Genomic DNA, 57,430 nt, shown 5'->3' on the forward strand with positions numbered 1-57,430 from the left:
CGGTGGTGCGGGCCAGGACGGCCAGGCCGAAGGCGAGGGTTTTGCCGGAGCCGGTGCGGCCGCGGCCCAGGACGTCGCGTCCGGCCAGGGAGTTGGGCAGGGTTGCCGCCTGGATCGGGAAGGGGGTGCGGACGCCTTCCCTGTCCAGGGTGGTCAGCAACGGCGCGGGCAGGGCGAGATCGGCGAACGACTCCACCGCCGGCAACGCGGGCGTCACCGTCTTCGGCAACGCGAACTCCCCCTGGGCAGCCCGTCCGCCCTGCCGGTCCGCGGAGCCCTTGGCGCGGCGGGCGCCACCGAACCGGCGGTTGCCGCCGGCGCCTCCTGCGGAACGGTCATGAGTGCGAGATGTACGGGCACGCTGCATGCGGCACCTTCCTTGACGTACGGGCGCGTATCAAGGAATTCCCGCTGCAGCCGAACGGCGCAGAGAATTTCGAGACGAGCCTGATTAGATGTGGCCGAGTGCGGCCGGCGGGGGGATGCGTCACGGGCCGGTGATGCGCTGGCGCTTTCCCGCCCGGCTCCCCCTGAAATACAGCGAGCTGGGGCCCGCACCCCACAGGTGCGGGCCCCAGCTGCGAAAGTACGCGTCAGCGCTGCTGTCAGGCGGGAACGATGTTCTCCGCCGTCGGGCCCTTCTGGCCCTGAGCGATGTCGAAGGTCACCTTCTGGCCCTCCAGCAGCTCACGGAAGCCCTGGGTGGCGATGTTCGAGTAGTGGGCGAAGACGTCGGGGCCGCCGCCGTCCTGCTCGATGAAGCCGAAGCCCTTTTCCACTTCGGTGGAGGCTTGGGGAATAGCCGCCGCGCGCCGCACTTGTTTCGCGCGCTGCGGACACGTATTTCTCATGTCGCGGGCACAGATATTGCTCTCCCGGGGCGCCGCGTTTTCTGCCGCGCCCCGCACGCCCGACGCGCTGACCTCCCCCGACGGACGATGCGACGCTGCTCCCGCCGCCGCGGGACGCCCCGACGCCGGGCGCGCCGGAACCCCCTTGCCGCGACGAAGGTCACATTCCCCCGGACAGGGGGCACCGACGTGTCGCGGGGAAGGCGGCAGGGCGCATCAGCGCCCCTCCGGGCGCGACCTCAGCTCACGGCCACACCAGGCAGTACGGCTGATGCCCCGCCTCATGCAACCGGTGCGAGAAGTCCTGCCATTCGTGCAGCAGCTGGTACACGTTGAACGCGTCCCGCGGGCCGCCGCGGTCGGGGACCGTGGACCAGATGAAGGCGGCGGCGCCGACCGCTTCCTCGCCGATGTCGCGGAGGGGGTCGACGACGGTCATGGGGAGTTTGACGACGGCGTAGTCGGGGTGGAGGACGACGAGTTCGAGGGGCGGGACCCGGTGCAGGGGGACGCCCTCGATGCCGGTGAGGACCATGGCGGCCATGGTCTCCGGCTTGATCTTGGTGAACATGCCGTTCATGCCGAGTTCGTCGCCGCCGAGTTCCTCGGGGCGCATCGAGATCGGGACGCGGGCCGCCGTCGCACCGTCCGGTGCGCCGAAGTACTTGTACGTCACCCCCACCCGGCCACCATTCCCGCTCCCCGCCCGGAGGCGATCGGCCCGGCGTCCCGTCCGGTCGTCGATCCGCCGGTCGGACCGCTCGGGATCACCGGGCGCACCCTGTGCATGACGTGCTTCGGCGGTTTCCTCCGCGTCGCGCCGGTGCCTTCCCCGCCGGGCACGCCGAGGACCCAGGTCGTCAGTCCCCTCGCCCAGTCCGCCACCGCGATGCATATCTCCACCCGACTGCTTTTCTAGGACGCGTGGCCCCCGCCGCGCAACCCGATCATCGTGTCAGTGACCTCCCCCACGGCCGCACGCCGAAACGTACGTCGAAACATCTCGCCGCGGGATCTTCGTGGCCGTCCGCACGCCCCTGCCACGACTTTTCCTCCTGCCTCCCGGCGCCTTCCGCTCCTGCCCCGCGCGCCCGTTCCCCCGCTCCTCGGCTCTCCCGCCCTCCTCGGTCCTTGCTTCCGGGGGCGAGGAGCCCAGTTTCTCAGATGGGCCGGGCGGAAGCCGCTTCTTCGGCCACCGGGCCGCGGCCCCGTCCAGGAGCACCGCCCCACCGGCCCAACAAGGGCCTCACCGCCCCAGCGAAAGCCTCACCGCCCCACCGGCACGCCAGGGCCTCACCGCACCTCCCGGCCCGTACGTCCCGCGGTCTCACCGCCCCACCGGCTTCCCGCCTCCCCCGGTCCGCCGGCCACCGCCCGCACGCCCCGCAGGACCCACCGGCCCCGCCCGCTCCCCTCCCGGCTTCCCGGGCCCCCTGGCCTACCCTGAACAGGTCACCGCCCCCGCCGGATTCCCCGAAGCCGCCGGGAAGCCCGGGCGCACAGTCCCCGAGAGAACCGAGAAGCCGGAGAAGTCGCAGGTCATGAGCGAACTGCCATACCCATACGAAGCCCCCGCCTCGCAGGCGCTGTTCGACCGTGCGGCGGCCGTCACGCCCGGCGGTGTGAACTCCCCGGTGCGTGCCTTCCGTGCCGTGGGCGGTACGCCCCGGTTCATGGTCTCCGGCAGCGGGCCGTACCTGAAGGACGCCGACGGGCGGGAGTACGTCGACCTCGTCTGCTCCTGGGGGCCGATGATCCTCGGGCACGGCCGCCCCGAGGTGGTCGCCGCCGTGCAGGAGGCGGTCGCGCGCGGCACGTCCTTCGGCACGCCCGGTGAGGGCGAGGTCGCGCTCGCCGAGGAGATGACCGGCCGGGTCGCGCCGCTGGAGCAGGTGCGGCTCGTGTCCAGCGGGACCGAGGCCACCATGTCCGCGATCCGGCTCGCCCGCGGGTTCACGCAGCGCACGAAGGTCGTCAAGTTCGCCGGGTGCTACCACGGGCACGTCGACTCGCTGCTGGCCGCCGCCGGGTCGGGCGTCGCCACGTTCGCGCTGCCGGACACCCCGGGCGTCACCGGCGCCCAGGCCGGCGACACGATCGTGCTGCCGTACAACGACCTCGACGCGGTGCGCGCCGCCTTCGCCGCCCACCCGGGCGAGATCGCCTGCGTGATCACCGAGGCCTCGCCGGGCAACATGGGCGTCGTGCCGCCGCTGCCCTCCTTCAACCAGGGGCTGAAGGACCTGTGCCGGGAGAACGGCGCGCTGTACATCTCCGACGAGGTCATGACCGGGTTCCGCACCAGCCGCGCCGGGTGGTACGGCGTCGACGGCGTCGAGCCCGACCTGATGACCTTCGGCAAGGTGATGGGCGGCGGGTTCCCGGCCGCGGCCTTCGGCGGGCGCGCCGACGTCATGGCGCACCTCGCGCCGGCCGGACCCGTCTACCAGGCGGGCACCCTTTCGGGGAACCCGGTCGCCACCGCCGCCGGCCTCGCCCAGCTGCGTCTGCTGGACGACGCGGCCTACGCCAAGGTGAACGCGGTCTCGCAGCAGATCCAGGCGATGGTCTCCGAGGCGCTCACCAAGGAGGGCGTGGCGCACACGCTGCAGAACGCCTCCAACATGTTCTCGGTGTTCTTCACCGACCGTCCGGTGCGCAACTACGACGACGCCCGCGCGCAGGAGTCGTACCGCTTCACCGCCTTCTTCCACGCGATGCTGGCGGGCGGCGTCTACCTGCCGCCGTCCTCGTTCGAGTCGTGGTTCGTGTCCACCGCCCACGACGAGCGGGCCCTGCAGCGGATCTCCGACGCGCTGCCGGCGGCGGCCCGTGCGGCGGCGGAGGCGACGGCATGAGCGACACCACCGGCACCGGTGTGACCTCCGGGAAGAGCGGCAGCGACGACGTCACCGTCGTCCACCTCATGCGGCACGGGGAGGTGGAGAACCCGACCGGTGTGCTGTACGGGCGGCTGCCCGGCTACCACCTGTCCGGGCTGGGACGGCAGATGGCCGAGCGGGTCGCCGAGCACCTCGCCCCGCGCGACGTCACGTACGTCGTCGCCTCGCCGCTGGAGCGGGCGCAGGAGACGGCGACGCCGATCGCCAAGGCGCACGGGCTCGACCTCGCCACGGACGAGCGGCTGATCGAGGCGGAGAACGTCTTCCAGGGCAAGACGTTCGGCATCGGCGACGGCGCGCTGCGCCGCCCGGCGAACTGGAAGCACGTGGTCAATCCGTTCCGGCCGTCGTGGGGCGAGCCGTACGTCGACCAGGTGGTGCGCATGATGGGCGCGCTGAACGCGGCGAAGGACCGGGCGCGCGGGCACGAAGCGGTGCTCGTCAGCCACCAGTTGCCGATCTGGGTCGTGCGGTCGTACGTGGAGCGGCGGCGGCTGTGGCACGATCCGCGCAAGCGGCAGTGCACACTGGCCTCGCTGACCACGTTCACCTACCAGGGCGACCGGATCGTCTCCGTCGGCTACAGCGAGCCGGCCCGGGACCTGGTGCCCGCCCATCTGCTGGCCGGCGCCAAGCCGGTGAAGGGGCAGGGGAAGGCGTTCGGGGCGTAGCCCCGGCCGGGGCGCGCGGACGCGGCCGGGGCGGACCCCTCCCTCTGGAACACGCAGGGTAAGAGGGCCGTAAGCCTTCGGTCACGTACGCACAGTTTCGTTACGTTTGTTGTGAAATTCATATTGGTTCGCGGAACCCTGACGTTCGTCACGTCCTCTGAGTGGGTGACCAGCATTCGCAGGACGTGACGGATCGGGGATCTCATGCGCACCTTCTCCCGGAGGGGAATACTCGGCCTTGGCGCGGGCACCGCTGCTGCCGTAGGACTCGCGGGCTGCGGCGGCTCCAAGTCTTCGGACGGCTCGGGCGACGCCGGTGGTTCCGGTTCGGGTACGGGGTCGCACGGAAAGGGCCAGGGCACCGGGCAGCCCGCGCGCCCCATCGGCGACGGTTCGACGTCGTTCACCGGCAAGCAGCCGCGCCAGCCCGCCAAGCCGACCCCGCTGGAGCCGGGGCAGACCCCGCCGCAGTTCGTCATCTTCTCCTGGGACGGCGCCGGCGAGGTCGGCAACGGGCTCTTCCCGCGCTTCCTCGACCTGGCCAAGCAGCACGAAGCGAGCATGACCTTCTTCCTCTCCGGGCTCTATCTGCTCCCCGAGGCGAAGAAGCGCATGTACGAGCCGCCGAACAACGCGCGCGGCGCCTCCGACATCGGCTACCTCACCGACGAGCACATCAAGGCAACGCTCACCAACGTGCGCCGTGCCTGGCTCGAGGGCCACGAGATCGGCACCCACTTCAACGGCCACTTCTGCTCCGGTCACGGCACCGTGGCGAACTGGACGCCCAAGCAGTGGCGCAGCGAGATCGACCAGGCCAAGGCCTTCGTGAAGCAGTGGCGGACCAACACCGGCTGGAGCGACCTGCCCGCCCTGCCCTTCGACTACGACAAGGAACTGGTCGGCGGCCGCACGCCCTGCCTGCTCGGCCAGAACAACCTGCTGCCCACGGCCAAGAGCCTGGGCTGGCGCTACGACGCCTCCTCGCCGGGCGGCCGCCAGGTGTGGCCGCAGAAGAAGCTCGGCATCTGGGACCTGCCGCTGCAGCAGATCCCGTTCCCCGGTCACTCCTTCGAGGTCCTCTCGATGGACTACAACATGCTCGCCAACCAGTCGGTGAACTCCACCAAGGCCCCGCCCGCCAACTACCCGCACTGGCGCAAGCAGTCCGCCCAGTCCTACATCCAGGGCTTCCAGCGGGCGTACGAGACGAACCGGGCGCCGTTCTTCATCGGCAACCACTTCGAGCAGTGGAACGGCGGTATCTACATGGACTCCGTCGAAGAGGCGTTCAAGCACATCGTGGCCGAGCGGGACAAGGGCGCCGACGTGCGTCTGGTCTCCTTCCGGCAGTTCGTGGACTGGATGGACGTGCAGAAGCCGGAGGTGCTCGCCAAGCTGCGCACCCTGGAGGTCGGACGGCAGCCGGCCGGCGGCTGGAAGGAGTTCCTGAAGGACAGCGGCACCGCCGGAACCACCGGCTCCGCGGGGACCGCGGGCAGCACCGGCACGCAGAGCGGAACGGGCACCTCGAACGGCGCCTGATATGCGGTTTTCCGCCCGGCAGGGGGGCGCGCAAGATCCCCGGAACAGGCATGCGAAACTTTTCACATGAGTGCCGCCAGCCGCGCCCCCCAGTGCTCGAACCGGGCGAACCGTACGTCCCGTCCGCACCGCACGCGCACCACCCGCGCCCGCAGCCGCGCCACCGTGCTGGCCGCCGGGACCGCCGCGCTCGCCCTCGCCCTGGCCGCCTGCGGCTCCGGCGGTACCTCCGGCGGCTCGGGCAGGAGCAACTTCATCACCGGCTCCGACGGCATCGCGACCGTGAAGAAGGGCGACCGCAAGCCCGCGCCCGACCTCTCCGGCACGACCATCGACGGCAAGACGCTCGACGTCGCCTCCTACAAGGGAAAGGTCGTCGTCCTCAACGTCTGGGGCTCCTGGTGCTCGCCGTGCCGCGCCGAGGCGCCCAACCTGGTCAAGGTCGCCGAGGACACCGCCGCGAAGGGCGTGCAGTTCGTCGGCATCAACACCCGCGACACCAGCACCCAGCCCGCCCAGAAGTTCGAGACGAGCTACGGGGTGCCGTACCCGAGCCTGTACGACCCCACCGGCAAGCTGATGCTCCGCTTCAAGAAGGGCACTCTCAACCCGCAGGCCATCCCGAGCACGCTCGTCATCGACCGGGACGGCAACATCGCGGCGCGCGCCCTGCAGGCGCTCAGCGAGGAGAAGCTGCGCAAGATGCTCGACCCGGTCGTCGCGGAGAAGTGAGCCGCCGTGCTACTGGCCGCAGCCACTGATCCCAACCAGACGGTGTTCAGCGGAGCCCTGCTGCTCGCGCTGCCGGTCGCCGTGCTCGGCGGACTCGTCTCCTTCTTCTCCCCGTGCGTCCTGCCGCTCGTCCCCGGCTACCTGTCGTACGTGACCGGCGTCACCGGCACCGACCTGGCCGAGGCGCGGCGCGGGCGGATGGCCGTCGGCGCCTCGCTCTTCGTGCTGGGCTTCACGGTCGTGTTCGTCTCCGGCGGTGCGCTGTTCGGCTTCTTCGGGCAGACCCTCCAGGACTACAAGGGGACCCTGTCCAAGGTGCTGGGCGTGCTCATGATCCTCATGGGCGTCTTCTTCATGGGCCTGATGCCCTGGCTGACCCAGCGTGAGTTCCGCTTCCACCGGCGGCCGACCGCCGGCCTGGTGGGCGCGCCCGTCCTCGGCGCCCTGTTCGGCGTCGGCTGGACCCCGTGCATCGGCCCGACCCTCGCCTCCGTGGTGGCGCTGTCCTCCAACGAGGCCAGCGCCGGGCGCGGTGCCCTGCTGACCGTCGCCTACTGCGCCGGGCTCGGCATACCGTTCGTGCTCACGGCCATCGCCTTCCGCAAGGCCCTCGGCGCGTTCGGCTGGGTCAAGCGCCACTACGTCTGGGTGCTGCGCCTCGGCGGAACGATGATGATCGTGACCGGTGTGCTGCTGCTCACCGGCGCCTGGGACCGGCTGGTGCAGGAGATGCAGACCTGGTCGACCGGCTTCACTGTGGGGATCTGATCCATGAGCAAGACGACACCCGGCACGAGCACGGACGAGAAGTCGGCCGCGCCGCCCTCCGGTGAGGACGCCCGCACCGCGCCGCCCTCCGGCACCGGCGACCGGACCGCGCAGCGCCCCGCCGAGGACGACCTGGGCGCGGCCGGGGCGCAGCTGTCCACGGCGCCCGCCGAGACGGCCGTCCCCGGCTCCTTCGGCGGCAGCCGGGCCCCCGGCCTGGCCGGCCGGCTCGCCTGGACCGGCCGGGAGGTCCTCGGCTGGGTCCGCTGGTTCTGGCGGCAGCTGACCTCCATGCGGGTCGCGCTGCTGCTGCTGTTCCTGCTCTCCCTGGGCGCCATCCCCGGCTCGCTGATCCCGCAGACCGGCAGCGACGCGACGAAGGTCGAGACCTTCCGGCAGAACCACACCACGCTCGCGCCCCTCTACGACAAGCTCGGCCTGTTCCACGTCTACAGCTCGGTGTGGTTCTCCGCCGTCTACATCCTGCTGTTCGTCTCCCTCATCGGCTGCATCATCCCGCGCACCTGGCAGTTCACCGGCCAGCTGCGCAGCCGCCCGCCGGGCGCGCCCAAGCGGCTGACCCGGCTGCCCGCGTACGCCACCTGGCGCACGGCGGCCGCGCCCGAGGAGGTCCGCGAGGCCGCGCTGAGGTCGCTCAGGCAGCGCCGCTTCCGCGCCCACCTGGACGGGGACGCGGTCGCCGCCGAGAAGGGCTACCTGCGCGAGGCCGGGAACCTGCTCTTCCACATCGCGCTGATCGTGATGCTGATCGCCTTCGGCTGGGGCCAGTTGTTCAAGACCGAGGGCAACAAGCTGGTCGTCGAGGGCGACGGCTTCGCCAACACCCTCACCCAGTACGACGACTTCAAGTCCGGGAACCTCTTCGACGACGACAACCTGGTCCCGTTCAGCTTCACCCTGAAGAAGTTCACCGGCACCTACGAGACCACCGGCCCCAACAAGGGCACGCCGCGCACCTACGAGGCGGCCGTCGACTACAGCGTCGGCCCCGACGGCAAGGAGCGGCACAAGGTCATCAAGGTCAACGAGCCGCTGGAGATCGACGACGCCAAGGTCTACCTGGTCGCCCACGGCTACGCCCCGACCGTCACCGTGCGCGACGGCAAGGGCGACGTGGTCTACCACCAGGCCGTGCCGCTGCTGCCGCTGGACTCCAACGTCACCTCGCAGGGCGCGATCAAGGTGATGGACGGCTACCGCGACGCGCAGGGCAAGAAGGAGCAGCTCGGCTTCGCGGCGGTCCTGGTGCCGACCTTCGCCGGGGCGGGCAAGGGCACGATGTTCTCCCAGTTCCCCGCGCTGGACTTCCCCGTCCTGTCGGTGGGCGCCTACCACGGCGACCTGGGCGTGGACGCGGGCACCCCGCAGAACGTCTACCAGCTGGACACGAAGAACCCGAACCTGAAGCCGTTCAAGGACGCCCAGGGCAACATCCTGAAGAAGATGCTGCTGCCCGGCGAGAGCCTGACCCTGCCGAACGGGGCCGGCTCCATCACGTTCGACAAGGACATCAAGCAGTGGGCGAGCTTCCAGATCGTCCAGCAGCCCGGCACCGGCTGGGCGCTGACCGGCGCCGTCGCCGCGATCTTCGGGCTGGCCGGTTCGCTGTTCATCCAGCGCCGCCGGGTCTGGGTGCGTGCGGTGCGGGGCGCCGACGGGACGACGGTCGTCGAGGTGGCCGGTCTGGGCCGCAGCGAGTCGGCGAAGCTCCCCGAGGAGATCGGCGCGCTGGCCGCCCAGGTCCACGACAAGGCACCCACCCGAGCCGACACCGACTCCGATCCGGAGCCGGGCGCCGTCACCCCCGTACCCGCCGAAGGGGCTGAGAAGAAGTGACTCCCGCCGCCACCGAGCTGGCCACCGCCACCAACGAACATCTCGCACACATCAGCAACACGCTGATCTACTCCTCGATGGCCGTCTACACGCTGGCCTTCTTCGCCTACATCGCGGAGTGGCTCTTCGGCAGCCGCAGCAAGGTGGCCCGCACGGCCGCCGCGCTGACCGCGAAGGAGGGGGCGGCCCGCGCCGCGGCCCCGGCCGTGGCGGTGAGGTCCGCCGGCGGCACCGCCGTCCTGGAGCGGCCCGAGGTCGTCGTGCGGTCCGCCTCCGGCTCGCGCGACGTGCCAGACGGGCCGGGCGCGCACGGCGGTGACCAGCAGGGCGACCTGTACGGCCGCGTCGCCGTCTCGCTCACCGTGCTCGCCTTCCTGGTGGAGCTGGGCGGCGTCGTCGCCCGCGCGGCCTCCGTCCAGCGGGCGCCGTGGGGCAACATGTACGAGTTCAACATCACCTTCTCCACGGTCGCGGTCGGCGTGTACCTCGCGCTGCTCGCCCTGAAGAAGAACGTGCGCTGGATGGGTCTCTTCCTGGCCACCACGGTCCTGCTCGACCTGGGCCTCGCGGTCACCGTCCTGTACACCGCGAGCGACCAGCTGGTCCCTGCGCTGCACTCGTACTGGCTGTACATCCACGTCTCCACCGCGATCCTGTGCGGCGCGATCTTCTACGTCGGCGCGGTCGGCACCCTGCTGTACCTCTTCAAGGACTCCTACGAGAACAAGCTCGTGAACGGTGGCAAGCCCGGGACCTTCGCCACCTCCGTGATGGAGCGGCTGCCTGCCTCCGCGACCCTGGACAAGTTCGCCTACCGCATCAACGCGGCCGTCTTCCCGCTGTGGACGTTCACGATCATCGCGGGCGCCATCTGGGCCGAGTCGGCCTGGGGCCGCTACTGGGGCTGGGACCCCAAGGAGACCTGGGCCTTCATCACCTGGGTCGCCTACGCCGGCTACCTGCACGCCCGCTCCACCGCCGGCTGGAAGGGCCGCAAGGCGGCGTACATCGCGCTCATCGCCTTCGCGTGCTTCCTGTTCAACTACTACGGCATCAACATCTTCGTCAGCGGCAAGCACTCGTACGCGGGCGTCTGAGGGGCCGCTCGGGGACACTGGTGGCATGACCGGTTCCATCGAACAGGGCACCAGCCAGACCCACGGCAACACGCACATCCTCGGCTTCCTGGTCCGGCTTCCCCGGCCCATGGAGGCGGTCTGGCCGGCGCTGTCCACCCCGCAGGGGCTCGCGGGCTGGTTCACCCCCGCCGACGAGCTGGAACCCCGGCTCGGCGGCGCGGTCAGCCTGCACGGCCTGGGCAGCGGGCACGTCACCGCCTGGGACGTCGACCGGGTCGCCGAGTACACCGTCGACGGCGGCGGCCGTATCCGCTTCCACCTGGAACGGGACGGGGAGGACGGCTCCGTGCTCCGCCTCACCCACGAGTTCCAGGGCGAAGGGGAGTCGGAGCGGGCCTGGCGGAACAGATTCGAACGCCTCATCGAAATGCTGGCTGCGGGGGAGCAGGCGGCCGGCCCCGGGTGACGGTCCCCCGGGCCCGCTACTCGCCGATGTCCTCCCGCCACAGCTCCGGGCGTTCCCGCACGAAGCCGCTCATCAGACGCACGCACTCCGCGTCGTCGAGCAGCACGATCTCCACACCGTGCTCCGCCAGCCAGCCGTGGCCGCCGTGGAAGGTGGCCGCCTCCCCGATGACGACCCGGGAGATCCCGAACTGGCGGACCAGGCCGGAGCAGTACCAGCACGGCGAGAGCGTCGTCACCATCGTCGTCCCGCGGTAGGACCGCTGCCGCCCCGCCGCGCGGAACGCGGCCGTCTCCGCGTGCAGCGACGGGTCGCCGTCCTGCACCCGCCGGTTGCGGCCCCGGCCCAGCAGCGTCCCGTCGGCCGCGTAGAGCGCCGCGCCGATCGGGATGCCCCCCTCGGCGAGCCCGGTGCGCGCCTCCGCGAGGGCGGTGGCGAGCCATGTGCGTGCCTGTGCCGGGTCCATACGCCCACTGTGCGGGCACCGGGCCCGTGCGGCAACGCCCCGTCCGGCGTGTCAGGGGGCCGGCGACCGGCAGATGCGCTTAGAGCTGCGAACAAAAGTGGGCCCCGGCGGGCGGCGCCCGGCACGCGCCCTCGCCGCGTTGCCGGAAGGCCCTGGCAGCTCCCCTACAAGAACCTCCGCGCTCCCGGCCGGGGCGGTCGCGGGGGCCGCGGCCCTCTCGGCGATACTGGACCCCATGGCTTACGACGATCTTCGCTCCCTGCTCAGGGCGCTGGAGCGCGAGGGCGACCTCAAGCGCATCAAGGCCGAGGTCGACCCGTACCTGGAGGTCGGTGAGATCGTCGACCGGGTGCAGAAGTCCGGCGGCCCCGCACTGCTCTTCGAGAACGTGAAGGGCTCGGCGATGCCGCTCGCCATGAACGTCTTCGGTACCGACCGCCGACTGCTCAAGGCGCTCGGCCTGAAGTCGTACGCCGAGATCAGCGACCGCATCGGCGGGCTGCTGCGACCCGAGCTGCCGCACGGGTTCGTGGGCGTGCGCGAGGCGTTCGGCAAGCTCGGCGCGATGACGCACGTACCGCCGCGCAAGGTCAAGGAGGCCCCGGTCCAGGAGGTCGTGCTGCGCGGCGACGACGTCGACCTCGACGCGCTGCCCGCCCTGTTCACCTGGCCGAAGGACGGCGGCTCCTTCTTCAACCTGGGGCTCACCCACACCAAGGACCCGGAGACGGGCGTCCGCAACCTGGGCCTGTACCGCCTCCAGCGCCACGACCGGCGCACCATCGGCATGCACTGGCAGATCCACAAGGACAGCCGCAACCACTACCAGGTGGCGGCCCGGCGGGGCGAGCGGCTGCCGGTGGCGATCGCCTTCGGCTGCCCGCCCGCCGTCACGTACGCCTCCACCGCCCCGCTGCCCGGCGACATCGACGAGTACCTGTTCGCCGGGTTCCTCGCGGGCAAGCGGATCGAGATGGTGGACTGCAAGACCGTCCCGCTCCAGGTCCCGGCGCAGGCCGAGGTCGTCCTGGAGGGCTGGCTGGAGCCCGGGGAGATGCTGCCCGAGGGCCCCTTCGGCGACCACACCGGCTTCTACACCCCGCAGGAGCCCTTCCCGGCGCTCACCATCGACTGCGTGACCATGCGCAGGCGTCCGCTGCTGCAGTCGATCGTCGTCGGACGGCCGCCGACGGAGGACGGCCCGCTCGGCCGCGCCACGGAGCGCTTCTTCCTCCCCCTGCTGAAGATCATCGTCCCGGACATCGTGGACTACCACCTGCCGGAGGCGGGCGGCTTCCACAACTGCGCGATCGTCTCCATCGACAAGAAGTACCCCAAGCACGCCCAGAAGGTGATGCACGCCATCTGGGGGGCGCACATGATGTCGCTGACCAAACTGATCGTGGTCGTCGACGCCGACTGTGACGTGCACGACCTGCACGAGGTCGCCTGGCGGGCCCTCGGCAACACGGACTACGCTCGTGATCTTACGGTCGTCGAAGGCCCGGTCGACCACCTCGACCACGCCTCCTACCAGCAGTTCTGGGGCGGCAAGGCGGGCATCGACGCCACCAGGAAACTGCCGCAGGAGGGCTACACCCGCGACGGCGGCTGGCCGGAGATGGTGGTCTCGGACCCGGAGACATCCGAACGGGTGACACGACGCTGGAAGGAATACGGACTGTGAGGGGCTTGGCGAGGATGGGACTCGGAAGCGCGTCGGCGGGGCTTCAGCGCCGGCGCGGAGGTGATCCGGTCGATCGCCGCCGGACGGAGTGCGGCCGGTGAGCGCCTCCGCCGCCGCGGTGCCCCAGCCGGGGAGGACGCGAGCGTTCCTGCGCCTGGTGATGATCGAGCACTCGGTCTTCGCGCTGCCCTTCGCCTACATCGCCTCGCTCACCGCGATGTACGAGTGGGACGAGAACATCCACTGGGGGCGGCTGCTCCTGGTGACCGTCTGCATGGTGGGGCTGCGCACCTTCGCCATGGCGGTGAACCGGATCATCGACCGGGAGATCGACGCCCGCAACCCCCGCACCGCCCACCGCGAGCTGGTCACCGGCGCGATGTCCGTGCGGCACGCCTGGACCGGCGCCCTGATCGCCGTCGTCGTCTTCCTCGGCGCCGCCGCCCTGCTCAACCCGCTCTGCCTGGCCCTCGCCCCCATCGCGGTGATCCCGATGGTGGTCTACCCCTACGGCAAGCGGTTCACGAACTTCCCGCAGGCCATCCTGGGCCTGGCCCAGGCGATGGGTCCCATCGGCGGCTGGCTCGCCATCAGCGGCGAGTGGTCCTGGAAGGCGGTGATCCTGGGGCTGGCCGTGGGCATCTGGATCGGCGGCTTCGACCTGATCTACGCCTGCCAGGACGTCGAGACCGACCGGAAGGTCGGCGTCAGGTCGGTCCCGGCCCGCTTCGGCATCCCGGCCGCGATCTGGGGCGCCCGCGCCTGCCACACGGTCACCACCGCCCTGTTCGTCTGGTTCGCCCTGGCCACCGGCGCCGGAGTCCTCTTCTGGCTGGGTCTGGTCGTCGTCGCCGGCGCCTTCGTCTACGAGCACACCATCGTCCGCCCGCACGACCTGTCCCGGCTGAACCGGGCGTTCTTCTCGACGAACGGTTTCATCGGCATCAGCCTCTTCGTCTGCGCGCTGCTCGATCTCCTGGTCCGCGGCCTGCGGCCGTGAACCCCCTCCGGCGGCGCCCGTGGCACCGGCCGGCCGACCGGCCGCTTCACGCCCGCGCCGGGCGGCCGGATAGGCTCGACATGTGAACGCAGGGAAAACGCGGCGCGAGCCTTGGATCGTGGGGGTTTCCGGCGCGTCCGGTACGCCGTACGCGGCTGCGGTGCTGCGCGGCCTGCTCGACGCCGGGCAGAGTGTCGACCTGGTGGTCAGCCGGGCCTCGCGGCTCACCCTGCTCGACGAGACCGGCATCTCCTTCAGGGACGCCCACTGGCGTGACGACCTGCGGGAATGGCTCTGTCTGGGCGCCGACGGCAAACCCGGCACGTTCGAGGCCGACATCACGGACGTACGGCACTGGAGCGCCGGTGACCTGGCGGCCGGCCCGTCCTCGGGCTCGTACCCGGCCAAGGGCATGCTGATCGTGCCCGCCTCGACGGCGTGCGTGGCGGGCGTCGCGCTCGGGCTCTCCAAGGACCTGCTGCAGCGGGCGGCGAGCGTGACCCTCAAGGAGCGCAGGCCGCTGGTGGTGGCCGTTCGGGAGACCCCGCTGAACGGTCCGACGCTGCGGCAGCTGGTCGCACTGGACGACGCGGGCGCCACCGTCCTGCCCGCGTCGCCCGCCTTCTACGCCGGCGCGACGCACATCCAGCACCTGGTGGACTTCGTCGCCGGCCGCGCCCTCGACGCGGTGGGGGTGCCCCACCGGCTCTACCGCCGCTGGGAGGGCGCACTGGGCGGCGGATCCCGCCCGGCAGGGGCGTCCGGCGGCACCGGCGCACCACAGGGGTGACCGGCGGAACCCGGCGGCCGTACCCGTACGGGTGCCGGCACCACTCGACAACTTCAGGAACTTCTTTCCAGCGGAAGGCTTCGAACGCATGGACGCGGTGGACAGGCAGCTCATCCAGGCCCTGAGAGAGAACGGGCGGGCCTCCTACGCCGAGCTGGGGCGCCTCGTCGGCCTGTCGGGACCGAGTGTCACCGACCGCATCAACCGGCTGGAGGCCGCCGGGGTCATCACCGGCTACCGGGCCACCGTGGACTCCGCCTCGCTCGGTCTCGGCGTGACCGCCCTGATCGGCATCTCGCTCTCCGACGCCGCCGACCACGAGGACGTCGCGCAGCGCCTGAAGGACCTGCCCGAGATCGAGGACTGCTGGTTCATCGCGGGTGACGACTCCTTCATGCTCAAGGTGCGCGCCACGGACGTCGACGGACTGGAGAGGATCATCCGGCGGCTGTCGGGCACCAAGGGCGTCTCCCGGACCCGGACCACGATCGTGCTCTCCACGAAGTGGGAGAACCGGGTGGGTGAGCTGCCCGAAGAGGTGTGAGGGTCCAGGCGTACGGTTTACGGAGTCTGTCGGAGAAAGAGGTAGGGGTATGGACGCCGGGCTCAAGCGCGAGCTGGAGGAGAAGGTGAGGGCGGGGGTCCGCCTGACCCGCGAGGACGGCATCGCGCTGTACGAGTCGGACGACCTGGCCTGGCTGGGCGGTCTCGCGCACGAGGTGCGGACGCGGAAGAACGGCGACGCCGTCCACTTCAACGTCAACCGCCACCTCAACATGACGAACGTGTGCACCGCGTCGTGCGCGTACTGCTCCTTCCAGCGCAAGCCGGGGGAGAAGGACGCGTACACGATGCGCATCGAGGAGGCCGTGAAGCTGGCCAAGGCGATGGAGGGGGAGAACCTCACCGAGCTGCACATCGTCAACGGCCTGCACCCGAACCTGCCCTGGCGCTACTACCCGCGCTCGCTCAGGGAGCTGAAGGCCGCCCTCCCGAACGTGTCGCTGAAGGCGTTCACGGCCACCGAGATCCACCACTTCGAGACGATCTCCGGGCTGAGCGCCTCCGAGATCCTCGACGAGCTGATCGACGCCGGTCTGGAGTCGCTGACCGGTGGCGGCGCGGAGATCTTCGACTGGGAGGTCCGGCAGCACATCGTGGACCACCGCACCCACTGGGAGGACTGGTCCCGCATCCACCGCCTGGCGCACGAGAAGGGCCTGAAGACCCCGTGCACCATGCTCTACGGGCACATCGAGGAGCCGCGCCACCGCGTGGACCACGTGCTCAGACTGCGTGAACTGCAGGACGAGACCGGCGGTTTCCAGGTCTTCATCCCGCTGCGCTACCAGCACGACTTCGTCGACGTGAAGGACGGCAAGGTCCGCAACCGCCTCCAGGCCCGGACCACCATGGCGACGGGCGCGGAGGCGCTGAAGACCTTCGCCGTCTCGCGGCTGCTGTTCGACAACGTCCCGCACGTGAAGGTGTTCTGGGTGATGCACGGCGTGCGGACCGCCCAGCTCGCGCTCCAGCACGGCGCGGACGACATGGACGGCTCGGTCGTCGAGTACAAGATCACGCACGACGCGGACGACTTCGGCACGCCGGCCAAGCTGACCCGCGACGACCTGCTGGAGCTGATCCGCGACGCGGGCTTCCGCCCGGTCGAGCGCAACACGCGCTACGAGATCATCCGCGAGTACGACGGCCCGGACGCCGGCCGCCGCGAGTCGCCGCAGCCCATGCGGGTCTGAGCACCCGCGGGCCGGGTCCGGGCCGGCCCCGCCGTGAGGCCGCGGGCCGGACGGGTACCCGTCCGGCATGGCCACCACCAAGGCGAAGGCGTCCGCGGCGGCGCCGGAGGACGCCTACACCGCCGAGCCGTTCGTCCCCGCCGGCGCCGGTCTCGGGGAGCTGCGCCGCGCGGCGGCCCACTGCCGCGGCTGCCCCCTGCACCGGGACGCGACGCAGACCGTCTTCGGCGAGGGCACCGGCCGTGCCCGGGTGATGCTCGTCGGCGAGCAGCCCGGCGACCAGGAGGACCGGCAGGGCAGACCGTTCGTGGGACCGGCCGGCAGGCTCCTCGACCGGGCGCTGGCCGACGCCGGCATCGACCCGGGCGAGGCCTACGTGACCAACGCGGTCAAACACTTCAAGTTCACCCGGTCCGAGCCCCGCAAGCGCCGTGTCCACAAGGCGCCCACCCTGCGTGAGATGACGGCGTGCGGCCCCTGGCTGGCGGCCGAACTGGCCCTCGTCGAACCCGAGCTGATCGTCGTCCTGGGGGCGACCGCGGGCAAGGCCCTGCTCGGTTCGTCGTTCCGGGTGACCGAGGTGCGCGGGACGGTGCTGGAGCGGGAGATCCACGGGCGCCCCCAGCGGCTGGTGCCGACGGTGCACCCGTCGTCCGTGCTGCGCGCCGACGACCGTGAGGGCGCGTACCGGGGGCTGGTGTCCGACCTGAAAGTGGCTGCGGCCGTCCTGACGTAATGGTTACGATGCCTTTATGCCTCTTACTTTCACCTTGGACCCGTCCGTCGACCGCGCCCTGCGCGACGGCATCCTCGACCTGTGGACCGACGTGACGGACGCGGGCGGGGCGGTCGGTTTCGTGGCGCCCGCCTCGCGCGAGGCGATACGCCCGGAGCTGGTGAAGCAGTTCGTGGCGATGGCCGAGGGCCGCTCCCGGCTGCTGGCCGGCCATGACGAGGAGGGCAGGGTCGCCGCCACGGCCTTCCTGACCCTCAACCGGGACGCCCTGTCGGCCCACTGGCTGTGGCTGTACACGGTGATGGTGCACCCGCGCCACCAGGGCAAGGGGTACGGGCGCGACCTGCTCGCGGCGGCGGCGGACGCGGCCCGCGGTCTCGGCGGCGTCGAGGCGATCCGGCTCAGCTGCCGGGGCGGCCAGGGCCTGGAGCGGTTCTACGCCTCCTGCGGGTACAAGGAGGTCGGCCGGATCCCCGGCGCGACCCGGGTGGGCCCCGGTGACGACCGGGACGAGGTGATCATGCTGATGCCGCTGGCCTGACCTGAGCCTTCGTGCGCCCGCGCGACCCGCGTGCGGTGAGGGGCCCCGTCCGTGCTTCACTGGACGGTGCCCTTTGGCCTTGTTCGGAACGGAAGAGTGGTTTGAGATGCTCCGCTACACGCTGATGCGCCTCGGGATCTTCGTGGGCTGCCTCGTGGTCGTCTGGGGTCTCGTCTACGCCGGAATCGTGCCGAGCGGTCGCAACGGCTCCAACAGCCTGTGGATCCCTCTCCTCGCCCTGGTGATCTCCGCCCCGATCAGCTTCGTCGTCCTGCGCAAGGAACGCGACCGGGCGTCCGTCCAGGTCGCCGAACGCGTGGACCGCATGAAGGCGAACATGCAGGCCGCCGGGCTCGCGGAGGAACTGGCCGGGGAAGAGGCGCGCACCGGTTCCAAGGCCCCGTCCTCCCCGTCCTCCTCCCCCTCGGCCTCCTCGTCCTCTTCCTGACGGCGTGATCCGGCCACGGCGCCGGACCTCGCCCCGCCGGCTGCCCGGCGGCCCGCGGCGCGAACCGTAGGCTTGCGCCCATGGGTGCCGTGAAGACCAAGCGGATGCCGCGGGCGGTTCGCGAACAGCAGATGCTCGACGCCGCCGTGCAGATCTTCGGCCGGCGCGGCTACCGGGCCGCCTCCATGGACGAGATCGCCGAACTGGCGGGCGTCTCCAAGCCGTTGGTCTACCTCTACCTGAACTCCAAGGACGACCTCTTCAGCGCCTGCATCCGCCGCGAGGGCGCCGCGCTGACCGCTGCCGTCCGGGCCGGAGCCCGCGCGGACCTGCCCGCCGACCGGCAGCTGTGGGAAGGACTGCGGGCCTTCTTCACGCACACCGCGCGCTGTCCGGACGGCTGGTCGGTGCTGCACCTGCAGGCCCGTACCCACGGCGAGCCGTTCGCGTCCGAGACCGCCGCCCTGCGCACCGGGATCGTCACCTTCGTACGGCAGTTGATCACCGAGGCGGCCCGGGACGCCCGCCGCACGGGGGACGCCCGCCGCACGGGGGACGTCCGCTGCGCCCACGACCTGTCCGAGCAGGAGGCCGCCGGGCTCGCCGAGGCCCTGGTGGGCGCCGCCGAGTCCCTCGCCGCCTGGGCCAACGCCACCCCGGGCGTCACCGCCCGCCAGGCGGCCCTCACGCTGATGAACGTCGCCTGGGCGGGCCTGGGCAACCTCATGGAGGGCCGCCCCTGGAGCCCGCCCGCACCCGGGGACTGACCGGCACCGGGTGTCGGCGACCGCACCGGTTCTCAGCGACCGTCGCCGGGCCCCGGCGACGGGTACCGGTCTCAGGGACCGGCGCCGCGTCTCAGGGACGGGCGGCCGGGCCTCAGCAACGGCTCTCAGGGGCGCAGCGGCTCCACCTCGCCCACGAGATGGACCCGCGCCGTCGCGTCCGCCGAGCGCAGCTCGAAGCGCCCGCGTCCGTCGGCGGCGTACGTGAGCGCGCCCGGCAGCGGCACGGGGGCCCGGAAGGCGGCCCGCACGCGGGCGGCTTCGGGGGTGCCGTGGGCGGCGAGGCAGCGGGCCACGGTCCACATGCCGTGGGCGATGGGCCGGGGGAAGCCGAACAGGCGGGCGGTGAGCGGGTGCAGGTGGATCGGGTTGCGGTCGCCGGAGGCGGCGCCGTAGCGCCGGCCCAGGTCGTCCGCGAGCCGCCACTCCCCGACGGCGGGCAGCGGCGCGCGCCCGTCCCGGAAGGGCTCCGCCCGCCGCCCGTCACCGGATGAACCCCCGTGCCCGGCGGGATCCGCCCGCCCTTCCCCGGCAGGATCTCCGTGTCCGTCCCCGGCGGGGTCCGCCCGCCCGCCCCCGGGGTCCCCGTGCCCGGCCCCGGTGGCGCCGGGGCCGCCGGTGGCCGGGGTGTGCGGGCGGTGGCGGGCCAGGTAGGTGCTCGCCGACTCCCACACGAGGTCACCGCCCGCGCGCAGCTCGGTGACGACGGTCGCCTGCGTGCCGCGCCGGTGCGCCGCCAGCCCGTCGACGCGCACCGCGATGTCGTACGTCCCCGCCGCGGGCAGCGCGGTGTGCCGGGTGACGGCGATCGACGTGTGGATGAGGCCGAGCAGCGGCAGCGGGAAGCCGCCGCCGCTCATCAGGCGCATCGCGAGCGGGAAGCCCAGCACGTGCGGATAGGTGACGGGCAGCGTGTCCTCGCCGGTCGCGAAGCCGCACACGCGCTCGTAGGCGGTCAGCCGCGCGAGGTCGGGGCGGACGGACGCCAGCACGAGGCGGGCGCGGGGGAAGGGCGCGTCGGGCCGGGGGCGTCTGAAGGGGGAGCGCAGGGCGCCGCGCGCGAGGAGCGGGGCGAGGGCGGGAGCCCGGGTGAGGACGACGGTGGGGCGGCCGCCCGGGCCGGCAGCGGTCATGGTCACGCCCCCAGCAGGCTCTGGCCGCACACGCGGACGACCTGGCCGTTGACCGCGCCGGAGTCCGGGTGGGCGAGCCAGGCCGTCGTCTCGGCGACGTCGACGGGGAGTCCGCCCTGCGCGAGGGAGTTCATCCGGCGGCCCGCCTCCCGGATGAACAGCGGGACGGCGGCGGTCATCCTGGTCTCGATGAACCCGGGCGCTACGGCGTTCACCGTGACCCGGTGCCCGGCGAGCGCGCGGGGCGCGAGGGCGCGGACCAGTCCGGCGACGCCCGCCTTGCTCGCGCCGTAGTTGGTCTGGCCCGCGTTCCCGGCCAGACCCGCGATGGAGGCGGTGGCCACGATCCGGCCGCCCGGGCGCAGGGTGCCGGCCGCGAGCAGCGCGTCGGTGGTGCGCAGCACGCTCGCCAGGTTGACGTCCAGCACCTGGCTCCAGCGTTCGGCGGGCATGTTCACCAGCCGGCGGTCACGGGTGATGCCCGCGTTGTGGATCAGCACGTCCAGGCCGTCCGGCAGCGCGGCGGCGATCCGCTCGCCCGCGTCGGCGGCGGTGATGTCCAGGGCCAGGGCGGTGCCGCCCAGGCGCGCGGCGACCGCGCGGGCGTCCGCCTCGGCCGCCGGGACGTCCAGGACGACGACGTGGGCGCCGTCCCGGGCGAGGGTCTCGGCGACCGCCTCGCCGATGCCGCGCGCGCCGCCGGTGACGAGGGCGGTGCGGCCGGCCAGGGGACGGCCGGGGTCCGCGGCGTTCCGTGCGGCGGACGGGTCCGGGGCCGGGGGGCCGACGTGGATCACCTGCCCGCTGACGTAGGCCGACTTCGGGGAGAGCAGGAAGCGGAGGGTGGATCCGGCGGCGTCCGCGTCGGTGAGCCGGACGAGGTTGACGGTCCTGCCCCGGCCGATCTCCTTGCCGAGCGAGCGGGTGAAGCCCTCCAGGGCCTGCTGGGCGGCGGCCTGGTGGTGGTCGTCCGCATCGAGGGGTGCGCCCAGCAGCACCACGCGTCCGCTCGCCGCGACCGACCGCAGGACGGGGTGCAGTGCCGCGTGCACCGCGGCGAGGGTGCCGACGTCCCGGACCCCGGTGGCGTCCAGGACCACGGCCGCGGGGTTCCGTTCGCCCGGCGGCAGTCCGGTGCGGGCCAGGACCGGGGCGGCGTCCAGGAGGCTCTCGCCCGCCGTCAGGTGCAGCAGGGGGCCGTCGAGCAGCGGCCGCTCCGGTGACCAGCGGCGCAGGGCCGCCGGCTGCGGGAGCCCGAGGCGACGGGTCAGGAAGCGGCCGGGTGCGGTGCGGGTGAAGCTCAGATAGCGGTCGGCCATGTGCGTCTCCCACGGGTCGCCATTGCTTACTCTGGAGTAAGGTTACCGGGGGTAAGCCTATGTCACGGGTGAGGAGCAGGTCGAGATGAGTCCTCTGCAGTCCGAACCGCGCGCGGTCCGCGAGGTGGCGGTGCTCGGCGGTGCCCGCATCCCGTTCGCCCGCTCCGACGGCCCGTACGCCACCGCCTCCGACCAGGAGATGCTCACCGCCGCCCTCGACGCCCTGGTCGAGCGCTACGGTCTCCAGGACCCCGGCGCCGTCGGCGAGTTCGTCGCCGGTGCCGTCCTCAAGCACAGCCGCGACTTCAACCTCGCCCGCGAGACCGTCCTCGGCTCCCGGCTGGACGCGCGCACCCCGGCCTACGACATCCAGCAGGCCTGCGGCACCGGCCTGCAGGCGGTGATCGCCGCCGCCAACAAGATCGCCCTCGGCCAGACCGGGTCCGCCGTCGCGGGCGGCGCGGACACCGCGAGCGACGCCCCGCTGGGCGTCAACGACGAACTGCGCCGCATCCTGCTCGCCGCCCGGCGCGCCAAGTCCGCCGGGGCCCGGGTGAAGGCCCTCGCGCGGGTACGGCCCCGGCACCTCGTCCCCGACATCCCGCGCAACGCCGAACCCCGCACCGGCCTGTCCATGGGCGAGCACGCCGCCGTGACCGCCCGCGCCTGGGGCATCACCCGCCAGGCGCAGGACGAACTGGCCGCCACCAGCCACCGGCGGCTGGCCGCCGCCTACGACCGCGGCTTCTTCCAGGACCTGGTGGTCCCCTTCCGCGGCCTGGAGCGCGACCAGAACCTCCGGCCCGGCTCCACGGTGGAGAAACTCGCCGCGCTCAAGCCGGTGTTCGGCCTGGACGCCCCCGGCCCGACCATGACCGCGGGGAACTCGACACCGCTGACGGACGGTGCCGCGACCGTGCTGCTCGCGTCCGAGGAGTGGGCGCGCGCCCGCGGCCTGGCACCGCTGGCCTACCTGACGGCGTACGAGACGGCGGCCGTCGACTTCGCGCACGGCGATGTCGCCGACGGCGAGGACGGCCTGCTCATGGCCCCCGCGTACGCCGTCCCGCGGATGCTGGAGCGGGCCGGGCTCGGCATCGAGGACTTCGACCTGATCGAGATTCACGAGGCGTTCGCGTCCCAGGTGCTGGCGACCCTGGCGGCCTGGGAGAAGAGGGGCCTGGCCCCGGTCGACCGCGCCCGCCTCAACGTGGCCGGATCCTCCCTCGCCACCGGGCACCCCTTCGCCGCGACCGGCGCCCGTATCGTGGCGACGCTGGCCCGGCTGCTCGCCGAGCGCGAGGGCCCGGCCCGCGGGCTGATCTCCGTCTGCGCGGCCGGCGGCCAGGGCGTGACGGCGATCCTGGAACGCGCCTGAACGCCTGAGCCCGGACACCGGAACACCTGAAACGCCCGAACGCCCGAGCGCCGGGACCCCGGGGGTGCCGGGACCGGCGCTCCGGCCGCCCCCGGATCCCGGGCGCGAACGTGCTCGCGCACACGTGTGAAGCGCGGGCGGGAAAGGCGCCAGGTGCACAACCCCGTCCCCGGACCATCGCCCGACCCGCCGGTAACCCGCACGGACTCCCCATGAGCGCGCCGTACGATCCCGTGTGCAACCGGCGGTAACCGAAGGCCCCGCACAGCCGCGCACGCACCACCGGTGAACGACCCGGTCCGCACCGCGCGTACCCCATGCGGCAGAGCAGGACGAAGCCGCAGGCCCCAGGAGCTGCCATGCCCATCTCGTACTCGTCGTCCCCGTGGCCGTCCGGTGCTCCCGTGCCGCCGCCCGCCGCCGCGCACCCCGGCCGCGCCCACGGCGTCGGGGACGCCGCCGGCCGCGGCCAGGACCACGGCGGCGAACACGGCCCCGACCTGGACCTCGACCAGGACCCCCAGGGCGGCCAGGCGGTGGTCGCGCCGCGGATCCGCCGGCTGGACGGCGTGGTGCGCGAGGCGTACGTGCCGCCGCTGGTGGCGCGGGTGACCCACGGCTCGCTCGCCGACCTGCCCTTCGAGAACGCCGCCGCCGACCCCGGGCGCCGTGTCCTCAGCCGCCGCGGCGCGGACGGCGGCTGGAACGACGTGACGGCACGGCAGTTCGCCGCCCAGGTGCGGGCCCTGGCGAAGGGCCTGATCGCGGAGGGCCTGGCGCCGGGCGACCGGATCGCCGTGATGGCGCGCACCCGCTACGAGTGGACGCTGCTCGACTTCGCCGCCTGGGCCGCCGGTCTGGTCACCGTGCCGGTCTACCCCACCTCCTCCCTCTTCCAGACCCGCTGGATCCTGCACGACTCGGGCGCGGTGGCCCTGGTGACCGAGACGGCCGGCCAGGCCGCGGCGCTCGGCCCCGAACGCGACCGCCTGCCCGGCCTGCGCCACCTGTGGGTCGTCGACCACGGCCACCTGGACCGGCTGGCGGAGCTGGGCGAGGCGACCGTGCCGGACCAGGAGACCGACGTACGCCGGGGCGTCCTCGGCCCCGACACACCGGCCACCATCGTCTACACCTCGGGCACGACCGGCCGCCCGAAGGGCTGCGCCCTGACCCACGGCAACTTCCTCGCCGAGGTCGACAACGCCATCGAACTCCTCCACCCGGTCTTCGGCGCGAAGGACGGCCGGAAGGAGGGCAGGACGAAGGACAGCGGGGCGAAGGGACAGGAGGAGCCCTCGACGCTCCTCTTCCTGCCCCTCTCGCACGTCTTCGGCCGCATGGTCGCGGTCGCCTGCGTCCGCGCCGGGGTCCGCTTCGGCCACGCGCCGAGCCTCGCGGCGCAGGACCTGCTGGCCGACCTGGCGAGCTTCCGGCCGACGTTCCTGCTCGCCATCCCGTACATGCTGGAGAAGATCTACAACAACGCCCGGGCCACCGCCGAGCGCGGCGGCAAGGCGTCCTCCTTCGACCGCGCCGCCGGGGTGGCCCGCCGCTACGGCGAGGCCGTGGAGGCCCGGCGGCACGGCTCCGGCCCGGGCCCGACCCGCTCCCTGCGCACCGCCCGTGCCTTCTACGACCCCCTGGTCTACCGCCGCATCCGCAACGCCCTCGGCGGCCGTCTGCGGCACGTCATCTGCGGCGGGTCCCCGCTCGGCCGCCGCCTGGCCGCCTTCTACGCGGGCGCCGGCATCGAGGTCTACGAGGGCTACGGCCTGACGGAGTCGACGGGCGCGGCGACGGTCACGCCCCCGCACCGGCCCCGCCTGGGCACGGTGGGGTGGCCGCTGCCCGGCACCCGGGTCCGGATCGCCGCGGACGGCGAGGTGCTGCTGAGCGGCCGTCAGGTGTTCCGCGGGTACTGGGACCCGAACGCGGGCGGGGTCGTCCCGGCGACCCGGGACGGCTGGTTCGCGACCGGGGACATCGGCCGCCTGGACGACGAGGGCCACCTGACGATCACCGGCCGCAAGAAGGAGATCCTGATCACCGCGGGCGGCAAGAACGTGGCCCCCGCCCCGCTGGAGGACTGGCTGCGCGCGCACCCCCTGATCTCCCAGTGCATGGTCCTGGGCGACGGCCGCCCCTACGTCGGCGCGCTGATCACCCTGGACCCCGAGGGCATCACCCACTGGCGCCGGATGAACGGCAGGCACCCCGTGCCCGCCGAACTCCTCATCGACGACCCCGACCTGGCGGCCGTCCTGCAACGGGCCGTGGACGAGGCGAACAAACTGGTCTCCCGCCCCGAGTCGATCCGCCGCTTCGCCGTCCTGCCGGTCGACTTCACCGAACGGGCGGGCCACCTGACCCCGTCGATGAAGCTCCGCAGGGACGCGATCATGCGCGACTTCGCCCGGGAGGTGGAGGGCCTGTACGGGGGCTGAGGGATCCGGCCGCCGGTTCCGGCCCGGCGGCGAGGCCGCGGCAGCAGTCCACCACCGTCTCCGCGAACGCGCGAGCCAGCGGGGCGAGCGCGTCCCAGCGGCGGACCGCCCAGCCGACGGACAGGGGGCGCAGGGCCGGCACGGGCACCAGGCGCAGCGGGCCGTCCGGCGCGGTGTGGCCGGGCAGGGCGGGCACCAGCGCGCGCCCCACCCCCAGCTCGGCCAGCAGGAACGCGGTGTCCCAGTCGGCGACACTGGTGTCGGAGCCGAACCGGACGCCCAGCTCCGCGCAGGCCGCGTCCAGATGCGCGGCCGACGTCGAGTTCGGCGGCAGCCGGATCGGACGCAGATCGCGCAGCTCGGCGGCGTCCACCCGGGCGCGGCCGGCCAGCGGGTCCTCGGCCCGCACCGCCAGCACCCACGGCAGCTCCAGCACGCCGCGCTGCTCGACGCCCCGCACCGGTGCGCCCAGCGTGACCCAGGCCAGGTCCAGCTCGCCGCCGCCCAGCGCGTCGAAGCAGCCGCGGCTCGAACTCTCCGTGAAGAACTCCAGGCTGACCTTGGGGTACCGGCGGCGGAAGGCGACCACCGCGTCCGCCATGAAGTGCCGTACGGTCGTCGCGCCGGTCGCGATCCGTATCGAGCCGGTCTCGCCGTCGGCCAGGTCGCGCAGCCGCCGCAGGGCGCCGTCCAGGCCGGCGAGGCCGTCGGCGGCGGCCGCCCGCAGGATGGCGCCCGCGGGGGTGGGGACGACCCCGCGCGGCCTGCGTTCCAGCAGGCTCACGCCGGTCTCCCGCTCCAGCCGCTTCACGTGCTGGCTCACCGCCGACTGGGTGCGGCCCAGGTCCCGGGCGACCGCGCTGAGGTTGCCCGCCCGGCACACGGCCACGAACACCCGGAGATCATCGAGAGTCACCCGGCCAGGCTAGGCCCTCGTCCGGTTCGCGCCGGGTGCGAGGGCTCCTCCCGAGCCGACCCAAGCTTTTCCTTGGGTGCAGCCACAAATCCCCAGGATTGACTGGACCTTGAGGCTGTACGACGATCTTCGCAGGGCCCGGGCGGCAACCCGCTCCAGCCCCCGCCGGGATCCGGACCGCGGGCGGGGGAGGGAGCGGGTGCCGACCCAAACGGAAACGAGCACCGCCCCCGGAAAAAGGCAGGAGCCCCGTCGCCGGAAGGCGTGGGGCTCCTTGGGTACTGCAATCAGATCGGATACTGCGCGCGGGACGCTCAGACCGGGGTGACGTTCTCCGCCTGCGGGCCCTTCGGGCCCTGGGTCACGTCGAAGGACACCTGCTGGTTCTCTTCGAGAGAGCGGAAACCGCTGGCGTTGATCGCGGAGTAGTGAACGAAGACGTCGGGGCCGCCGCCTTCCTGGGCAATGAAGCCAAAGCCCTTTTCGGCGTTGAACCACTTCACGGTTCCGGTAGCCATAAGCCCTCCTTGGGCTCAAAGGGTCGCCCTGCTCCAGAACCTGCAAATGTGAAAACGAGATCGCCGCACAACTGCATACGTCTGAAAACGACCAGAGCCCGCGGTTACATGCTCCGCAGGCTCTGTACTGCAAGGGAAACCAAAACTGCAACTTGCTGGCGAGCCTAGCATGCGGGCACCGGAACGCAATAGGGGTCAAGATCACGTCACCCGGATGTTTGAAGGCTCTGGGGAGAGGTTGACGCAGACGATCCGGTGGAAGTCCGGCACCGGAGGGGCCGACCGGGTGAGCGAGGGCGCCGCGGGCCGCTGCCGCTCTGGCGGCCACGGCGGCCGAGGGGGCGGCGGCGGGAGGCGCGGGGGCAGGGTCTAGTCTCGCGATGTGGACAATTCTCGCATCCGGCCGCGCGTCGGCCACATCCAGTTCCTCAACTGCCTGCCCCTCTACTGGGGGCTCGCGAGAACGGGCACGCTCCTCGACTTCGAGCTGACCAAGGACACCCCCGAGAAGCTCAGCGAGCAGCTCGTGCGGGGAGACCTCGACATCGGTCCCGTCACCCTCGTCGAATTCCTCAAGAACGCGGACGACCTGGTCGCCTTCCCCGACATCGCCGTCGGCTGCGACGGCCCGGTGATGTCCTGCGTGATCGTCTCGCAGCTCCCGCTGGACCGGCTCGACGGGGCCCGGGTCGCCCTCGGGTCGACCTCCCGCACCTCCGTCCGCCTCGCCCAGCTGCTGCTCGCCGAGCGCTACGGCGTGACGCCGGAGTACTACACCTGCCCGCCGGACCTCAGCCTGATGATGCAGGAGGCGGACGCGGCCGTCCTCATCGGCGACGCGGCCCTGCGCGCGAACCTGCACGACGGCCCGCGCTACGGCCTGGACGTGCACGACCTCGGGCAGCTGTGGAAGGAGTGGACGGGCCTGCCGTTCGTCTTCGCCGTCTGGGCGGCGCGCCGCGACTACCTGGAGCAGGAGCCCTTCATCACCCGCAAGGTGCACGAGGCCTTCCTGTCCTCGCGCAACCTCTCCCTGGAGGAGGTCGGCAAGGTCGCCGAGCAGGCCGCCCGCTGGGAGGCCTTCGACGAGAAGGTGCTGGAGAAGTACTTCACCACCCTCGACTTCAGCTTCGGCGCCCCGCAGCTGGAGGCGGTCGCCGAGTTCGCCCGGCGGGTCGGCCCCACGACGGGCTTCCCGGCGGACGTGAAGGTGGATCTGCTGCGGCCCTGAGCCCCCGCGCCCGCGATCGCCTCCCTGCCGGGGCGCCGCCCGCCGCACTACCCTGCTGGGAAGGCCGGTGACCGGCGTACGGGGGAGGGTGGTCGGCATGCAGCCGCTCGCGCACGACGAGCCCACCGCCGTGGGGCCCTACCGGCTGCTGGGCCGGCTGGGCTCCGGCGGCATGGGCCGAGTCTACCTGGGCCGCAGTCCCGGCGGCCGCACGGTCGCGGTGAAGATCGTGCACCCGCACCACGCCCTCGACGAGGAGTTCCGCGCCCGGTTCCGCCGTGAGGTGTCCGCCGCCCGCCGGGTGGGCGGCGCCTGGACGGCACCCGTGCTGGACGCCGATCCCGGCGCGCCCGTGCCCTGGGTGGCCACCGCCTACGCCCCCGGCCCGACCCTCACCGCGGCGGTCGCGGACGCCGGCCCGCTGCCCGGGCACTCCGTACGGACCCTGACGGCGGGCCTGGCCGAGGCGCTGGCGGCGGTGCACGCGCTGGGCCTGGTGCACCGCGACGTCAAGCCGTCCAACGTCCTGCTCACCCTCGACGGCCCGCTGCTGATCGACTTCGGCATCGCCCGCGCCACGGACGGCACGGCGTCGCTGACCTCGACCGGCGTCTCCGTCGGCTCGCCCGGTTACATGGCGCCCGAGCAGATCCTCGGCAAGGGCGTCACCGGTGCGGCGGACGTCTTCTCCCTGGGCGCGGTCCTGGCGTACGCGGCGATGGGCGTCTCCCCGTTCAGCGGCGACTCCTCGGCCGCCCTGCTCTACAAGGTGGTCCACGAGGAGCCGGAGCTGGAGCCGCTGGAGGACGGCGAGCTGCGGGAGCTGGCGCGTGCCTGTCTCGCCAAGAACCCCGGCGACCGGCCCGGACCCGGTGAGATCGCCCGGCGCCTCGCCCCCGGCGGCGCGGCCCGGCTCGTCGCCGGGGGCTGGCTGCCGGGCCCCCTGGTGGAACAGGTCAGCCGCAGTGCCGTGCGCCTGCTGAACCTGGAGGCGGAGACGGATGCCGGCCCGGCGGACCAGGCGTCGGGCCAGGTCGGCTTCAGCGGCACCGCGCTCCCCGTCTCCGGTCCCGGTCCGGGCCCCGGTCCGGGCTCGGCGCCCGGCGCCGGTTCCGTCGCACCGGTCGCCGCCGGCGTGTTCGGCCCCCCGCCGGTGATGCCGGCGGCACCGGAGACGCGGCCGTCTGAACCGCCGGGCGTCCCTGAGTGGCCGGGCGGCCCGGAGCGGGCGAGCGGTGCGCAGTGGCCCGGCGGCCCTGGGTGGACGGAGAACCGGGAGGAGGCAGACGGTCGGCAGGAGGCCGGTGGCCCGCGGACGGCCGGCGGTCCGGCCACGCCCGGCGGTCCGGCCACGCCCGGCAGTCGTGCGATGTCCAGTGGTGGTGCGACCCCCAGTGGACCGGCGATGCACGGTGGTCCGGCGATGCACGGTGGGGCGCAGACTGCCCGTGGGGCGGAGGCGGCCGGTGGTCTCCCGGCGCCCCGGGCGGCGGAGACGGCCGGTGGGTTCCCAGCGCCCGGTCGGGCCGGGCCGCGACCGCCCTCCCCGTCCGGACCGGGCAGGTTCTCCGTCACCGTGGCGGCCGGCGCGGCCCCCGGCGCCGGGGGCAGGGGCCGCCGGATGAGCTGCAGCGTGGTGCTGGCGGTGGCCGGGGCCCTGGCCGTGGCCACCACTCTCGGGGCGGTGCTGCTGAACCGGTTCCAGGGCGGCGGCCACGACGGAGCCGCCGCCGGCAGCACCCCTCCCACCGCCACCGGTACCCGGCCGTCCGCCTCACGCGCGCCCTCGGCCTCGGCGCCGTCCGGCGCGGTACCCGAGGTGTACCTGGGGACCTGGCGCGGCCCGGGCACGGTGACCGCCGCCGGGCAGGACATCCCCGGCGGCAACTACAAGATCGTCATCCGCCGGGCCGGGCCCACCGGTGTCGTCGGTTCCGTCACCCAGACCGACGCGCTCGGCGGCACCTGCGTCGACATCCTCACCCTGAAGTCGGCCGACGCCAGGGAACTCGTGGCGGTGGGGCGCGGCAAGGAGGGCAATCCGTCGCACTGCGTCCCGGACGACCACGAGGTCCGGCTCCGTCCCGACGGCGCCGACGCGCTCCGGTTCACCTCGGCCGATCCCAGGGCCGGCAACCCGAAGGCCCGTGTGGAGCGCGTGGCCTGACCGGGCGCCGCCAACCTGCCGTGGGCCCGCGACCGGCCCTGGCGTAGGCTGATTCGGTCCGTCCACAATCCCTACGAACCCTCTGCGAAAGGGACGCCGGTGACCGAGAAGGCCGACCTCCAGTCCGTCCTCGACCGTGCCGCCGCGGGCGGACGGATCACCCCCGAGGAGGCGCTCGACCTCTACCGGCACGCGCCGCTGCACGCGCTGGGCGCCGCCGCCGACGCCGTACGCCGCCGCAAGTACGCCGGTACCGAGCACATCGCGACGTACATCATCGAGCGCAACATCAACTACACGAACGTGTGCGTCACGGCGTGCAAGTTCTGCGCCTTCTACGCGGCCCCCAAGGACACCGCCAAGGGGTGGACCCGCGACCTGGACGACATCCTGCGCCGCTGCGCGGAGACCGTCGAACTCGGCGGCACCCAGATCATGTTCCAGGGCGGCCACCACCCGGACTACGGCGTGGAGTACTACGAGAAGCACTTCTCGGCCATCAAGAAGGAGTTCCCGCAGCTCGTCATCCACAGCCTGGGGGCGAGCGAGGTCGAGCACATGGCCCGCATCAGCGGGGTCTCCGTCGAGGAGGCCATCACCCGCATCCACGCGGCCGGTCTCGACTCCTTCGCGGGCGCCGGTGCCGAACTGCTGCCCGAGCGGCCCCGCAAGGCCATCGCCCCGCTGAAGGAGTCCGGCGAGCGCTGGCTGGAGATCATGGAGACCGCGCACCGGCTGGGCGTGGAGTCCACCTCCACCATGCTGATGGGCACCGGCGAGACCAACGCCGAGCGCATCGAGCACCTCCGGATGATCCGGGACGTCCAGGACCGCACGGGCGGCTTCCGCGCGTTCATCCCGTACACCTACCAGCCGGAGAACAACCACCTGAAGGGCCGCACCCAGGCCACGCTCTTCGAGTACCTGCGGATGATCGCCATCGCCCGCCTCTTCCTGGACAACGTCATGCACATCCAGGGCTCCTGGCTGACCACCGGCAAGGAGGTCGGCCAGCTCACCCTGCACTACGGCGCCGACGACCTGGGCTCGATCATGCTGGAGGAGAACGTCGTCTCCTCCGCCGGTGCCAAGCACCGCTCCAACCGCATGGAGATCATCGAGCTGATCCGCAGCGCGGGCCGCGTCCCGGCACAGCGCTCCACGACGTACGAGCACCTCGTCGTGCACGACGACCCGGCGAACGACCCGGTCGACGACCGCGTGATGTCCCACATCTCCTCCACGGCGCTCGACGGCGGCACCGCGCACCCGGAACTGAAGCTGCTCGCGTCCAACTGAAACTGAACCGGCTGAACCGGCTGAAGCGACGAGCCCGATGCTGACGATCCACCGCCCGCTGGCGGACCCGGACCGCTCGGTCGCGGTCGAGGGCGACCGGATCGCGGCTCTCGGTCCGTACGAGGAACTGCGCGCCGCGCACGGCGAGGGTGCCCGCGTCCGCGAGTGGGCCGGGACCCTCGTCCCCGGACGGCACGAGCCGGATGCCGTACGCCTGCTGGAGACCCTGTACTGGCCCGACCCGCGCGAGGCCGGCGAGCTGGGCACGGAGCCGCTGCCCGTCGGCCCGGACGGCATGTCCGACACCCGGTGGGGCGCGAGCGCCCGGCGCGGACTCCAGCGGATGCTGGCGCGCGGGGTGACGTCGGTGGCCGGACCGTTCACCCGCCCCCCGGTGCGGACCGCCGTGCAGCGGTCGGGCGTCCTGGTCGGCCCCGGCGCCCCGGCCCTCGCCCCGGGCGCCCGCGCGGACTTCGCCGTCCTCGCGCCGGACGGGAGCTGCCTGGCGACCGTGGTGGGCGGACGGCTCGTCCACCGGCGGGCATAAATACGATTTCAGCGGTTGACCGTACTCCTCCGCGACGGCGCACTTACTCTCGGCTACGGAGAGAGAGGAGCGGCTGCCGCATGGTGAACGTCAAACAACTCGACCCCAGCGCCTCGCCGTTGGACTACTACGGCGCCGAACTGCGCCGCCTGCGCGAGGCGGCGGGCCTGCGCCTGGCCGACCTCGGCGAGATCGTCTTCTGCACCGCGTCCCTGGTCGGCCAGATCGAGACGGCCCTCAAGGTCCCGACACGTGACTTCTCGGCACGGGTGGACGCCGCGCTGAACACGGACGGCATGTTCTCCCGCTTGGTAGGGCTGGTACTGCGTAACCAGTTGCCCACGTGGTTCCAGCCGTACGCAGAGATGGAAGCAAAGGCGACGTACATCTCCACCTATCAGGCACAGCTGGTGTACGGGCTGTTGCAGACGCCGGAGTACGCCCGCGCGGTGCTGGAGACAGGTGACGCGGAGCGCGTCGAGGAACTGCTTGCCGCACGACTGGAGCGACAGCGGATCCTGGAGGTTGCGCGGCCGCCCTTGGCACTGGTCGTTCTGGACGAGGCGGTGCTGCATCGCCCCATCGGGGGCGTCGAGGTGATGTGCGCGCAATTGGCTCACCTGCTTAGGTGCGCTGAGCGCCCCTGGGTGCAGATCCAAGTACTGCCGAACTCCGTAGGCCAGCACGCGAGTCTGGCCGGTTCGTTTAACATGCTGCGGTTCGACAGCGACCACGAACTGGTCTACACCGAGGACCTCATCTCCGGGCACATGACCGCCGATACGGATACCGTTCGCGAAGGCGCCCGCCGTTACGCTAGCTTGCAGGCCGCTGCCCTCTCGCAGGAGGAGTCGGCCAAGCTGATCAAGCGCGTGATGGAGGAACGGTATGGCCCCCGCTCAGCAGTCGGCGAACATCCGGTGGCGTAAGTCCTCCTACAGCGGCAACACCGGCGGCGACTGCATCGAGTGCGCCCCCCTGAACGGCGCCGCCTGGCGCAAGTCGTCGTACAGCGGCAGCACCGGCGGCGAGTGCGTCGAGTACGCGAATCTCACCGCCCACATCGCCGTGCGCGACAGCAAGAACCCGGCCGGAGGCCACTTCGCCGTCGCGCCGGAGGCCTTCGCCCGGTTCGTGGGGGCGGCGGCGCGGGGCGAGCTGTAGGCCCCGCGGGGGCGGCTGCAACAATGACGGGGTGACCCGCGCATCCCTGGAGAAGCAGCCGCACGAAGTCGCCTCGATGTTCGACGACGTGGCGGAACGGTACGACCTGACCAACGACGTGCTGTCCCTGGGACAGGACCGGCGCTGGCGCAAGGAGGTCGCCAGAGCGGTCGACGCGCGCCCGGCGCAGAAGATCCTCGACCTCGCCGCGGGCACGGCCACCTCCTCCCTGCCCTTCACCCGCGCGGGCGCCTACGTCGTGCCCTGCGACTTCTCGATCGGCATGCTCCAGGTGGGCAAGCAGCGGCACGGCTGGCTGCCGTTCACCGCGGGCGACGCGACCCGGCTGCCGTTCAAGGACGACACCTTCGACGCGGTCACCATCTCCTTCGGGCTGCGCAACGTGCAGGACTTCGACGCGGCGCTGCGCGAGATGCACCGGGTGACGCGGCCCGGCGGACGCGTGGTGATCTGCGAGTTCTCGCACCCGACGTGGGCGCCCTTCCGTACGGTCTACACGGAGTACCTGATGCGGGCCCTGCCGCCCGTGGCCCGCGCGGTGTCCTCCAGCCCGGACGCGTACGTCTACCTCGCCGAGTCCATCCGGGCCTGGCCCGACCAGCCGGCGCTGGCCGCACGGCTGCGCGAGGCCGGCTGGTCGAAGGTGGCGTGGCGCAACCTCACCGGCGGCATCGTCACCCTGCACCGCGGCTTCAAGGCCTGACACGGACCGCGCCCCCCGAGCCCGGCCCGCCCGGGGGCGGACGACCGGGCGGAGCCGCCGGTACGGGAAGGTCAGCCGGGGGTGACGACGGCGTAGGGCTCGTCGGGCTCGTCGAGCCCGCCCGGCGCGACCGGCTCGGCCAGGCCGCGTCGCGCGCCGCCCGGGGGCGGCCCCGGCACGCGCGGCTCGCGGACGCCCCCGCCGCCCTCGCCCGGACCGAAGTCGAACCACACGTACACCCGGGAGTCCCGCGGCACCTCGGCGCCGGGCCGCGGGTACTGGCGTACGACGTGGTCGACGACGGTGAGGTGGAAGTCGGGCCGGTCGGGCGCGTCGAGCAGCAGGCCCCGCGCCCGGGCGGTCTCCCGCGCGTCCACGGCCATCAGGCCGACCAGGCGCGGTACGCGCACTTCCGGTGTCTTGGGCGTCGGGTACACGGACGTCACCCCCCAGCGGTACCGGCAGGGTAACCGTCCGGCCATGCCGTCCGGAAGGTTCAGGTGTCTTTCCGTGACAATTGACTACCCTGGGTGACGACATCGTCCTGTCGTCCCAGTTCGAGCCGGTAGCAGTGGCCCGTCCGGCCGCCGACGGGGGTCACGAAGGTCTCCGCGTGGTACATGCCCAGGCGCCGGGTGACCGCTATGGACCGGGTGTTGCGGGCGTCGACCATCGCGACCACGCCGGGCAGGCCGGCCGCGCGCAGCCGCTCCAGGGTCATCCGGGCCGCCGCCGTGACGTATCCCCGCCCCCAGTACTCCCGCCCGAGCCGCCAACCGATCTCCACCTCGCCGACCGGCCCCCACGCGCCGGGCCACGGCTGGGCGCCGGTGAACCCGATGGCCCGGCCGGACTCGTCGAGCATCGTCCAGAAGCAGAACCCGCGTTCGGCGTCGTGCCGGCGCTGGCGGGCGGTCAGCTCCTCGTAGACGGACAGCTCCGCGGAACGGCCGCCGTGGTACTCCATGACGTCCGGGTCGTCGAAGAGGCGGTGCCAGGCGACGGCGTCCTCGTCGGTGGGAACGCGCAGCCGTACGACAGGCGGAACTCGGTTCACAGGGCAGCCCTTCAGCCGGGTGATCAGTGCCGCTGAATAGACTGCCCATGTCCAGTGCCGGTCGGCACGCAGATTCCGAACTTGGGGAGATCCCGCCGTGACCGTCGTGACTGAGCCGCTCTCCGATCCCCTCTCCGGGAACACCGCCGATGTCATCGTCGTGGGTGCGGGGCCGGCCGGTTCCACCACCGCGTACCACCTCGCCCGGGCCGGTCTGGACGTACTCCTGCTGGAGAAGACCGAGTTCCCGCGCGAGAAGGTCTGCGGCGACGGTCTGACCCCGCGCGCCGTCAAGCAGCTCGTCGCCATGGGCATCGACATCTCCGAGGAGGCCGGCTGGCTGCGCAACAAGGGCCTGCGCATCATCGGCGGCGGCGTCCGGCTCCAGCTCGACTGGCCCGACCTGGCCTCCTTCCCCGACTACGGACTCGTCCGCAAGCGCGACGACTTCGACGAGCAGCTCGCCCGGCAGGCCCAGAAGGCGGGCGCGCGGCTGTACGAGCGCTGCAACGTGTCGGAGCCGATCGTCGACGACCGCACCGGCCGCATCACCGGTGTGAAGGCCAGGCTCGGCGAGGAGAAGCGCGAGGTCACCTTCCACGCGCCGCTCGTCGTCGCCGCCGACGGCAACTCCACCCGCCTCTCCCTGGCGATGGGCCTGCACCGCCGCGAGGACCGCCCGATGGGTGTCGCCGTGCGCACGTACTTCACCTCGCCGCGCCACGACGACGACTACCTGGAGTCCTGGCTGGAGCTGTGGGACCGGCGCGGCCCGCAGGACCGCCTGCTGCCCGGCTACGGCTGGGTTTTCGGCATGGGCGACGGCACCTCCAACGTGGGCCTGGGCGTGCTCAACACCTCCGCCGCCTTCAAGGAACTGGACTGGCGGGAGGTCCTGAAGGCCTGGTGCGCCTCGATGCCCGAGGACTGGGGCTACACCCCGGAGAACATGACCGGCCCCATCCGCGGCGCCGCCCTGCCGATGGCGTTCAACCGGCAGCCCCACTACACGCGCGGGCTGCTGCTCGTCGGCGACGCCGGCGGCCTGGTGAACCCCTTCAACGGCGAGGGCATCGCCTACGCCATGGAGTCCGGCGCGCTCGCCGCCGAGGTCATCGTCCAGGCCCACTCCCGCGCCACGCCCGCCCAGCGCGAACTGGCCCTCCAGCGCTACCCGCGCGTCCTGAAGGACACCTACGGCGGCTACTACACGCTCGGCCGCGCCTTCGTGAAGCTCATCGGCAACCCGAAGGTCATGCAGATCGCCGCCCAGCGCGGCCTCACGCACCCGCTGCTGATGAAGTTCACCCTCAAGCTCCTGGCCAACCTCACCGACCCGACCGGCGGCGACGCGATGGACCGCATCATCAACGGCCTGAGCAAGGTGGCCCCGAAGGCCTGACCAGTCCCCGGGGACGACCGTGAGGCCGGCTCGCCCTGAGCCGGCCTCAGTCATGTCCCGGGGTGCGCCGGTCGCCGCATCGGGGGCGAATCGGGTGAACGGGTGACGACCGAAGGGCCGCTGCCCCCGAGCGGCTGCGGCCCTTCACCCTGTACGGCGCTGTGCGGGGCTCAGAGCACCCGGACGGCACCGGTGGGCGGGTCGTACGACAGAGGCCTCTCCACGACGCCCGTGGAGGAGTTCTGCGCGCCGACGAACATACCGTCACCGACGTACACAGCCACGTGGTACGCGCTGCCACGGCCACCCCAGTAGAGGATGTCGCCCGGCTGCAGGTTGGACAGGGACACCTGGGTGCCGACGGTCGACTGGTCCTGGGAGACGCGCGGCAGGCTGACGTTCACCTGCTTGAAGGCGGTCTGCACGAGGCCCGAGCAGTCGTACGCGGACGGGCCGGTGGCACCGGGGATGTAGGCCTTGCCGACCTGTGCCTTGACGAACGCGATGACGGAGGCGACCGAACCCGTCGCCGTCGACGTGCCGGTGGACACGCCGGTGCCGGTGCCGGTGGCACCGCTGTCGGAGCTGCTGCCCGACTGGGTGGTGAGCGTGGTGCGGGCGGCGCTGCGCGAGGCCTGCTCGGCGGCGGCCTTGCGCGCGGCGGCCTCCTCGGCGGCCTTCTTCTTGGCGGCCTCGGCCTTCTTCTTCGCGTCGGCGAGGTCCGACTTGGCCTGCTTCGCGGCCTTCGCGGCGGCCGCGTCGCGCTCGGCCTGCAGCTGGTAGTTCGCGGCGGTCTGCTGCGTGGCGTCCGCGGACTGGGCGACCTGGTTGGCCAGGTCGGCGGTGAGCGTGGGCAGTTCGAGGGTCTGGGTGACCGGCTCGGCGGCGCTCGCCGTGGAGGCGGACGCACCGGCTACTGCCAGGGTGCCGAGGACGCCACCGGCAACTCCGGCCCGCATCGCGATGGTCGACGCGCTACGGCGGGGTTTCCGGTGGCTGCGTATGTGAGCGGTGTGGGACATGGGAACAACCGGTATCAGGGGCTCCTTCATATCTTCAAGAAACGTGGTCTGCGCCACATTTGCCCGGCGGGGGCCGTGAACACCGGGCGTGTCGCCCTTTATTGACGCCGTAACGGACATTGCGGGCACAGATGATCATGCCTGTGATCATGGTCTTTCGCTGTTACGTCCGAATTGCCCCGCACCTACCATCGGTTGGGACCGTTGGCCAAGCCCGGTTCTCACGGGCCTCTCATCGATGTGGCGGAGGTCACGGAACGGTCACCGTGTCATCGTGCGTCCGCGTGTCGGCCGGGACGGCCGGCGGAGCCGCGCGTAACCTCGCCGCGCGGCCGACTTGTCCGTTCGGCGGACAGAAGTCCCTCTTGTCACACCAGCCACACCGGTCTCGCGGCCCTCAGAAGTCACAGACGTCGCTTGTGAACGGGTGAACACGTCCACTTCCCGTTCCGCGGTCCCCCTGATGTGTGAAAACCAGCCCTATATCAAGGTCTTGACTCGCAACGCCACTTTGCGCCGGACGCCGGTCATCTGATAGTGCAGACCCCCTCCGACCTGCAAATACGAGGTAAAATGTAACCACTGGTGATCACTCAAGCGCTTCGCGTGCGAAGATCACCGCTCATCCGGCTTGATGATCCTTCGTCAGGTGGTGGAGATCACAAAGCTGGTGCAATACCCCGTGTCGCAGATCACAGAGCGTCGGGCATAGGATGCCCTGCAGTTGGGCTTGTGACCTGCTTCACATGTTCCCGATCTTCGCCGGGACGGGCGGGGTTCGTGGGACGGACGAGGCAGGTGTGAACCCAGCGACCGCCAGCAGTCAGTGCCGACTGAGAGGAGCGAGGAGCGGTGAACGCGTATGCGCCCATCCTCGTACTGGGAGCCCTCGGGGCAGGCTTTGCGATCTTCTCCGTGGTCATGGCCACGCTGATCGGGCCGAAGCGGTACAACCGCGCCAAGCTCGAGGCGTACGAGTGCGGCATCGAGCCCACTCCCACGCCGGCCGGCGGCGGGCGCTTCCCCATCAAGTACTACCTGACGGCGATGCTCTTCATCGTCTTCGACATCGAGATCGTCTTCCTCTACCCCTGGGCCGTCACCTTCGACGCCCTGGGTGTTTTCGGGCTCGTGGAGATGCTGCTCTTCGTGCTCACCGTCTTCGTCGCCTACGCGTACGTATGGCGGCGCGGCGGCCTGGAATGGGACTGAGGGGCCATATAAGACATGGGACTCGAAGAAAAGCTGCCGAGCGGCTTCCTGCTGACCACCGTGGAGCAGGCCGCGGGCTGGGTGCGCAAGGCATCCGTCTTCCCGGCCACCTTCGGCCTCGCCTGCTGCGCGATCGAGATGATGACCACCGGCGCCGGCCGCTACGACCTGGCCCGCTTCGGCATGGAGGTGTTCCGCGGTTCGCCCCGTCAGGCGGACCTGATGATCGTGGCCGGCCGGGTCAGCCAGAAGATGGCGCCGGTGCTGAGGCAGGTCTACGACCAGATGCCCAACCCCAAGTGGGTGATCTCCATGGGCGTCTGCGCCTCCTCGGGCGGCATGTTCAACAACTACGCGATCGTCCAGGGCGTCGACCACATCGTCCCCGTCGACATCTACCTGCCCGGCTGCCCGCCCCGCCCCGAGATGCTGATGGACGCGATCCTCAAGCTCCACCAGAAGATCCAGTCCACCAAGCTCGGCGTCAACGCCGAGGAAGCGGCCCGGGAGGCGGAGGAGGCGGCGCTCAAGGCGCTGCCCACGATCGAGATGAAGGGGCTGCTGCGGTGAGCGACGCGAACGGCACCCACGGCGCCGGCGGGGCGGACGGCTCCGCGAACGGCGTCAACCCCGAGAAGGACCTCGCCGCCGATAACCTCCCCGGTCAGCGCGGCCAGGGCGGTGAGGAGATCCGCGTCCAGCGCGGCATGTTCGGCGCGAACAACGGCGGCGACACCTCCGGCTACGGCGGACTGGTCCGCTCGGTGCGGCTCCCGGGCCCGGCGAGCCGGCCCTACGGCGGCTGGTTCGACGAGGTCGCCGACGAACTGGAGGGGGCCCTGGAGGAACAGGGACTGCTCCCCGCCAACGCCATCGAGAAGACGGTCGTCGACCGCGGCGAGCTGACCTTCCACATCGAGCGCGAGCACCTGCTCCGGGTCGCCCGCACCCTGCGCGACGACCCCGCGCTGCGCTTCGAACTGTGCACCGGCGTCAGCGGTGTCCACTACCCGCACGACAAGGGCCGCGAGCTGCACGCCGTCTACCACCTGCGCTCGATCACCCACAACCGGCTGGTCCGCCTGGAGGTCAGCGCCCCCGACGGCGACCGGCACATCCCGTCGCTGGTCACCGTCTACCCGACGAACGACTGGCACGAGCGCGAGACCTACGACTTCTTCGGCATCGTCTTCGACGGCCACCCCGCCCTGACGCGGATCATGATGCCCGACGACTGGCAGGGCCACCCGCAGCGCAAGGACTACCCCCTCGGCGGCATCCCCGTCGAGTACAAGGGCGCCCAGATCCCGGCTCCGGACCAGCGGAGGTCGTACTCATGAGCACGCACACCCCCTCCTCCGCGACCCCCCGCGAGACCACCGAGGGCACCGTCTACACGGTCACCGGCGGCGACTGGGACGAGGTCGTCCAGTCCGCGGCCCGCGCCGACGACGAGCGCATCGTCGTCAACATGGGCCCCCAGCACCCCTCCACCCACGGAGTGCTGCGCCTCATCCTGGAGATCGAGGGCGAGACGGTCACCGAGGCCCGCTGCGGCATCGGCTACCTGCACACCGGCATCGAGAAGAACCTCGAGTTCCGCACGTGGACGCAGGGCACCACCTTCGTCACGCGCATGGACTACCTGACGTCCTTCTTCAACGAGACCGCCTACTGCCTCGGCGTCGAGAAGCTCCTCGGCATCGAGGACCAGATCACCGAGCGGGCCAAGATCATCCGGGTGCTCCTGATGGAGCTGAACCGGCTCTCCTCCCACCTGGTGTGCATCGCCACCGGCGGCATGGAGCTGGGCGCCACCACGATCATGATCTACGGCTTCCGCGACCGGGAGATGATCCTCGACATCTACGAGCTGGTCACCGGCCTGCGCATGAACCACGCGTACATCCGGCCCGGCGGACTCGCCCAGGACCTGCCGCCCGGCGCGGTCGACCAGATCCGCGAGTTCGTGAAGAAGATGAAGAAGAACCTCCCGGAGTACGACAAGCTCGCCACCGGGAACCCCATCTTCAAGGCCCGCATGCAGGACGTCGGCTACCTCGACCTGGCCGGCTGCATGGCCCTGGGCGCCACCGGCCCGATCCTGCGCTCCACCGGCCTGCCGCACGACCTGCGCAAGACCCAGCCGTACTGCGACTACGAGACGTACGACTTCGACGTCCCGACCGCCGACACCTGCGACGCCTACGGCCGCTTCCTGATCCGCCTGGAGGAGATGCGCCAGTCGCTCAGGATCGTCGAGCAGTGCCTGGACCGGCTCCAGCCCGGCCCGGTCATGGTCGCCGACAAGAAGATCGCCTGGCCCGCCCAGCTCGCCCTGGGACCGGACGGCCTCGGCAACTCCCTCGACCACATCAAGAAGATCATGGGCACCTCCATGGAGGCCCTGATCCACCACTTCAAGCTGGTCACCGAGGGCTTCCGGGTCCCGCCCGGGCAGGCGTACACGGCGGTCGAGTCGCCCAAGGGCGAACTCGGGGTGCACGTCGTCTCCGACGGCGGCACCCGTCCCTACCGGGTCCACTTCCGGGACCCGTCCTTCACCAACCTGCAGGCGATGGCGGCGATGTGCGAGGGCGGCCAGGTCGCCGACGTCATCGTCGCCGTCGCGTCCATCGACCCCGTGATGGGAGGCGTCGACCGGTGACCACCTCTTCTTCGGAGCGGGGCGTCAGCCTGGGCATGCCCGAACTGCCCGCTCCCGGCTACCCGGACGACGTCCGCGTCCGGCTGGAGGCCGACGCGCGCGAGATCATCGCCCGCTACCCCGACTCCCGGTCCGCGCTGCTGCCGCTGCTCCACCTCGTGCAGTCGCAGGAGGGCCACGTCACGCGCACCGGGATGCGGTTCTGCGCGGACGTCCTCGGCCTGACCACGGCCGAGGTCACCGCGGTCGCCACCTTCTACACCATGTACCGGCGCAAGCCGTCCGGCGACTACCAGGTGGGGGTGTGCACCAACACCCTGTGCGCGGTGATGGGCGGCGACGCGATCTTCGAGGCGCTCCAGGAACACCTGGGCGTCGGCAACGGCGAGACCACCGACGACGGCAAGGTCACCCTGGAGCACATCGAGTGCAACGCGGCCTGTGACTTCGCCCCGGTCGTGATGGTCAACTGGGAGTTCTTCGACAACCAGACCCCCGCGAGCGTGCGCCGCCTGGTCGACGACCTGCGCGCGGGACGGCCCGTGACGCCCACGCGCGGCGCGCCGATGTGCACCTTCAAGGAGACCGCCCGCATCCTGGCGGGCTTCCCCGACGAGCGGGAGGGTGCCGCCGACGCCGGCGGCAGTGCGGGACCCGCTTCGCTGGTGGGCCTCCGCCTGGCCAGGGGAGAGGCCGCACCCGCGCGCGTGGTCCATCCCCGCGAGGGCGCCCCGCACGACACCGCGCGGGACACCTCCGTGCACCAGCCGTCGCCGACGGAGCACCTCAGCTCCCACGACGCGCCGCAGGAGACGTCGGCCTCCGACCCGTCGCACCCCGCGGGACCTGCCGCAGAGGAGGGGGAGTGATGACCGTGGCAACCGAACTCAACGAGTCCAGTCCCGAGAAGCTGCTCGCACCCGTGCTGTCGGCCTTCTGGGACGAGGACCGGTCCTGGACCCTGGACGTCTACCGAAGGCACGAGGGGTACGAGGGACTCCGCAAGGCACTCGCCATGTCGCCGGACGACCTGATCGCGTACGTCAAGGACTCCGGTCTGCGCGGGCGCGGCGGCGCGGGATTCCCGACTGGGATGAAGTGGCAGTTCATCCCCCAGGGCGATGGGAAACCCCACTATCTGGTTGTCAACGCCGACGAATCGGAGCCGGGGACCTGCAAGGACATCCCGCTCCTCTTCGCGAACCCGCACAGCCTCATCGAGGGCATCGTGATCGCGTGCTATGCCATCAGGTCGTCGCATGCCTTCATCTATCTGCGTGGTGAAGTCGTCCCGGTGCTGCGGCGGTTGCACTCGGCCGTGCGCGAGGCCTACGCGGCGGGCTACCTGGGTACGAACATCCTGGGCAGCGGACTCGACCTCGACATCACCGTGCACGCGGGCGCCGGCGCGTACATCTGCGGTGAGGAGACCGCGCTGCTGGACTCGCTCGAAGGCCGCCGCGGCCAACCGCGGCTCCGTCCCCCCTTTCCCGCCGTCGCGGGCCTCTACGCGTGCCCGACTGTGGTGAACAACGTCGAGTCGATCGCGTCGGTTCCCGCCATCCTGAAGAACGGCAAGGAATGGTTCAGGTCGATGGGCAGCGAGAAGTCCCCGGGCTTCACGCTCTACTCGCTCAGCGGCCACGTCGCCAGCCCCGGCCAGTACGAGGCCCCGCTCGGCATCACCCTGCGCCAGCTCCTCGACATGAGCGGCGGCATGCGCCCCGGGCACCGGCTGAAGTTCTGGACCCCGGGCGGCTCCTCCACCCCGATGTTCACCGAGGAGCACCTCGACGTCCCCCTCGACTACGAGGGCGTGGGCGCCGCCGGGTCCATGCTCGGCACCAAGGCCCTGCAGTGCTTCGACGAGACGACCTGCGTGGTGCGGGCCGTCACCCGGTGGACCGAGTTCTACGCCCACGAGTCCTGCGGCAAGTGCACACCCTGCCGCGAAGGGACCTACTGGCTCGTGCAGTTGCTGCGCGACATCGAGGCCGGCAAGGGCGCCATGGCAGACCTGGACAAGCTGAACGACATCGCCGACAACATCAACGGCAAGTCCTTCTGCGCCCTCGGCGACGGTGCGGCCTCGCCGATCTTCTCCTCCCTGAAGTACTTCCGCGAGGAGTACGAGGAGCACATCACGGGCCGCGGCTGCCCCTTCGACCCGGCCAGGTCGACGGCCTGGGCGGACCAGCACACGGAGGTGCACGCATGACCGTGACCACCAACGCCCCTTCCTCGGGCGGCGCGGCGGCACCCCCGCCGGAAGACCTCGTGACGCTGACGATCGACGGCATCGAGATCAGCGTGCCCAAGGGCACCCTGGTCATCCGGGCCGCCGAGCAGCTCGGCATCGAGATCCCGCGGTTCTGCGACCACCCGCTGCTCGCCCCGGCCGGCGCCTGCCGCCAGTGCATCGTCGAGGTCGAGGGCCAGCGCAAACCGATGGCGTCCTGCACCATCACCTGCACCGACGGCATGGTGGTGAAGACCCAGCTGACCTCGCCGGTCGCCGAGAAGGCCCAGCACGGCGTGATGGAGCTGCTGCTCATCAACCACCCGCTGGACTGCCCGGTCTGCGACAAGGGCGGCGAGTGCCCGCTGCAGAACCAGGCCATGTCGCACGGCAACGCCGAGTCCCGCTTCGAGGGCAGGAAGCGGACCTACGAGAAGCCGGTTCCGATCTCCGCACAGGTGCTGCTGGACCGCGAGCGGTGCGTGCTGTGCGCCCGCTGCACCCGCTTCTCCAACCAGATCGCCGGCGACCCGATGATCGAGCTGATCGAGCGGGGCGCGCTGCAGCAGGTCGGCACCGGCGAGGGCGACCCCTTCGAGTCGTACTTCTCCGGCAACACCATCCAGATCTGCCCGGTCGGCGCGCTCACCTCGGCGGCCTACCGGTTCCGCTCCCGCCCCTTCGACCTCGTCTCCTCCCCGTCGGTCTGCGAGCACTGCGCGGGCGGCTGCGCCACCCGCACCGACCACCGGCGCGGCAAGGTCATGCGGCGGCTCGCCGCCAACGACCCCGAGGTCAACGAGGAGTGGATCTGCGACAAGGGGCGGTTCGCGTTCCGGTACGCGCAGCTGAAGGACCGGCTGACGACCCCCCTGGTGCGCAACCCGGAGGGCGACCTCGTCCCGGCGTCGTGGCCGGAGGCGCTGGAGATCGCCGCGCAGGGCCTGCTCGCCTCACGCGGCCGGACCGGTGTCCTCACCGGCGGCCGGCTCACCGTCGAGGACGCCTACGCGTACAGCAAGTTCGCGCGCGTGGCGCTCGACACCAACGACATCGACTTCCGCGCGCGCGTGCACAGCGGCGAGGAGGCCGACTTCCTGGCCGCCCACGTCGCCGGCCGCGGCCGGGACGTCGACGGCACGGGCGTCACGTACACCGCCCTGGAGAAGGCGCCCGCCGTCCTGCTCGCCGGGTTCGAGTCCGAGGAGGAGGCGCCCGGCGTCTTCCTGCGGCTGCGCAAGGCGTGGCGGGGGCACGGCCAGCAGGTGTTCGCGCTGGCCACGCACGCCACGCGGGGCCTTCAGAAGGCGGGCGGCACGCTGCTGCCGGCCGCGCCCGGCACCGAGACCGAGTGGCTGGACGCGCTGGCGAGCGGGGCCGGACTGGAGGGCAACGGCAGCCGTGCCGCCGAGGCGCTGCGCGCCGAGGGCGCGCTGATCGTGGTCGGTGAGCGGCTCGCCTCCGTGGCGGGCGGTCTGACCGCCGCCGTACGGGCGGCGAACGCGACGGGTGCCGGCCTGGTGTGGATCCCGCGCCGGGCCGGGGAGCGCGGCGCGGTCGAGGCGGGCGCGCTGCCGTCGCTGCTGCCGGGCGGACGCCCGGCGACCGACCCGCGCGCGCGGGAGGAGGTCGCCGCCGTGTGGGGCGTCGCCGGTCTCCCGCACCGCTACGGCCGGGACACCGACCAGATCGTCGAGGCCGCCGCGGGCGGAGAACTCCAGGCCCTGCTGGTCGCCGGGGTGGAGGTCGCCGACCTGCCCGACCCGGCACGCGCGCGTGCCGCCCTGGCCGAGGTCGGCTTCCTGGTGTCGCTGGAGCTGCGGCCCAGCGAGGTCACCGAGCACGCCGACGTGGTCCTGCCCGTCGCCGCCGTCGCCGAGAAGGCCGGCAGCTTCCTCAACTGGGAGGGCAGGGTGCGCTTCTTCGAGGCCGCGCTCAAGCCCGAGCAGATGACCCGCCGCCTGGCACCGACCGACCTGCGGGTGCTGCAGATGCTGGCCGACGCCATGGACGTCCACCTGGGTCTGCCGGACCTGCGGACCGCGCACGCGGAACTGGACCGGCTCGGCGCCTGGACGGGTCCGCGCGCCGGCGAACCGGCGGAGAGCGGGGGAGTGCTGCCCCGGCCCGCCGCCGGGGAGGCCGTGCTCGCCGGACACCGGCTGCTGCTCGACCAGGGCCTGCTCCAGGAGGGCGACGAGGCGCTCGCCGGCACCCGGCACGCCGCCCGCGCGCGCGTGTCGGCCGCCACGGCCGCCGAGGCGGGTGTCGCCGACGGTGACCTGCTCGCCGTGACCGGCCCGGCCGGGACGGTCGAACTCGCTCTGGAGGTAACCGAGATGCCCGACCGGGTGGTGTGGCTGCCGCTGAACTCCGTGGGCGCCGGAGTCGCCTCCGACACCGGGGCGCAGCCCGGCTCCCTCGTCCGTATCGGCCCGGCGACCCGCGCGACCGAGGCCCCCGAGGAGGTGGAGGCATGAGCCCGTCCCTCGCCGCAGAGAACCTCTCGATGTTCGGCACCGACCCGTGGTGGCTGGTCGTCGTCAAGGCGGTGTTCTGCTTCGCCTTCCTGATGGTGACCGTGCTGTTCTCCATCGTCTGGGAGCGCAAGGTCGTCGCCTGGATGCAGTTGCGCATCGGCCCCAACCGGCACGGCCCCTGGGGCATGCTCCAGTCGCTCGCCGACGGCGTGAAGCTGATGCTCAAGGAGGACCTCGTCGTCAAGCGCGCCGACAAGGTCGTCTACGTCCTGGCGCCCGTCGTCGCGGCCATCCCGGCGTTCATGGCGATCGCCGTGATCCCCTTCGGCCCGGCCGGCAACGAGATCTCGATCTTCGGCCACCGCACCGCGATGCAGCTGACCGACCTCCCGATCGCCATGTTGTACATCCTGGCGGTCGCCTCGGTCGGCATCTACGGGATCGTGCTCGCGGGCTGGAGCTCGGGCTCGACGTACCCGCTGCTGGGCGGTCTGCGCTCGTGCGCGCAGATGATCTCCTACGAGATCGCCATGGGCGCCGCGTTCGCCTCGGTGTTCCTGTACTCGGGATCCATGTCGACGTCGACCATCGTCGAACAGCAGCACGACCGCTGGTACATCCTGCTGCTGCCGGTCTCCTTCATCCTCTACATCGTCACCATGGTCGGCGAGACGAACCGCGCCCCGTTCGACATGCCCGAGTCCGAGGGCGACCTGGTGGGCGGCTTCAACACCGAGTACTCGTCGATCAAGTTCGCGATGTTCATGCTCGCCGAGTACGTGAACATGGTGACGGTCTCGGCCGTGTCGACCACGCTCTTCCTGGGCGGATGGCGGGCCCCCTGGCCGATCAGCACCTTCTGGGAGGGCGCCAACCACGGCTGGTGGCCGCTGCTCTGGTTCGTGATCAAGGTGCAGCTGCTGCTGTTCTTCTTCATCTGGCTGCGCGGCACGCTCCCGCGGGTGCGCTACGACCAGCTGATGAAGCTCGGCTGGAAGGTCCTCATCCCGGTCTCCGTGGTCTGGCTGATGCTGGTCGCGACCGTGCGGACGCTCAGGAACGAGAACTACGACTTCGCCGACATCGCCCTCTACGTCGGCGGTGGCGTCCTGGCACTGCTGATCCTGTCCTTCGTCGCCGACATGTTCCGCGAGAAGGGCAGGGCGGCCGAGGCCGGGGAGCCCGCCGCGCAGCCGGCCGGGTTCGACCCCATGGCCGGCGGATTCCCCGTGCCCCCGCTGCCGGGCCAGGAGCTGCCGCCGGTGCCGCGGCGCCGTCCGCACCGCGAGCGGGAACTGATTGTCAGTGGCGGGTCGGACACTGTCAGTGACGGATCTCTGGATGGAAAGGAGGCGTCCGATGGCTGAGGAACCCAAGGAGACCAAGCCCGGTTTCCAGAACCCCGTGGCCGGCTTCGGCGTGACCTTCAAGGCCATGTTCAAGAAGCGGCTCACCGAGCAGTACCCGGAGCAGAAGAAGACCACCGCTCCGCGTTTCCACGGACGGCACCAGCTCAACCGCCATCCGGACGGCCTGGAGAAGTGCGTCGGCTGCGAGCTGTGCGCCTGGGCCTGCCCCGCCGACGCCATCTACGTGGAGGGCGCCGACAACACCGACGAGGAGCGCTACTCCCCGGGCGAGCGCTACGGCCGCGTCTACCAGATCAACTACGCCCGCTGCATCCTGTGCGGGCTGTGCATCGAGGCGTGCCCCACGCGCGCGCTGACGATGACCAACGAGTTCGAACTGGCCGACTCCAGCCGCGCGAACCTCATCTACACCAAGGAGCAGCTGCTCGCCGGCCTCGAAGAGGGCATGGTCGACACGCCGCACGCCATCTACCCCGGCACGGACGAACAGGACTACTACCGGGGCCTGGTGACCGAGGCCGCACCGGGCACGGTGCGCCAGGTGGCCGTCTCCAAGGGGGAGCAGGCCTCGGACGAGGAGGTGGGCGCATGAGCGAGCAGCTCGCCGCCTACACCACCTCCACCGGGGAGGCCTTCCAGTTCTGGGTGCTCGGCACCGTCGCGGTGATCGGTGCGCTGTGCACCGTCTTCATGAGGAAGGCCGTGCACAGTGCGCTGTGCCTGGCCGGGACCATGATCGTCCTGGCGGTGTTCTACCTCGCCAACGGCGCCTACTTCCTGGGGATCGTGCAGATCGTCGTCTACACCGGCGCGATCATGATGCTGTTCCTGTTCGTGGTGATGCTGGTCGGCGTGACCGCCGCGGACTCCCTGAAGGAGACCATCAAGGGCCAGCGCTGGCTGGCCCTCCTGTGCGGTCTCGGCTTCGGCGTCCTGCTCTTCGCGGGGATCGCCAACGCCTCCCTGAAGGACTTCGCCGGCGCCGGCAAGGCCAACGCGGGCGGCAACGTGGAGGGTCTGGCGTCCCTCATCTTCACCCGGTACGTATACGCGTTCGAACTCACCGGGGCTCTGCTCATCACGGCCACCATCGGCGCCATGGTGCTCACCCACCGCGAGCGCACCGAGCGGGCCAGGACCCAGCGCGAGCTGTCCGAACAGCGCGTGCGCGAGGGCAAGCACGTACCGCCGCTGCCCGCCCCCGGCGTCTACGCCCGGCACAACGCCGTGGACATCGCCGGTCTGCTGCCCGACGGCACCCCCTCCGAGCTGACCGTCAGCAAGACGCTGCGCGAGCGCGGCCAGGTCCGCGACGTCTCGGCCGAGGCGCTGAACGACCTCAAGGCCCTGGAACAGCGCGCCGAGGAGCGGCTGGAGCGCACCGAGATCGACCCGGCGAGCCTCAAGCGGCCCGAGGAGGCGTCGAAGTGAATCCCGTCAACTACCTTTACCTCGCCGCCCTGTTGTTCACGATCGGCGCCACCGGGGTCCTCATCCGGCGCAACGCCATCGTGGTCTTCATGTGCATCGAGCTGATGCTGAACGCCTGCAACCTCGCGTTCGTCGCCTTCTCCCGGATGCACGGCAACCTCGACGGCCAGATCATCGCCTTCTTCACGATGGTCGTCGCCGCGGCGGAGGTCGTGGTCGGACTCGCGATCATCGTGTCGCTGTTCCGTTCCCGCCACTCGGCCTCGGTCGACGACGCCAGCCTGATGAAGCTGTAAGGGGTCGGAAGAATCGTGGAGAACCTGATTGCGCTGCTGATCGCGGCGCCCCTGCTCGGAGCGGCCGTCCTCCTGGCCGGCGGTCGGCGCCTGGACGCCGTCGGCCACTGGATCGGCACCCTGCTCGCCGGCGCCTCCTTCGTGATCGGCCTGGTCCTCTTCGCCGACCTGCTCGGCAAGGGCGCCGACCACCGCACGGTGATCCAGCACCTGTTCAGCTGGGTCCCGGTGGCCGGCTTCCAGGCGGACGTCACCTTCCGGCTCGACCAGCTGTCGATGACGTTCGTGCTGCTGATCACCGGTGTCGGCTCGCTCATCCACCTGTACTCGATCGGGTACATGGAGCACGACGAGCGGCGCCGCCGTTTCTTCGGCTACCTCAACCTGTTCCTCGCGGCGATGCTGCTGCTCGTCCTCGCCGACAACTACCTCCTGCTGTACGTCGGCTGGGAGGGCGTCGGTCTCGCCTCCTACCTGCTGATCGGCTTCTGGCAGCACAAGCCCAGCGCGGCCACCGCCGCCAAGAAGGCCTTCCTGGTCAACCGGGTCGGCGACATGGGCCTGTCGATCGCGATCATGCTGATGTTCACCACGTTCGGCACCTTCGCCTTCGGCCCGGTGTTCGGCCACGTCCAGGACACCTCCGAGGGCAGGCTCACGGCGATCGGCCTGATGCTGCTGCTCGCCGCCTGCGGCAAGTCCGCCCAGGTGCCGCTGCAGTCCTGGCTCGGCGACGCGATGGAGGGCCCGACCCCCGTCTCCGCCCTCATCCACGCGGCCACCATGGTGACCGCGGGCGTCTACCTGATCGTCCGCTCCGGAGCCGTCTTCAACGCGGCGCCCGACGCGCAGCTCGCCGTCACCGTCGTCGGCGCGGTCACACTGCTGTTCGGTGCGATCGTCGGTTGCGCGAAGGACGACATCAAGAAGGCGCTGGCCGGCTCGACCATGTCGCAGATCGGCTACATGGTGCTCGCCGCGGGACTCGGCCCCATCGGCTACGTCTTCGCGATCATGCACCTGGTGACGCACGGCTTCTTCAAGGCCGGGCTGTTCCTCGGCGCCGGCTCCGTCATGCACGGCATGAACGACGAGGTCGACATGCGCAAGTACGGCGGGCTCAGGAAGTACATGCCCGTCACCTTCATCACCTTCGGCCTGGGCTACCTCGCGATCATCGGCTTCCCCGGCCTGTCCGGCTTCTTCTCCAAGGACAAGATCATCGAGGCGGCCTTCGCCAAGGGCGGCACCGAGGGCTGGATCCTCGGCGGCGCGGCCCTGCTGGGCGCGGCCATCACGGCGTACTACATGACGCGCGTGATGCTGATGACGTTCTTCGGCGAGGAGCGCTGGCGCGACCGGCCCACCGCCTCGCCCGCGGAGCCCAGCGCGGAACCGGCGGCCGAGGAGCGCGGCGCCCACGCGGAACCGCACCCGCACGAGTCGCCCGGGACCATGACCGTCCCCATGATCGTGCTGGCCGTGGGGTCCGTGTTCGGCGGTGCGTTCTTCAGCATCGGCGACCGCTTCCTGCACTGGCTGGAGCCGGTCACCGGGCACAGCGAGGGCGACTCGCCGGTCAGCGCCGCGGTGGTCACCGGCGCCACCATGGTCTGCCTGGTCGTCGGCGTCGCCATCGCCTGGGCCCAGTACGGCCGCAAGCCGGTCCCGGCCGTCGCCCCGCGCGGGTCGCTGCTCACCCGGGCCGCCCGGCGGGACCTGCTCCAGGACGACTTCAACCACGTCGTCCTCGTCCGCGGCGGCGAGCACCTCACCCGGTCCCTGGTGTACGTCGACCACACCCTGGTCGACGGTGTCGTCAACGGCACGGCGGCGTCCATGGGCGGCCTGTCCGGCCGGCTGCGCCGGCTGCAGAACGGCTTCGCGCGCTCGTACGCGGTCTCGATGTTCGGCGGTGCGGCACTCCTGGTCGCCGCGACCCTGCTGATGAGGGCGGTCTGATACCGATGTCCTTTCCTCTGCTGACAGCGACGGCGGCGCTCCCGGCCGTCGGGGCCGTCGCCACGGCCGCCGTACCGGCCTCCCGGCGCGCCGCCGCCAAGTGGCTGGCCCTCCTGGTCTCCCTCGGCACGCTCGCGCTGGCGGTCACCACCCTGGTCCGCTTCGACCCGGACGGCGCCCGCTACCAGCTCACCGAGTCCCACTCCTGGATCGCGGCCTTCGGGGTCCGCTACGAACTGGGCGTGGACGGCATCGGCGTCGCGCTGGTCGCGCTGACCGCGCTGCTGATCCCGTTCGTGGTCCTGGCGGGCTGGCACGACGCCGACCCCCTGGAGACCGGCAACCGCCGCTGGCGGCCCACCCAGGGCTTCTTCGCCCTGATCCTGGCCGTCGAGGCGATGGTGATCGTCTCCTTCGAGGCCACCGACGTCTTCCTCTTCTACATCTTCTTCGAAGCCATGCTGATCCCGATGTACTTCCTCATCGGCGGCTTCGGGGACCGTGCCCACGAGCACGGGGAGGAGACGGCCGCGACGCAGCGTTCCTACGCGGCGGTGAAGTTCCTCCTGTACAACCTGGCCGGCGGCCTGATCATGCTGGCCGCGGTGATCGGCCTGTACGTCGTCGCCGGGAACTTCTCCCTCACCGAGATCGCCGAGGCCCGCGCCAACGGCTCGCTGCACATGGCCACCAGCACCGAACGCTGGCTGTTCCTCGGCTTCTTCTTCGCCTTCGCGGTGAAGGCCCCGCTGTGGCCGCTGCACACCTGGCTGCCCAACGCCATGCAGGAGTCCACCGCCCCCGTCGCCGTCCTCATCACCGCGGTCGTCGACAAGGTGGGCACCTTCGCGATGCTCCGCTTCTGCCTCCAGCTGTTCCCCGGGGCGAGCAGGTGGGCCACGCCCGTGATCCTCGTCCTCGCCGTGATCAGCATCATCTACGGCGCACTGCTGGCGGTCGGCCAGCGCGACATCAAGCGCCTGATCGCCTACGCGTCGATCTCGCACTTCGGCTTCATCATCATGGGCATCTTCGCGATGACCAGCCAGGGCCAGTCCGGCGCGACGCTCTACATGGTCAACCACGGCCTCTCGACGGCCGCGCTGCTGCTGGTCGCCGGATTCCTGATCTCCCGGCGCGGCTCGCGGCTCATCGCCGACTACGGCGGTGTGCAGAAGGTCGCGCCCGTGCTCGCCGGCGCCTTCCTGATCGGCGGCCTGGCGACCCTCTCACTGCCGGGGCTCGCCCCCTTCGTCAGCGAGTTCCTGGTCCTGGTCGGCACCTTCACGCGGTACCCGGCCATCGGCATCGTCGCCACCTTCGGCATCGTGCTCGCCGCGCTGTACACCCTCGTCCTCTACCAGCGGACGATGACCGGCCCGGTGAAGCGGGAGGTCTCCGCGATGCCGGACCTCAGAGTGCGGGAGCTGGTGGTCGTGGCCCCGCTGATCGTGCTGCTGATCTTCCTGGGCGTCTATCCGAAGCCCGTGACGAACATCGTCGACCCGGCGGTCAAGCAGACCATGTCCGACGTACACAAGACCGACCCCAAGCCCGACGTGGAGGCGGCCAAGTGAGCGCAGCAGCCGTCCACAGCCTGTGGACAACCGCGGCCGACCCGATCGCCAAGATCGGCGCGCCGAAGATCGAGTACGGGCAGCTGTCGCCCACCCTCATCGTCGTGGGCGCGGCGATCGTGGGGGTGCTGGTCGAGGCCTTCGTCCCGCGCAGGTCCCGCTACCACGCCCAGGTGTTCGTGTCCGTCGTCGCCCTGTGCGCCGCCTTCGCCGCGGTCGTCGCGCTCGCGGCGGACGGCTACGGCACCACGAAGGCGCACATCGCGGCGATGGGCGCCATCGCCGTCGACGGGCCGTCCCTCTTCCTCCAGGGCACGATCGTGCTGTCCGCCCTGGTCGGCCTGTTCACCTTCGCCGAGCGGCGCCTGGACCCCGAGGCGCACGGCAACCGCGTCGACTCCTTCGCGGCGCAGGCCTCGGCCGTGCCGGGCAGCGACAGCGAGAAGGCCGCCGTGAAGGCCGGGTTCACCACCACCGAGGTCTTCCCGCTGCTCCTGTTCGCCGTCGCCGGCATGCTCGTCTTCCCCTCGGCGAACGACCTGCTGACCCTGTTCGTGGCCCTGGAGGTCTTCTCCCTCCCGCTGTACCTGCTGTGCGCCCTGGCCCGCCGCAAGCGGCTCATGTCGCAGGAGGCCGCGGTCAAGTACTTCCTGCTCGGCGCGTTCGCCTCCGCCTTCACCCTGTTCGGCATCGCCCTGCTGTACGGGTACGCCGGCTCGGTGTCGTACACGACGATCGCGCAGGTCGTCGAGGGCAACGTGCCCAGCGTCGACCCGGCGCTGGCCGACACCATGGGCAATGACGCGCTGCTGCTCATCGGCGCCGCGATGGTGGTGATGGGGCTGCTGTTCAAGGTGGGCGCCGTGCCGTTCCACATGTGGACGCCGGACGTCTACCAGGGCGCGCCGACCCCGGTCACCGGATTCATGGCGGCGGCGACCAAGGTGGCCGCGTTCGGCGCGCTGCTGCGGCTGCTGTACGTCGTGCTGCCCGGGATGCGCTGGGACTGGCGGCCGGTCATGTGGGGCGTGGCGATCGTCACCATGCTCGGCGGTGCGATCGTCGCGATCACCCAGACCGACATCAAACGCCTGCTGGCCTACTCGTCCATCGCCCACGCGGGGTTCATCCTCGCGGGTGTCATCGCCACCTCGAAGGACGGCGTCTCCTCCGTCCTCTTCTACCTGGCCGCGTACTCCTTCGTGACGATCGGCGCGTTCGCCGTGGTCACGCTGGTGCGCGACGCGGGCGGCGAGGCGACGCACCTGTCCAAGTGGGCCGGACTCGGCCGGCGCTCCCCGCTGGTGGCGGCCGTGTTCGCCGTCTTCCTGCTGGCCTTCGCGGGCATCCCGCTGACCAGCGGCTTCGCCGGGAAGTTCGCCGTGTTCAAGGCGGCGGCGGAGGGCGGCGCGGCACCGCTGGTCGTCATCGGTGTGATCTCGTCCGCGGTCGCGGCCTTCTTCTACATCCGCGTGATCGTCCTGATGTTCTTCAGCGAGCCGCGTCCGGAGGGCCCGACGGTGGCGGTGCCCTCACCGCTGACCATGACGGCGATCGGCGTGGGGGTGGCCGTCACGGTGGTGCTGGGCGTGGCCCCGCAGTACTTCCTGGACCTGGCGGACCAGGCGGGGGTGTTCGTGCGCTGACCTGACCCTGCCGATGTGTCTGCCCGGCAGCCCCCACGGGGCTGCCGGGCAGACACGTCAGGAAGGTGTCACCCACACCGGCGGGGCTTGATCGCCGACAGATCCAGCTCGATCGTGAACGGGACGTCCGTCTTCATCCGCTCGCGGAAGATACCCGTGCTCGTGTAGGTACCGGTGGTGGGCTCCAGTTCGAAGACGTGCACGACGGCGCGATCGTTCTCGTTCTCGACCCTCCAGTAGTGGGGGATCTTCGCCCGGGCGTACTTGAAGGGCTTGGTCTCCCGGTCGCGGGAGATGGATTCCTCGGAGACGACTTCGATGGCCAGGACGACGGCGTTCGCCGGGAAGCGAGTCTGTTTCGCGTTCTCCACGGCGTCGGTGCGCACGACGACCACATCCGGTTCCGGGCGGTTCTGGCGGTCGATGTCGATGGTGAGCTCACGAACAACCTGAACCTCATCAGGCGCCACTGACTGCAGTTGCCACTCGAAGAAGCTCACTGCACGCGAGTGGAAAAGCGTCTGCGGACTCACGAAGACCAGGCTCCCGTCGATCAGTTCCGTATGCGGAGGCAGATTCGGGAGGCGTTCCAGGTCGTCGGCGGTCCAGCCGCCTTCCGGCGGAGTCGGCCAGGTGGGCTTGGACGCCTTCGGTGCGACGCTCATCAGTGCTCCCATGGGACGGAGTCTCGCCGGTGCATTCAGACTATCGGCCGGAAACGGGCAGGTCTCCTGCGTACGTGTGAACGAGTCTCGTGTCATTGGCCTGGCGCCGCGGGGTCCGGCCTGTGGATAACTCCAGCGCTGTCGGCGGCGCCCCCTATCGTGGAGGAAGTGGTCGAGGGACCACGTACGGGGGACGAGACGATGGGCGGGACAGGCGGTGTCACCGAGATGGCAGTGACGGACAGCGAGGCGCTCGCCACGCTGCGCCGGGTCTTCGGGTACGAGACCTTCCGGGGCGAGCAGGAAGCGGTCATCGAGCACGTGGTGACGGGCGGCGACGCCGTCGTGCTCATGCCCACCGGCGGCGGCAAGTCCCTGTGCTACCAGATCCCGGCCCTGGTCAGACCCGGTACAGGCATCGTGGTCTCGCCGCTGATCGCCCTCATGCAGGACCAGGTGGACGCCCTGCGCGCGCTCGGTGTGCGGGCCGGCTTCATCAACTCCACGCAGGACTTCGACGAGCGGCGCGTGGTCGAGGCGGAGTTCCTCGCCGGCGAACTGGACCTGCTCTACCTCGCGCCGGAGCGGCTGCGCGTGGACGCCACGCTCGACCTGCTCTCCCGCGGCAAGATCTCCGTCTTCGCCATCGACGAGGCGCACTGCGTCTCCCAGTGGGGTCACGACTTCCGCCCCGACTACCTGACACTGTCCCTGCTGGGCGAGCGCTGGCCCGACGTGCCCCGCATCGCACTCACCGCGACCGCCACCCACGCCACGCACCAGGAGATCACCCAGCGGCTGAACATGCCGCAGGCCCGGCACTTCGTGGCCAGCTTCGACCGGCCCAACATCCAGTACCGGATCGTGCCCAAGGCCGACCCGAAGAAGCAGCTGCTGGCCTTCCTGCGGGCGGAGCACGCGGGCGACGCCGGCATCGTGTACTGCCTGTCGCGCAACTCGGTGGAGAAGACCGCCGAGTTCCTGTCGGCCAACGGCATCCAGGCGGTGCCGTACCACGCGGGCCTGGACGCGGGCACGCGCGCCGCGCACCAGTCGCGCTTCCTGCGCGAGGACGGCCTGGTCGTGGTCGCCACCATCGCCTTCGGCATGGGCATCGACAAGCCGGACGTCCGGTTCGTCGCCCACCTCGACCTGCCGAAGTCCGTCGAGGGCTACTACCAGGAGACCGGCCGTGCGGGCCGCGACGGCCTGCCGTCGACGGCCTGGATGGCCTACGGCCTCAACGACGTCATCCAGCAGCGCAAGCTGATCCAGTCCGGTGAGGGGGACGAGGCCTTCCGCCGCCGCGCCGCCGCCCACCTGGACTCGATGCTCGCCCTGTGCGAGACGGCCGCCTGCCGCCGCGGCCAGCTCCTCGCCTACTTCGGCCAGGACCCGCAGGAGTCCGGCTGCGGCAACTGCGACACCTGCCTGACCCCGCCGGAGACGTGGGACGGCACGGTCGCCGCCCAGAAGGTGCTCTCGACGGTGGTCCGGCTCCAGCGCGAGCGCGGGCAGAAGTTCGGCGCCGTGCAGATCATCGACATCCTGCTGGGCAAGCGCACCGGCAAGGTGATCCAGTTCGACCACGACCAGCTCTCCGTCTTCGGCATCGGCACCGAGCTGTCCGAGGGGGAGTGGCGCGGGGTCGTGCGCCAGTTGCTGGCCCAGGGCCTGCTCGCGGTGGAGGGCGAGTACGGCACGCTGGTGCTGACCGACGCCAGCGGCGCGGTGCTGCGCGCGGAGCGCGAGGTACCGCTGCGCAAGGAACCGAAGCGTCCGGCCGCCTCGCGGTCGTCCTCGTCCGCCTCCGGGCGGAGCAAGGGCAAGGCCGCCGTGGCCGAACTGCCCGAGCACCTGCTCCCCGCCTTCGAGGCCCTGCGCGCGTGGCGTGCCGAGCAGGCCCGCGAGCAGGGCGTCCCCGCGTACGTCATCTTCCACGACGCCACGCTCCGCGAGATCGTCACGGCCTGGCCGTCGTCGGTGGACCGGCTCGGCACGGTCGGCGGCGTCGGCGAGAAGAAGCTCGCGACGTACGGCGAGGGCGTGATCGGGGTCCTGGAGTCGCTGGCGGCACCGGCCGGCGGGGCCGACGACCACTTCGGCCCCGGAGCGGGCGCTGACCCGGGCCCGGAGCCCGAGCCGGAACCGGACGACGACTGGATATGAGCGACGGACCCGGACACCGGTCCGCGGGCGACCGCGGACGATGACGGCCGGGGACGGGGGAGGCGCGGGGCGGTCCGCGGGCCGCCGGGTCACAGCGCGCGTGCGGCGTACGCCCTGACGTCCGCGTCCGGGTCCGCCGTGGCCGCGGCCAGGGCAGCGCGGGCGGACGCCGCCGAGGTGTGCCGCGTCAGCGCCAGGACGGCGGTGCGGTTTCGGCGCAGGTGCGAGGGAGTTCTGCTGGTTGTTCGCCGCCCGCCTGCCACCGCCGGACCCTTCGGCGTGCCGGACCGCCGGACCGCCGGAGCCGCC

54 protein-coding genes are annotated in these 57,430 nt (G+C 71.5%); 42 read left to right on the plus strand and 12 right to left on the minus strand.

What is annotated here, in order from left to right; genetic code table 11:
* From IG64_RS39380 to IG64_RS27930, 3 genes are all read right to left on the minus strand, one after another.
* Positions 1-367: DEAD/DEAH box helicase (locus IG64_RS39380; RefSeq protein WP_158771656.1), on the minus strand; the 367-nt coding region annotated here is incomplete at its 3' end.
* Between the two features lie 238 nt (positions 368-605).
* Positions 606-779 carry a cold-shock protein gene (locus IG64_RS27925; RefSeq protein WP_324609594.1) on the minus strand — a complete coding sequence of 58 codons (174 nt, stop codon included), beginning with the start codon at positions 777-779 and terminating at the stop codon, positions 606-608.
* Between the two features lie 316 nt (positions 780-1,095).
* Positions 1,096-1,746: a hypothetical protein gene (locus IG64_RS27930; protein ID WP_199811667.1), complete on the minus strand. Its 651-nt coding sequence runs from the start codon at positions 1,744-1,746 to the stop codon at positions 1,096-1,098.
* 646 nt (positions 1,747-2,392) lie between these two features.
* Here IG64_RS27930 and hemL point away from each other — a divergent pair.
* From hemL to IG64_RS27970, 8 genes are all read left to right on the plus strand, one after another.
* On the plus strand, positions 2,393-3,709 hold the full coding sequence (hemL, locus tag IG64_RS27935; protein WP_037861207.1) for a glutamate-1-semialdehyde 2,1-aminomutase: 1,317 nt from the start codon (positions 2,393-2,395) through the stop codon (positions 3,707-3,709).
* A complete protein-coding gene (locus IG64_RS27940) occupies positions 3,706-4,425 on the plus strand; it encodes a histidine phosphatase family protein (RefSeq protein WP_037861209.1) in 720 nt (239 codons plus the stop codon). The genes hemL and IG64_RS27940 overlap by 4 nt, the downstream gene beginning before the upstream one ends.
* 204 nt (positions 4,426-4,629) lie before the next feature.
* The gene (locus IG64_RS27945; RefSeq protein ID WP_037861211.1) at positions 4,630-5,970 is read left to right on the plus strand and encodes a lipoprotein; all 1,341 of its coding nucleotides are present in this window, start codon (positions 4,630-4,632) and stop codon (positions 5,968-5,970) included.
* Between the two features lie 66 nt (positions 5,971-6,036).
* On the plus strand, positions 6,037-6,702 hold the full coding sequence (locus IG64_RS27950; protein ID WP_037861213.1) for a TlpA family protein disulfide reductase: 666 nt from the start codon (positions 6,037-6,039) through the stop codon (positions 6,700-6,702).
* 6 nt (positions 6,703-6,708) lie between these two features.
* Complete coding sequence (locus IG64_RS27955) at positions 6,709-7,470, plus strand: cytochrome c biogenesis CcdA family protein (protein WP_037861214.1); 762 nt, start codon at positions 6,709-6,711, stop codon at positions 7,468-7,470.
* Positions 7,471-7,473: 3 nt separating this feature from the next.
* Positions 7,474-9,327: a cytochrome c biogenesis protein ResB gene (gene resB, locus IG64_RS27960; protein ID WP_037861216.1), complete on the plus strand. Its 1,854-nt coding sequence runs from the start codon at positions 7,474-7,476 to the stop codon at positions 9,325-9,327.
* Positions 9,324-10,424 carry a c-type cytochrome biogenesis protein CcsB gene (gene ccsB / locus IG64_RS27965; protein ID WP_037861218.1) on the plus strand — a complete coding sequence of 367 codons (1,101 nt, stop codon included), beginning with the start codon at positions 9,324-9,326 and terminating at the stop codon, positions 10,422-10,424. Before resB ends, ccsB begins: the two co-directional genes overlap by 4 nt.
* A 25-nt stretch (positions 10,425-10,449) precedes the next feature.
* Positions 10,450-10,872 (plus strand): SRPBCC domain-containing protein, encoded by a 423-nt coding sequence (locus tag IG64_RS27970; RefSeq protein ID WP_037861219.1) that lies wholly within the window; start codon positions 10,450-10,452, stop codon positions 10,870-10,872.
* A 16-nt stretch (positions 10,873-10,888) separates the two neighbouring features.
* Here IG64_RS27970 and IG64_RS27975 read toward each other — a convergent pair whose 3' ends face one another.
* Entirely contained in the window at positions 10,889-11,338 is a 450-nt protein-coding gene (locus IG64_RS27975) for a nucleoside deaminase (RefSeq protein WP_037861220.1), read from the minus strand.
* 235 nt (positions 11,339-11,573) lie between these two features.
* On the opposite strand from IG64_RS27975, the gene IG64_RS27980 reads away from it, so the two are divergent.
* The 9 genes from IG64_RS27980 to IG64_RS28020 all read left to right on the plus strand — a co-directional run bounded on the left by IG64_RS27980 (position 11,574) and on the right by IG64_RS28020 (position 19,064).
* On the plus strand, positions 11,574-13,025 hold the full coding sequence (locus IG64_RS27980; protein ID WP_037861221.1) for a menaquinone biosynthesis decarboxylase: 1,452 nt from the start codon (positions 11,574-11,576) through the stop codon (positions 13,023-13,025).
* 97 nt (positions 13,026-13,122) lie between these two features.
* The gene (gene mqnP, locus IG64_RS27985; protein ID WP_037861222.1) at positions 13,123-14,025 is read left to right on the plus strand and encodes a menaquinone biosynthesis prenyltransferase MqnP; all 903 of its coding nucleotides are present in this window, start codon (positions 13,123-13,125) and stop codon (positions 14,023-14,025) included.
* Positions 14,026-14,107: 82 nt separating this feature from the next.
* On the plus strand, positions 14,108-14,815 hold the full coding sequence (locus tag IG64_RS27990; RefSeq protein ID WP_078884262.1) for a UbiX family flavin prenyltransferase: 708 nt from the start codon (positions 14,108-14,110) through the stop codon (positions 14,813-14,815).
* A gap of 88 nt (positions 14,816-14,903) precedes the next feature.
* The gene (locus IG64_RS27995; protein WP_037861223.1) at positions 14,904-15,359 is read left to right on the plus strand and encodes an Lrp/AsnC family transcriptional regulator; all 456 of its coding nucleotides are present in this window, start codon (positions 14,904-14,906) and stop codon (positions 15,357-15,359) included.
* Positions 15,360-15,408: 49 nt separating this feature from the next.
* Positions 15,409-16,572, plus strand: a complete 1,164-nt coding sequence (mqnE, locus tag IG64_RS28000) for an aminofutalosine synthase MqnE (protein ID WP_037861224.1) — start codon at positions 15,409-15,411, stop codon at positions 16,570-16,572.
* 67 nt (positions 16,573-16,639) lie between these two features.
* A complete protein-coding gene (locus IG64_RS28005) occupies positions 16,640-17,308 on the plus strand; it encodes a UdgX family uracil-DNA binding protein (protein WP_037861226.1) in 669 nt (222 codons plus the stop codon).
* A 16-nt stretch (positions 17,309-17,324) separates the two neighbouring features.
* Positions 17,325-17,849, plus strand: coding sequence for a GNAT family N-acetyltransferase (locus IG64_RS28010; RefSeq protein WP_037861227.1), 525 nt, complete (start codon positions 17,325-17,327; stop codon positions 17,847-17,849).
* 106 nt (positions 17,850-17,955) lie between these two features.
* Positions 17,956-18,297 (plus strand): DUF4229 domain-containing protein, encoded by a 342-nt coding sequence (locus IG64_RS28015; RefSeq protein WP_037861228.1) that lies wholly within the window; start codon positions 17,956-17,958, stop codon positions 18,295-18,297.
* Between the two features lie 80 nt (positions 18,298-18,377).
* On the plus strand, positions 18,378-19,064 hold the full coding sequence (locus IG64_RS28020) for a TetR/AcrR family transcriptional regulator (protein ID WP_037861230.1): 687 nt from the start codon (positions 18,378-18,380) through the stop codon (positions 19,062-19,064).
* Positions 19,065-19,189: 125 nt separating this feature from the next.
* Here IG64_RS28020 and IG64_RS28025 read toward each other — a convergent pair whose 3' ends face one another.
* A complete protein-coding gene (locus IG64_RS28025; RefSeq protein ID WP_037861232.1) occupies positions 19,190-20,215 on the minus strand; it encodes a MaoC family dehydratase in 1,026 nt (341 codons plus the stop codon).
* 2 nt (positions 20,216-20,217) lie between these two features.
* Positions 20,218-21,534, minus strand: coding sequence for a 3-oxoacyl-ACP reductase (locus IG64_RS28030; RefSeq protein WP_037861234.1), 1,317 nt, complete (start codon positions 21,532-21,534; stop codon positions 20,218-20,220).
* An 85-nt stretch (positions 21,535-21,619) separates the two neighbouring features.
* Here IG64_RS28030 and IG64_RS28035 point away from each other — a divergent pair, with 85 nt between their 5' ends.
* Positions 21,620-22,912 carry an acetyl-CoA C-acetyltransferase gene (locus tag IG64_RS28035; RefSeq protein WP_037861236.1) on the plus strand — a complete coding sequence of 431 codons (1,293 nt, stop codon included), beginning with the start codon at positions 21,620-21,622 and terminating at the stop codon, positions 22,910-22,912.
* 359 nt (positions 22,913-23,271) lie between these two features.
* Complete coding sequence (locus IG64_RS28040; RefSeq protein WP_037861238.1) at positions 23,272-25,359, plus strand: AMP-dependent synthetase/ligase; 2,088 nt, start codon at positions 23,272-23,274, stop codon at positions 25,357-25,359.
* Here the strand turns inward: IG64_RS28040 and IG64_RS28045 are convergent.
* The gene (locus tag IG64_RS28045) at positions 25,313-26,275 is read right to left on the minus strand and encodes a LysR family transcriptional regulator (RefSeq protein ID WP_037861240.1); all 963 of its coding nucleotides are present in this window, start codon (positions 26,273-26,275) and stop codon (positions 25,313-25,315) included. The genes IG64_RS28040 and IG64_RS28045 overlap by 47 nt on opposite strands.
* A 314-nt stretch (positions 26,276-26,589) precedes the next feature.
* On the minus strand, positions 26,590-26,793 hold the full coding sequence (locus IG64_RS28050; protein ID WP_003992177.1) for a cold-shock protein: 204 nt from the start codon (positions 26,791-26,793) through the stop codon (positions 26,590-26,592).
* Positions 26,794-27,175: 382 nt separating this feature from the next.
* Between IG64_RS28050 and IG64_RS28055 the strand changes: the two genes are divergently transcribed.
* The 7 genes from IG64_RS28055 (at position 27,176) to IG64_RS28085 (ending at position 33,925) form a co-directional block, all read left to right on the plus strand.
* Positions 27,176-28,024, plus strand: coding sequence for a menaquinone biosynthetic enzyme MqnA/MqnD family protein (locus IG64_RS28055; RefSeq protein WP_037861243.1), 849 nt, complete (start codon positions 27,176-27,178; stop codon positions 28,022-28,024).
* A 97-nt stretch (positions 28,025-28,121) separates the two neighbouring features.
* Positions 28,122-30,191, plus strand: coding sequence for a protein kinase domain-containing protein (locus IG64_RS28060; RefSeq protein ID WP_037861245.1), 2,070 nt, complete (start codon positions 28,122-28,124; stop codon positions 30,189-30,191).
* Positions 30,192-30,290: 99 nt separating this feature from the next.
* Positions 30,291-31,490, plus strand: coding sequence for a cyclic dehypoxanthinyl futalosine synthase (gene mqnC, locus IG64_RS28065; protein ID WP_037861247.1), 1,200 nt, complete (start codon positions 30,291-30,293; stop codon positions 31,488-31,490).
* Positions 31,491-31,527: 37 nt separating this feature from the next.
* Entirely contained in the window at positions 31,528-32,037 is a 510-nt protein-coding gene (locus IG64_RS28070) for an imidazolonepropionase-like domain-containing protein (RefSeq protein WP_037861248.1), read from the plus strand.
* 80 nt (positions 32,038-32,117) lie between these two features.
* Positions 32,118-32,966, plus strand: coding sequence for a helix-turn-helix domain-containing protein (locus IG64_RS28075; protein ID WP_037861249.1), 849 nt, complete (start codon positions 32,118-32,120; stop codon positions 32,964-32,966).
* Positions 32,926-33,201 (plus strand): DUF397 domain-containing protein, encoded by a 276-nt coding sequence (locus tag IG64_RS28080; RefSeq protein WP_037861250.1) that lies wholly within the window; start codon positions 32,926-32,928, stop codon positions 33,199-33,201. The genes IG64_RS28075 and IG64_RS28080 overlap by 41 nt, the downstream gene beginning before the upstream one ends.
* A gap of 31 nt (positions 33,202-33,232) precedes the next feature.
* Positions 33,233-33,925, plus strand: a complete 693-nt coding sequence (locus IG64_RS28085) for a demethylmenaquinone methyltransferase (RefSeq protein ID WP_037861251.1) — start codon at positions 33,233-33,235, stop codon at positions 33,923-33,925.
* Positions 33,926-33,996: 71 nt separating this feature from the next.
* On the opposite strand, the gene IG64_RS28090 is transcribed toward IG64_RS28085, so the two are convergent.
* Positions 33,997-34,308, minus strand: coding sequence for a PASTA domain-containing protein (locus IG64_RS28090; RefSeq protein WP_420710000.1), 312 nt, complete (start codon positions 34,306-34,308; stop codon positions 33,997-33,999).
* A 113-nt stretch (positions 34,309-34,421) separates the two neighbouring features.
* The gene (locus IG64_RS28095; protein WP_037861252.1) at positions 34,422-34,982 is read right to left on the minus strand and encodes a GNAT family N-acetyltransferase; all 561 of its coding nucleotides are present in this window, start codon (positions 34,980-34,982) and stop codon (positions 34,422-34,424) included.
* Positions 34,983-35,079: 97 nt separating this feature from the next.
* Between IG64_RS28095 and IG64_RS28100 the strand changes: the two genes are divergently transcribed.
* Entirely contained in the window at positions 35,080-36,384 is a 1,305-nt protein-coding gene (locus tag IG64_RS28100; RefSeq protein WP_037861254.1) for a geranylgeranyl reductase family protein, read from the plus strand.
* Between the two features lie 170 nt (positions 36,385-36,554).
* Here IG64_RS28100 and IG64_RS28105 read toward each other — a convergent pair whose 3' ends face one another.
* A complete protein-coding gene (locus IG64_RS28105; protein WP_078884264.1) occupies positions 36,555-37,406 on the minus strand; it encodes a C40 family peptidase in 852 nt (283 codons plus the stop codon).
* Between the two features lie 852 nt (positions 37,407-38,258).
* Between IG64_RS28105 and IG64_RS28110 the strand changes: the two genes are divergently transcribed.
* Genes IG64_RS28110 through nuoN form a run of 14 tightly spaced genes read left to right on the plus strand, consistent with a single transcriptional unit; the run spans position 38,259 to position 54,287 of the window.
* The gene (locus IG64_RS28110) at positions 38,259-38,618 is read left to right on the plus strand and encodes an NADH-quinone oxidoreductase subunit A (protein WP_007383963.1); all 360 of its coding nucleotides are present in this window, start codon (positions 38,259-38,261) and stop codon (positions 38,616-38,618) included.
* 15 nt (positions 38,619-38,633) lie between these two features.
* Positions 38,634-39,188: a NuoB/complex I 20 kDa subunit family protein gene (locus tag IG64_RS28115; RefSeq protein ID WP_009190037.1), complete on the plus strand. Its 555-nt coding sequence runs from the start codon at positions 38,634-38,636 to the stop codon at positions 39,186-39,188.
* On the plus strand, positions 39,185-39,958 hold the full coding sequence (locus IG64_RS28120; RefSeq protein ID WP_037861258.1) for an NADH-quinone oxidoreductase subunit C: 774 nt from the start codon (positions 39,185-39,187) through the stop codon (positions 39,956-39,958). The genes IG64_RS28115 and IG64_RS28120 overlap by 4 nt, the downstream gene beginning before the upstream one ends.
* Entirely contained in the window at positions 39,955-41,286 is a 1,332-nt protein-coding gene (locus IG64_RS28125) for an NADH-quinone oxidoreductase subunit D (RefSeq protein ID WP_037861259.1), read from the plus strand. Before IG64_RS28120 ends, IG64_RS28125 begins: the two co-directional genes overlap by 4 nt.
* Positions 41,283-42,155: an NADH-quinone oxidoreductase subunit NuoE gene (gene nuoE / locus IG64_RS28130; RefSeq protein WP_037861260.1), complete on the plus strand. Its 873-nt coding sequence runs from the start codon at positions 41,283-41,285 to the stop codon at positions 42,153-42,155. The genes IG64_RS28125 and nuoE overlap by 4 nt, the downstream gene beginning before the upstream one ends.
* The gene (gene nuoF / locus IG64_RS28135) at positions 42,152-43,504 is read left to right on the plus strand and encodes an NADH-quinone oxidoreductase subunit NuoF (protein ID WP_107474375.1); all 1,353 of its coding nucleotides are present in this window, start codon (positions 42,152-42,154) and stop codon (positions 43,502-43,504) included. The genes nuoE and nuoF overlap by 4 nt, the downstream gene beginning before the upstream one ends.
* Positions 43,501-46,005: an NADH-quinone oxidoreductase subunit G gene (locus IG64_RS28140; protein ID WP_037861263.1), complete on the plus strand. Its 2,505-nt coding sequence runs from the start codon at positions 43,501-43,503 to the stop codon at positions 46,003-46,005. Before nuoF ends, IG64_RS28140 begins: the two co-directional genes overlap by 4 nt.
* Positions 46,002-47,372: an NADH-quinone oxidoreductase subunit NuoH gene (gene nuoH, locus IG64_RS28145; protein ID WP_037861265.1), complete on the plus strand. Its 1,371-nt coding sequence runs from the start codon at positions 46,002-46,004 to the stop codon at positions 47,370-47,372. The genes IG64_RS28140 and nuoH overlap by 4 nt, the downstream gene beginning before the upstream one ends.
* Entirely contained in the window at positions 47,365-47,967 is a 603-nt protein-coding gene (gene nuoI, locus IG64_RS28150) for an NADH-quinone oxidoreductase subunit NuoI (protein ID WP_037861267.1), read from the plus strand. Before nuoH ends, nuoI begins: the two co-directional genes overlap by 8 nt.
* Positions 47,964-48,806, plus strand: a complete 843-nt coding sequence (locus IG64_RS28155; RefSeq protein ID WP_037861269.1) for an NADH-quinone oxidoreductase subunit J — start codon at positions 47,964-47,966, stop codon at positions 48,804-48,806. The genes nuoI and IG64_RS28155 overlap by 4 nt, the downstream gene beginning before the upstream one ends.
* Positions 48,803-49,102, plus strand: coding sequence for an NADH-quinone oxidoreductase subunit NuoK (gene nuoK / locus IG64_RS28160; RefSeq protein WP_003974374.1), 300 nt, complete (start codon positions 48,803-48,805; stop codon positions 49,100-49,102). The genes IG64_RS28155 and nuoK overlap by 4 nt, the downstream gene beginning before the upstream one ends.
* 15 nt (positions 49,103-49,117) lie before the next feature.
* Entirely contained in the window at positions 49,118-51,064 is a 1,947-nt protein-coding gene (nuoL, locus tag IG64_RS28165) for an NADH-quinone oxidoreductase subunit L (RefSeq protein ID WP_037861270.1), read from the plus strand.
* 5 nt (positions 51,065-51,069) lie between these two features.
* Positions 51,070-52,641, plus strand: coding sequence for an NADH-quinone oxidoreductase subunit M (locus tag IG64_RS28170; RefSeq protein ID WP_037861271.1), 1,572 nt, complete (start codon positions 51,070-51,072; stop codon positions 52,639-52,641).
* A complete protein-coding gene (gene nuoN / locus IG64_RS28175) occupies positions 52,638-54,287 on the plus strand; it encodes an NADH-quinone oxidoreductase subunit NuoN (RefSeq protein ID WP_037861272.1) in 1,650 nt (549 codons plus the stop codon). Before IG64_RS28170 ends, nuoN begins: the two co-directional genes overlap by 4 nt.
* A gap of 68 nt (positions 54,288-54,355) precedes the next feature.
* Here the strand turns inward: nuoN and IG64_RS28180 are convergent, their stop codons facing one another.
* Complete coding sequence (locus IG64_RS28180) at positions 54,356-54,952, minus strand: Uma2 family endonuclease (protein ID WP_037861273.1); 597 nt, start codon at positions 54,950-54,952, stop codon at positions 54,356-54,358.
* A gap of 201 nt (positions 54,953-55,153) precedes the next feature.
* Here IG64_RS28180 and recQ point away from each other — a divergent pair, with 201 nt between their 5' ends.
* Complete coding sequence (gene recQ / locus IG64_RS28185; RefSeq protein WP_037861274.1) at positions 55,154-57,121, plus strand: DNA helicase RecQ; 1,968 nt, start codon at positions 55,154-55,156, stop codon at positions 57,119-57,121.
* Positions 57,122-57,430: the final 309 nt, after the last annotated feature.

This window comes from Streptomyces sp. NRRL S-340 (assembly GCF_000720185.1).
In the GTDB taxonomy this organism is placed as follows: domain Bacteria; phylum Actinomycetota; class Actinomycetes; order Streptomycetales; family Streptomycetaceae; genus Streptomyces.

Coding starts and splice junctions, on each gene's coding strand:
- IG64_RS28075 (WP_037861249.1), top strand. CDS start 32,118: ATGGTGAACGTCAAACAACTCGACCCCAGCGCCTCGCCGTTGGACTAC.
- IG64_RS28180 (WP_037861273.1), bottom strand. CDS start 54,952: ATGAGCGTCGCACCGAAGGCGTCCAAGCCCACCTGGCCGACTCCGCCG.
- IG64_RS28005 (WP_037861226.1), top strand. CDS start 16,640: ATGGCCACCACCAAGGCGAAGGCGTCCGCGGCGGCGCCGGAGGACGCC.
- IG64_RS28035 (WP_037861236.1), top strand. CDS start 21,620: ATGAGTCCTCTGCAGTCCGAACCGCGCGCGGTCCGCGAGGTGGCGGTG.
- IG64_RS28070 (WP_037861248.1), top strand. CDS start 31,528: ATGCTGACGATCCACCGCCCGCTGGCGGACCCGGACCGCTCGGTCGCG.
- IG64_RS28050 (WP_003992177.1), bottom strand. CDS start 26,793: ATGGCTACCGGAACCGTGAAGTGGTTCAACGCCGAAAAGGGCTTTGGC.
- IG64_RS27970 (WP_037861219.1), top strand. CDS start 10,450: ATGACCGGTTCCATCGAACAGGGCACCAGCCAGACCCACGGCAACACG.
- IG64_RS28060 (WP_037861245.1), top strand. CDS start 28,122: ATGCAGCCGCTCGCGCACGACGAGCCCACCGCCGTGGGGCCCTACCGG.
- IG64_RS27995 (WP_037861223.1), top strand. CDS start 14,904: ATGGACGCGGTGGACAGGCAGCTCATCCAGGCCCTGAGAGAGAACGGG.
- IG64_RS27975 (WP_037861220.1), bottom strand. CDS start 11,338: ATGGACCCGGCACAGGCACGCACATGGCTCGCCACCGCCCTCGCGGAG.
- IG64_RS27950 (WP_037861213.1), top strand. CDS start 6,037: ATGAGTGCCGCCAGCCGCGCCCCCCAGTGCTCGAACCGGGCGAACCGT.
- IG64_RS27930 (WP_199811667.1), bottom strand. CDS start 1,746: ATGCATCGCGGTGGCGGACTGGGCGAGGGGACTGACGACCTGGGTCCT.
- IG64_RS27940 (WP_037861209.1), top strand. CDS start 3,706: ATGAGCGACACCACCGGCACCGGTGTGACCTCCGGGAAGAGCGGCAGC.
- IG64_RS28170 (WP_037861271.1), top strand. CDS start 51,070: ATGTCCTTTCCTCTGCTGACAGCGACGGCGGCGCTCCCGGCCGTCGGG.
- IG64_RS28080 (WP_037861250.1), top strand. CDS start 32,926: ATGGCCCCCGCTCAGCAGTCGGCGAACATCCGGTGGCGTAAGTCCTCC.
- IG64_RS28040 (WP_037861238.1), top strand. CDS start 23,272: ATGCCCATCTCGTACTCGTCGTCCCCGTGGCCGTCCGGTGCTCCCGTG.
- IG64_RS28020 (WP_037861230.1), top strand. CDS start 18,378: ATGGGTGCCGTGAAGACCAAGCGGATGCCGCGGGCGGTTCGCGAACAG.
- IG64_RS28105 (WP_078884264.1), bottom strand. CDS start 37,406: ATGTCCCACACCGCTCACATACGCAGCCACCGGAAACCCCGCCGTAGC.
- IG64_RS28140 (WP_037861263.1), top strand. CDS start 43,501: ATGACCGTGACCACCAACGCCCCTTCCTCGGGCGGCGCGGCGGCACCC.
- IG64_RS27945 (WP_037861211.1), top strand. CDS start 4,630: ATGCGCACCTTCTCCCGGAGGGGAATACTCGGCCTTGGCGCGGGCACC.
- IG64_RS28030 (WP_037861234.1), bottom strand. CDS start 21,534: ATGGCCGACCGCTATCTGAGCTTCACCCGCACCGCACCCGGCCGCTTC.
- IG64_RS28115 (WP_009190037.1), top strand. CDS start 38,634: ATGGGACTCGAAGAAAAGCTGCCGAGCGGCTTCCTGCTGACCACCGTG.
- IG64_RS28090 (WP_420710000.1), bottom strand. CDS start 34,308: ATGGCCGTGGACGCGCGGGAGACCGCCCGGGCGCGGGGCCTGCTGCTC.
- IG64_RS27980 (WP_037861221.1), top strand. CDS start 11,574: ATGGCTTACGACGATCTTCGCTCCCTGCTCAGGGCGCTGGAGCGCGAG.
- IG64_RS28125 (WP_037861259.1), top strand. CDS start 39,955: ATGAGCACGCACACCCCCTCCTCCGCGACCCCCCGCGAGACCACCGAG.
- recQ (WP_037861274.1), top strand. CDS start 55,154: ATGGGCGGGACAGGCGGTGTCACCGAGATGGCAGTGACGGACAGCGAG.
- mqnE (WP_037861224.1), top strand. CDS start 15,409: ATGGACGCCGGGCTCAAGCGCGAGCTGGAGGAGAAGGTGAGGGCGGGG.
- IG64_RS28015 (WP_037861228.1), top strand. CDS start 17,956: ATGCTCCGCTACACGCTGATGCGCCTCGGGATCTTCGTGGGCTGCCTC.
- resB (WP_037861216.1), top strand. CDS start 7,474: ATGAGCAAGACGACACCCGGCACGAGCACGGACGAGAAGTCGGCCGCG.
- IG64_RS28010 (WP_037861227.1), top strand. CDS start 17,325: ATGCCTCTTACTTTCACCTTGGACCCGTCCGTCGACCGCGCCCTGCGC.
- IG64_RS28025 (WP_037861232.1), bottom strand. CDS start 20,215: ATGACCGCTGCCGGCCCGGGCGGCCGCCCCACCGTCGTCCTCACCCGG.
- IG64_RS28155 (WP_037861269.1), top strand. CDS start 47,964: ATGAGCGAGCAGCTCGCCGCCTACACCACCTCCACCGGGGAGGCCTTC.
- nuoI (WP_037861267.1), top strand. CDS start 47,365: ATGGCTGAGGAACCCAAGGAGACCAAGCCCGGTTTCCAGAACCCCGTG.
- nuoH (WP_037861265.1), top strand. CDS start 46,002: ATGAGCCCGTCCCTCGCCGCAGAGAACCTCTCGATGTTCGGCACCGAC.
- hemL (WP_037861207.1), top strand. CDS start 2,393: ATGAGCGAACTGCCATACCCATACGAAGCCCCCGCCTCGCAGGCGCTG.